This window comes from Vibrio sp. MACH09, from assembly GCF_033238805.1.
GTDB lineage: Bacteria > Pseudomonadota > Gammaproteobacteria > Enterobacterales > Vibrionaceae > Vibrio.
Genome location: NZ_BSFZ01000002.1, coordinates 633174 through 690844 on the forward strand (window position 1 = coordinate 633174; position 57671 = coordinate 690844).

Sequence of the window (57671 nt, forward strand, 5' to 3'; positions counted from 1 at the left end):
CTGCGCTTGTGAACTTAACACAGAACCTTCAAGTTGCGCTGCCTGTACTTGGTTCTAAGCATGGAATGGCTAATGCTAGTGGTGAGATGTTCAAAGCTAGTCAAGAGTTCTTGAAGGCTGCATCTAAAGGTAAAAAGGATAGAAGCGCAGGGATATTAGGGCGAATTTTAAAGGGGAGTGAACTTGAGGCCATGAAAATGGCGATTAAACAAGGTGTGATTGATACTACTCAAACAGCTGACCTTGTGGGTTTGGCTGAGAACCCTAATGCAAAATATTCAGGCAACTGGAACAAAGCAATGAATGTTATCGGTTGGTCATTTCATCACGCGGAAGTATTTAACCGTGAAGTCACTTTCTTAACCTCATACCGGCTAAACATGAAAAAACTGGGTGATCATAATCAGGCTGTTGACCAGGCAGTTAAGGATACCTGGGACAGTCACTTTGATTACACTTCAATAAACCGAGCTCGATTTATGCAAAGTGATATGGCTGCAGTGGCTTTACAGTTTAAGCAGTACAGCCAGAATATGACTTACTACTTGTGGTCGAATTTGACTAAGTCTCTGAAAGGAGAGTCTACAGAGGTTAAATCTCAAGCACGAAAACAGTTATTAGGTACGTTTGCTGCTACTTTCTTTATTGGTGGTGCCGGTGCACTGCCTCTATGGGCTATATCATCCAGTATTGATGCGGCTCAAGCAGCTTTTGGTGATGATGATGATCCATTTGATGCTGAAACAGAAATGAAAAGCATGTTGTCAGGAATGGTAGGTAAAGAGATGGCAGCTCTAATTTGGTATGGTTCACTACCAAGTATATCAACCCGAATTTCACTAAATGACTTATGGGTGAGAAGTATTAATCGTGAAATGGATGCTGATAAAAAATACTTAGAGTATATGAAGCAGGCGTTGGGTCCTGTTCTTGGTGGTGTAGGGGTATCTTGGGCGCAAGGGTTAGCCGACATCTCTAACGATAATGTCATGCGAGGTAGTGAGAAGCTAATGCCCAAAGCGGTTAAGGACATGCTTAAAACATCTCGGTATATTTATGAGGGAGGCATTGTTAGTCGGTCTGGCTCTGTGATTGTTGATGATATGAGTGTCGCTGAGTTAACAGGGCAAGCTATCGGCTTTACGCCAGGCAGAGCGAATATTCAGTATGATGAAAATAATGCCGTAATGAATTATCAGACAGATATAACTGACCGTAGAAAAAAACTAATGAATGCGTATTACAGTGCGTATCGTTTAAAAGATGAACGAGCCAAAGTGAACTTGATGCGTAAGATAGCTAAATTCAATCAATCTGAATATGGTCGCAAAAACCCAATCACATCTAAGTCTCTTAAACTTTCCATTAAAACTAGGCAAAGAAACCTTAAAGCATCCAGCAGTGGTATTCGTGTAAACCCTAAATATCAGCAGCTGGTGGAGAGGTATGATTTTTTCTAAGCGGATACCGTTTGATAAGTAATGAATCTCAATAGAAAATAGTATAATGTATTGAAATAAGTGGTTTTACAAAATTATAAAGACCAACCTCACTTCTTGTTTTGTGTCCAAATTGCGTCCAAATAAGTTGTGATTATATTTTTTAGTTTAAAATATCAATGGATTAGGGGTTATGATTCATAATTGGGATAAATACGCAGCTAAGTGGGAAAGTAATCCTGCAAGCAGTGAATTTGCAGAGAAAGCATTTGCTGAGCTAAGTAAGTTGGTGAACCTATCAGGAAAAAGAGTCATTGATTTTGGCTGTGGAACTGGACTGCTTTGCCAAAAGATATCACCATTCGCAAAGGAAATTGTTGCGCTAGATAGTTCGGAATCTATGATTGAAGAACTGGACAAAAAGTTATTGGATAACGTAGAACCCGTGGTTGATCAACTGACTCGTGGCTTGATCGCACAGCACCCGGCATTTAGAGGGCAGTTTGATTGTGTTACAGCCTCTTCTGTTTGTGGCTTTTTAGATGATTATCAAGAAGCGGCGACGTTAGTCTATTCATTGCTGGATAAAGGTGGAGTATTTATCCATTGGGATTGGCTAGCGGGTAGCCACGATGATGGATTGACAACTGAAACCGTGAAGAAAACTTTGCGTAAAGCAGGTTTTTTATCCGTTCAGGTTTCACAACCGTTTGAAATAGAAACAGAGCAAGGAGTATTGCCTGTTGTAATGGGCTTCGGTCAAAAATAATCTGTCGACATATTGCAGAATAAAGCCTCGATTTATCGAGGCTTTATCATATGGTAGTGTCAGAGTTAATTAAGGCTGTTGACGTGTAGCGCAGATAACAATCTCTCGAACACACACGCCTTGCGGTTGTTGGTATGCATACTCGACAGAGCGAGCTATATCATCAGGAACGAGAGCTCCGCCCATCGAATCTTTCCACTCTTCGTAACCGTCAATAATGTCATTAGAGGTAGTGTGAGACAGTAACTCTGTTTCTACAGCACCTGGTGCAATTGTTGTTACACGCACATTGGACGCCGATACTTCTTCGCGTACGTTTTCTGAGATAGCGTGTACAGCAAATTTTGTTCCACAATACGCAGCATGATTAGGAAATGTTTTACGACCGGCGATAGAACTGATGTTAATAATAGTTCCGCTTTTGCGTTCTTTCATCGGCGCTAGTACCGCTTGCATACCGTTCATTAAACCGATGACATTAACATCAAACATCGTTTTCCACTCTACGGGATCTTGGACATCCAGTTCACTTAACAGCATAACGCCAGCATTGTTAACGATACAATCTGTTGGACCAAATGTCGCTTCTGCTTTAGTGATAGCGGCTTCAAATGATGCTCTATCTGTCACATCCACTTTTTCACATAGGGTATTGGGTAGTTCAAGTGCTTGTAAGCGGTCAATACGACGTGCCAAAAGTAGTAGCGGGTGGCCTGCTGCACTTAAACGACGAGCGATAGCTTCACCAATTCCTGAACTTGCGCCTGTAATAACGATTAGCTTTTTCATTTTTATACCCCATTTATCAATTTGATTAGATAAGCAACGTCTTTTGTTGCGATGGAGTCATAGTAAGAAATCGTGCGTTATTGATATATAGCCTTTAAGTTCAAAGTCTGTTGCACAGGAGAAACAATACGCCCAAACGATTGTAATATATAGGGTTTAATGTTTCACCGATGTACTCTATCTAAGAAACCTAACAGGATATGCCAATTTAGCGATCGAACTGTTGTTTAATGAAGTCGATAAACGTGCGTAAGCGTTTTGGTTGATACCTGTCCTTGTGGTATATCGCAGAAAAAAGAACTGCTGGAATTTGCCATTGAGGCAGTATTTTGACCAGTTCACCACTTGCCACTTTTTCAGTGCAATACATTAATGGTACGCGGATGATGCCATTACCGGACAGTGCTCCGGTAACTAAAGCGTGACCATTTTTGCAGACGAACTTACCTTCAATATTCGCATCGTAATGATCTTGGCTGTTTTCAACGGATTGAAAACTCCAGCGTTTCACCGAACCTGTCAGGCAGTTGTGTTGGGCTAATTCTTTCGGATGGCTTGGAGAGCCATATTTCTCTATATACTTAGGGCTGGCTAATGTCACCATCTCTATATCCATGAGTTTTTTAGCAACAAAACCTGCGTCGTCTATCTCACCCATTCGAAAAGAGATATCAAATTCATCTTGGATAAGATCCACGCGGTTGCTACTGAAGTCCAAATGTATCTGGATTTGAGGATGCAGAGACATAAATTCAGCGATGTAGTGAGATATGATCGCTTCACCTATGTAGCCACCAACGCAGTTTACTCGAATAAGACCACGGACATCCTTGGTGTCGTCCACTGCCGCAATTAAAGCCTGATCAATATCGTTAAGTGCCTTCTCACATTGGTGATAAAAACGTTGTCCGGCAAGGGTAAGACTCAAAGTGCGTGTTGTGCGAGTAAGTAGAGTTACCCCGATCTGTTTTTCTAACGCACTGATTTGACGAGAAACATGAGATCGAGAGACAGACAGCTCTTCTGCTGCTTTGGTGAAGTTTCCCAACTGAGCAATCAATACAAAAGATCGAATATCAGCAAGATTGACACTGTTTAACATGGCGACTGTCCCTAGTTATCTTATTCATTGTTGCTTATAAGCAATAGTAAGCTAACTATAACATCATGTGTCAACAAAATATCTTTACTTTACTTCAAGGACACACACCGAAGTACCTCTACGGGACATACACCAAAAGTACTAAAATAGTTTGATTTTGTTATTTCCGCATTGTCACTAGCAATGCCGTTGAGTGATAACTGTTAGAGTGATTTAAATTCTCATGATAAAGCTTGCTGACACTATGACAACTGCTAGGAAACAACTTATCTCCGTTGATGCTACTGCGTATTACCATTGCGTTTCTCGCTGTGTAAGACGCAGTTTTTTGTGTGGTGAAGATGAATTAACACATACTAGTTATGAGCATCGTAGGGAGTGGATTGAGCGAAAAATCTACGCTCTTACTCATGTTTACTGTATTGACGTTTGTGCCTATGCCATCATGAGCAACCACTATCATCTAGTGCTGCACATTAATAAAGATAAAGCGCTGGCTCTGTCACGTCATGAGGTGGTTGAACGCTGGAGCCACGAGCACAAATTACCAGAACTAATACAACGTTGGCTCAATTTGCAGTTGGTTAGCCAAGCTGAGTAGAATCAATGCCTCAAACTTATTGAAGCATGGAGAGAAAGGTTATGGAACTTGAGTTGGTTTATGAAAGAACTCAACTACGATATTGCTTGTCGAGCTAACCGAGAAGATGACTGCACTGGGCATTTCTGGGAAAGTCGATTCAAAAGTCAGGCACTGTTGGATGACAAAGCGTTGGCGGCTGCTATGGTGTATGTTGATTTAAATCCTATTCGAGCGGGTGTTGCCAAAACTCCGGAAACATCTGAGTTTACGTCCATTAAAGCCAGAGTTGATGCTCTCAATAAAGATCTGGTTACCGCGCCTTGTTTGTATCCATTTGTGGGGAACTCAGGCAAAGAACATATAGAAGGACTACCGTTTCGATTAATAGATTATATTGAACTCGTGGATTGGAGTGCGCGTGCATGTCGAGACGGTACAGCCAAAATGCATGAAAGCGTTCCGCCTATTTTGGCGCGTTTGAATTTCAATCAAACACGTTGGTTAACGGTATGTACTGCACTAGAAAAAACTCGCTCGTCCGCAATTGGCAGTACTGACTGTATTACAAAAGCAAAGATCGCCTTGAACAAGAAAAAGATGCATATCTATCACCTAGAATAAACGTTTATGTTCAACTCATTCGTAATAACCTACACAAGTCAACATCTTGGAGAATTGCTGATTTCTTCAACTCTTCAGAGCAGGCTGCATTTTTCTAATATTTTCCTTTGGCAGAAAAATTGTTAGCGATTTCACTGAGACGATAACGAAAAAGCGACGATCGTATAATTATGACGTTTTGGAGTTTAAAGTGTGTGTCCTTTTTCTTACTTTTTCTTTTTTTCTTCTTTTGGTGTGTGTCCCGATGTTTATGTTTTATAGGACCTTAGACCAGTGGTTATCCCACTGGACACTGCTGGTTCGGGTGTATTTAGATTTGTTGGGGAGTTGTTCAACAACTTTTCCTGCTCCTGAACTAAGTCGAAACTCATTGCCATAAACCACGACTCCTGACGCATCGGGTAACGCATTCAGCTCAACCAGTTTTCCGCTTGTTTTGGACCAAATTCCATAGCAATTTCCTGGGGGAGAGGTGGCTAAAATCCATTCTTCCGTTGCTGCTATGCTAGCAATGTAATGGTTAAATCGAGCCCACTGTTCTGGTTCGGCTTTTAATTCTTGCATGCCACTACCGCGGGTATGCATTGCGATTAATGCGGGGTATTCATCCGGTTCGCCACGATATTGTTGTCCACAAAGTATCGTTTCTGAACCATCATGAGCAAGGTGACGGATGCTGAGTTTATGATCTGATAATGTAACCTGATCCAGAAGTTCGCCATCTTGAGAAAGGTAGCTCAGGCTTGGCGTCATGGTATTTAGGTTAAGAGGTTGTCTACCATTGGTGTGTACGCCTCCAACACCAACTGCCAGAGCCCCATCAGGCATCAGAATGATTTCATGGGGGCCGACGCCAAAGCCAGATAATTCGTTAATCTTCTTATACTGATCACGCACATCATAAACACCAATAATACCTCTGCTGGTGCCTTTTTCCCCTTCAGTGACAAAAAGGTAATTACCATCATGAGAGTAAACACCGTGTCCGTAGAAGTGTCTTGCTTGCTGAGTGAGTTGTAGCTTGATAACTTGCTCCGTGTGGTAATCAAATACCATAAAGAAAGTACCTGGCCGTCGACCGATAACCGTTGCGTGTCCTTGTCGATTCGTAGCTACACCGTGTCCACGTTCGGGGATGGGTAATTTAAAGAGAGGCTGACCATGCTCATCTGCTACTACAGCCGCATATTCATTGCGATTGATTATTGAACAACCAATCAATGCCGGTTCGCGTTTAGCGTCGTTAGCCAGTATAGAGGTACACCCAAAAGGGAGTATCGGTGTTGCCGCTCCAAAAAGAGCGGCTTTAAGTAAGGTTCGTCGATTAGTATTAGTCACCATCGGTAGCATTAAATCCTATTATTACGCCTAGTTCGATAGCCACTTCTTCATGAATAAGGTACTTCAGATATTCCAGCTTATTGTATTGAGCAAGTACCATTCGGTAACCTTCTTTACTTTGTAGTGCGCTAAACAGGCTGCTATCTTCCGGCCAAGTTCTTAGCGCAATATCAAATTGATTTTTTATTCTGTCTGCTAATTGGACTTTGTTTTGATCTCTTAGTAGTGCATCCAGACCATTCCCGTTAGCAAAATAGAGGGTTTGCAGAGCTTGTAGATTGGCTTTTAAATTAGACAATGACGTTTCTGAGCGCCACGATTCAGAAAAGTAAGGTCTTGGCTGACCGACATTGGCTAGGGGACGGCTAAGCTTTTTCATGCTGTACTCAAGTTGATTTGAGATTAATGAAATATACTCAGACTGCCATTCTTTCTCTTGCAGAGATTTCCATGGGTTTGTAGCCCATGCTTCGGCGATAATCTGTGCTTTGTTGTGCAGGTTCTCGGCAATCGCTACACCGGTCGAACAGGTGGCATTACTGGTTTTTAGTGATGAAATGTCGTCATACAGCAACCATTCTAGAGCACCTAGTCCTTGTACCGTCACGCTCTGTTTAGATAGCAGCTCGGCGCTCCAATTAGTCTCCGAATTTATTAGTACGGACATTTTACGACCTGTGGTGTTTTTTTTGTCAGGCCAAAACTGCACGTTCCAGCTCTGTTCCAATGCCTTTTCTGGTCCGCGTTCTTGGCCTTGTAGCGCCATCCATGCCAGCATTGTGTTGCGCCATTGCTGTTTTATTGGTGTCTGTCCCTGAATCGTTTTTGGTGCCTGTCCTTTTGTATCGTTTGTATCGAGAGAACAAAAATCGCGGAATGCTTGTTCCAGTGAGGAGGTCTGTTGCAGAAAGTTCTGCGCGGACTGAAATTGAACCTCATAGACTGCCTGTGAAATACTCGTTGTCTGCTCCGGAATGCTATTTTGGCTACTAGGGGTGGATTGGCAACCACTTACCCCCAGTATCATGAATACTGCACTTGTTAGTAGAGTCTTTTTCATGCTCGCTTCCTTATAAAGAGTTTAGAAACGCAATCAGAGCATCACGATCTTTTTTGTCTAGCGCCAGAACATTCTGTTTCGCCGTTTCTGCTTCACCACCATGCCAAAGTACCGCTTCCATTAGGTTGCGTGCGCGACCGTCATGTAAGAAGTAAGTGTGGCCGTTGACTTCTTTTGTGTAGCCAATTCCCCATAATGGCGCGGTTCTCCACTCTGTCCCGTTGGCTAAGTACTCTGGTCGGTTATCAGCTAAACCTTCACCCATATCATGTAACAACAGGTCGGTATACGGATGAATTAGTTGTTCAGAAAGAGCAGGTAGGTCCGGCCGTTTGGCTGTTTTTACGTTCGTCTTATGGCAGCTTTCGCAACCCGAAGAGGCAAACAGTTTTTGACCTAATTGAACTTGAGGATCTTTAACATTGCGGCGAATAGGGACTGCCAAGTGCTGGCTATAGAACTCCACAAAATCCAGTATGTTTTGGCTAACTTCAGGATGACCACCATTAGGCAGGTCGCTACATATACTTTGCTTAGTGGTGCAGTTTTCCTTGGAGAATAGATGGCTTGTTAGACCGATATCCCCGTTAAATGCTGCTGCGTTCTGTTGCATTAAGTTTGGTTGACCAGCTTTCCAGCCGAAGCGACCTATGGCGAAATCATTTTTTTCTACATCCCAGACTTTGTTTGCCTTACCCGTAACGCCATCGCTACTGCTACGGCCTGCACTTTCCCACTCTAGCAGTGTGCTGTCAGGGATACTTTCCAGCAGGCCAAGGCCAATCATTGGAGGTGCTACACGAGCTGAAAGCTGAGTATCAGGATGCATCTCGCCATAGCCTAGATTGATGATTTCTAGCTTAGGTTTTCTTAATGTTACCGTGGTGCCATCTTTGAATTGAACAGGCACATCGGTGTAAGTAATTTTAATTTCGCCTTCTGGCGTTTGATCTTGCAGTGCAAAATCTTGCAATTGACCCCCATAGGTTGGTTCTGGAATATTGCCATCCATAATGAAGGCTTTTTTCTGTTCTGGTGTCATGGCTGGAATACTTAAACGTACCAGCATAGATACTGCGTGAATATCATCTTCTTCCGGTGGGTGTCCGCGACCATCTTTGATATGGCAGTTCTGGCAACCATTGGTATTGAATAGTGGCCCTAATCCATCACGTGCTTCTGTTGATGCTGGTGCCTGTACCCAGGGGTTTCTGAAAAAACTGTTACCAACGCTAAAGTCTAGGCGCTTGCTTAGTGGCAGGTTCGCGGCGGGTAGTGAGTAAGCATTAGCGCCCTGCTTTTTTACACTGGTTTTGCCGCCCGACCTTACGTCGTAGGCCATAGCAGAGAAAGAAAGAATCGTGGCTAGCACGGGAATAAAGAATGTTTTCATGTTATTGCTCTATTAATACGTCTACTTCTAGTGTGATTACAACGAACTTAAACAGCAAAAGGGCTCCGAATGAGCCCTCTGATTAATTATTGTTTTAGCTGATTAAAATTCGTGGTCTGCGGTATCTGGATTTAAGCTGTCGATACCAACGATAGCCGCTGCTTTTTCAATGGCACTCGTTTGAGCGACTAAGGCAAAAATAGACTCATTTACCAGAGCATTACCTTGAGTGTTTCCTGCGGCGATTAATTGGTCAAAGTACTGATTGTCTTTCTCAGCAGAAGAGACAAGAGTCCCTACTTGGTTACGAGTCTTATCAAACTGCTTTTGGATTTCTTTCGCTGCTTGTTTATCTTTTTGAGCAACAAGATCGGCGATACTAGGACCAGATAACAGCGTACCGTTTTCTCGCTTGTAAAGACCGGTGTAGACATTGTAAATGCCTTGTTCGTTATAGTAGTGAGAGTTATGAGTGTTGTCTGAGAAACAGTCGTGCTCATCTTCTGTTGAGTTTGCTTCTAGCGCCACCTTCATACGCTCACCAGCAAGTTCACCAAGAGATAGTGAGCCCATACCAAATAACATCTTACGAAGACCGTTATCCGCCGAATCTGACAGTAGTTCTTGACGGTAGTTGTCTTTTACACTTTCAGACCACTGGTTTTCCATCCACTCAAGGTCTTGAACAAGAAGCTCTGCGGCAGCTTGAAGGTACTCACCACGACGATCACAGTTGCCGTTTGTGCAGTCAGAGCCAACAACGAAGTCGGTGTAAGCACGTTGACCGGCACCTGCGCTAGTGGCGTTAAGGTCTTGACCCCACAGTAAGAATTCAATCGCGTGATAACCAGAGGCTACATTGGCTTCTGAACCTCCAATTTCGTTAAGATCTGCAATCAATTCCGGAGTGATTTTTGATACGTCTAGTTGAGTGGCTCCCACCGTTAGGCTTGTGTTTGCAATGATATTTGCCGCCGCACCTTCATTACCCAGTTCATACTGGTAATCTGAAGAAACGTAGTCGATTAGACCTTCATCAAGAGGCCATGCGTTAAGCTGTCCTTCCCAATCATCAACGATGGCGTTACCAAAACGGAATACTTCAGACTGTTGATATGGTACGCGAGAATCAAACCAAGCTTGTTTTACTTCTTCAAACTTAGCTTTTGAAGGAGAAGCTAGAAATTGGTCGATCTTCATTTCTAGTGCTTTTGCAGTGGTTAACGAGTCAGCATAAACGGCGTGGGCAACGTCTGCGTAGTGTTCAACTACCTGTTGTTTAGTTACGTTAGCAGCGAGTGAACTGCCGCTGGCAATGAGTAGTGATGCAGTAATAGACTGGACTAGTACCTTTTTTGCATTCATCTGAGGCATCCTTGTTGAGCATTAAATTTATTATTTGTAATTACGAATTGTTATCATTAACATTCGCAGCAACACGCATAATACAAACTTTATACGTTTTTGCAACTTTACTGATAAAAAATCTGTATTGATGGTGTGTTGAGTAGCTATTTAAAAACTAGCTATTTCAAAATCAGCCTCAGAGATAACCTCCTTACTTAAGCTTACGTTCACTTACACACAACGGAAGATTAACCACTTATAATTTGATTCAAGTAGCCGTGATGTTGGTGACGAATGGATAAGTGTGTGTCCTGCATGAATAGGTGTGTGTCCCGTTATTCTATGCCGTTATTCTTGTCTCGTTATTTCAGCTCTGTTAGTCCTAATAAGTAGATATTTTTATAGATGAAAAATTTAAGTATTGTCAGCGTTATTGTTGCGCTGAGTGGTTGTCAAAGTATGTTTATTCCGCCTGTAACTTTGGATACGGATGGCAGTATTTCTACCATGACAGGTGTTATTGATGGGGAGACGGCGTCTCAATTGTCTGAGGAGCTGGCTGATAATTTGTCAGTAAATACCTTGGTGCTAAAAGGGATTCCGGGCTCAATCGATGATGAAAGTTCTTTAGCAGATGTGTATAAGGTCATTGATGATCACCAGTTGACTCTGATTGTGCCAGCCGAGGGGTATGTTGCGTCGGGCGGAACGGATATGTTGTTGATGAGCCGGAAGCGAGTGATCGAACCGGGAGCCTGTATCGGTGTGCATAGCTGGGCGATGGGTGAAGGAGGTGAGCTAGTTGAAGGTGGTCAGTTGCCACGCGATGCAAGCGAGCATCAAATGTATCTGGATTTCTATAAAAAAGCAGGCATTGATGCTGAGTTTTACTGGTTTACTCTGGAAAAAGCAGATTCAGAAAATATGCACTGGATGTCTGCGGAAGAGATTAATCGCTTTCATCTAAGTACGGTTGATGTACTTGATTTACAAAATGAAAATGAGCAGCAACGTACCGCTCGTTGTGAGAATCGTATCGATGAAATGGAAATCTAGTTGGCGATGATCTAGCTGGTCATGAAATAGAATTTGCTCTGTTCGGTCTTGGTGAGGCGATATCCTTTGGCTCAAGAGCAAAAAGTAATCAATAGAGAGTAAAACTAAAGGAGCCATCGTAATGATGGCTCCTTTAGTTTGTTTAACTTGTCTGGAGAGGTTAGATGGTAAAGCGACCAACCAATTCAGAAAGTTGTTGCGCCTTATCGTTGAGTTGTTGGCTACCGTTGCGATTGTCGTTAGCAAGCTGGGCAGATTGATTACTTTGATTAGAGATCACTTCAACCCGTTCGGAAATCTCTTGCCCCACTTGGCTCTGTTCATCGGTAGCGGTCGCAATTAAAGCGTTCATTTCCAAAATCACATTAATGGACTGCTGAATCTTAGTTAATGCCGCTGCGGCAGAATTCGCTTCCTCTACGGTTTGTGAACTGCGTGAACGGCTTTTCTCCATGGTTTGAACCGCTGCATCAGATGCGGCTTTCAGTTGCTGAATCATCTCATGAATTTCAAGAGTACTTTCCTGAGTACGGCTAGCAAGCTTACGAACTTCATCTGCTACTACCGCAAATCCACGTCCTTGCTCGCCAGCACGGGCAGCCTCAATGGCAGCATTTAACGCTAGTAAGTTGGTTTGCTCGGCAATGTCCTGAATGACCTCTAGTGAAGTGGAAATGTTTTGTACATCCCCTTCTAACTGAGACACCACTTCATTGGCTTGTTCTACGTCGTTGGCTAACGCTTCTACCGAAGTTGCCGCGGCGGTAACAATTCTCATCGCTTCAGAAGAGTTATCTTCGGCAGATTTAGCCGACTCTACCGCGTGTGATGCATTATCAGAAATAACGCTTGCCGTGGTTGTCATCTCGGTCATTGCTGCGGCAACCTGTTCGGTCTCTTCTCTTTGTCCTGAAGCGAGCTGGTCAACCTGAGAAGCCCTCCCTGACATATCGGTTGTTTCACTGACGACCTCTTGGCTAACTTGACTGACGTTGCCGATGATCGACTGGAGGCTGGCGACAAACTTATTAAAATTGGTACTGAGCTGATTGAATTCAGGAATGGCAAAATTGTCCATTCGAGCCGTTAAGTCGGCGTCACCTGAAGCAAATGAGGCAATAGAACGGTCAAACATATTCAATGGGCGAATAATGCTTTGATTAACAATTACCGCGAAAATACCCACAAAAACAACGATTACAAGGGTTGCGATTGCGATGGTGATAAGTGCTGATTTGGCAAGCGCATCGGAGCCTTGTTCCATCTCTAACATTGCTTTATCGACACCATCGATATAGAAGCCAGTCCCCACAATCAGATCCCATTGTGGAAAGTAGATGGAATAAGAGAGCTTTGGTGACGGTTTATCTTCACCAGGTTTTGGAAAATAGTAAGTCGTGTAACCACCACCGTTTTTGGCTTGTTTAATAATGTCCTGCAACAACAGGAATCCATTCACGTCTTTGAGATTCCAAAAACTATCTCCTAACCCTTTTTCACTTTGGCCTTGCAACAGTCTAATTGCCTTGGAGTCGTAACCAAAAAAGTAACCATTTTTACCGTACTTAATACTAAAAAGTGCAGCAATAGCTTCTTCACGTGTGGCGTTTCTGGCTTTCAATGGTGCAAGAACGGTATCTACGATATCAAGGTAGGATTTGAGCTCATCTTGTTTGCTTTGCATCATGCTGGCACGAGATGAAGACATATGCCCATCATTCAGTTCTTTTAGCTCAGCGCGAGTAAAGTACATATTGCCTAAAGCAATCAGTAGTAGGGGCAAAATGGCAAGTATATATAAGCGTGCTTTTATTGTTAGGTTCATCTTATATCCTAATAACTTTCTTTTATTGCTATTAGTTTAGTCAAAAAGTACTAATTTTGACTAGTAACGGAAAATTTAGGACAAACAAATGAAGTAAATGAGATCTGAGTAGTTATTTAATGAAAAAACAATATTATCACTAACAAACAAGGTGAAAATTAATGGAATAGTGCAGCAAAATTGACAGAATTGAATTGATAATTCTGCCAATTTTCAGTGAGTTTCATCGTATTGAGTTTTAGTTTGACCGTTTATGAGTGATTTTTCGTTATTACGCTGGTAATTAGGCAATAAATGACGATACAACACCGATCAAACCACCAAAGACTCCACCCCAAACAACTAACCAACCAAGATGCTGCTTAATCATGTCCTGTACCATTTCTTTAACCAGCTTAGGGGTCAGTTCGTTTAAGCGCTGATCGATTATATTTTCGATATTCACTTGGATCTCTTGCAGCATTTTTGGCTGCTCTAGTTGGTCTTTAAGAGCCGATTTAACTGAATCGCTCTGGCTTATTTCTACTACCGATTGTTGCATCTTCTCTACAAAGGGTTCTTTGAGAGGTTGCAAAGCTTCGGTTCCACCTACCATGGCTAACATACCACCGAAAGAGGAGTTAGCAATAACTTCCACTAATGAGTCGAAAGTCGGTTCAAAATCGATACTGTTTACGACAGGAGCTAAGTCAAGGGTGCTGCTACCGGCTAGCTCTTGGTTCAGAAAGCGATCAATATTTTCGTTGGTAAAAAACTGCTCCATCATCAAAGTTTTAATCGCGGCTTTAAACTCTTCAAATCTTGCAGGTATAACACCAGAGCCGTACAGCCCGGGTATTTTTTCAAACAACATATGAACCGCTAACCAATTGGTTATTGCACCAGAAAAAGCAAACAAGCCAGCGTACAGTAAGATCTCTTGTTGAGTTTGGTAGCCAATGGCTAGTATAAGCAGGGTAATAACATTGGTAACTAAGCTTTTATTCATTGTTTTAATTGATGAGAAGGTAATTTGTGAGCGAGATTTTAGAGAAGATAGGCAAGGAAATAAAGCATTGAGGTTATTAAGTTCAAATTTGCAGTAGACAGAGTAGATTTACGCACCTTTATATGTATTGAAATAACACATTTAAAATAGCCAAGATGGTGTTATTTTTGAGCAAGTTTATTTCATTCAAATCGCCGTGTATCTTGAACGATTATTAAGATAAGAAAATGGCTTGATCTTGGATTAGAGGAGGAATAAGATCATCTCGTTTCGAAGTGCTTATGCATAAATCCGTTCATTTAGCAGGAGATGCCGATCCGGAGTAACTAGACCTTTTTAAGGCGGGGATTCTGGAGCCTAGATAAATCGATTACAGAATATCAGTACACCAATAGACTCGACGTTATTTCTGTCGAGGAGTTTTATATACCATATACGTGTAGTTATGGGTGTGCTTGCTGTTTTGTAGAGGTCTATCTAAAAGATGGTTTCTTTTGCTTGGCATTCCCAACATATCTACTCTCTAAAGCTAGCCTTTATAACCAGTTATGCACCCCCTATATTAGGAGGCGGCATGCTAATTGAGCATGACATAAAAACTCAACTTTGTGAGTTCTCTCAGAAGTTGGGTTTGGTTACACCACAAAGAAACAATAAATCCAATAAAATCAGAAAGGTTGAGCAGATAATTGCGTTTTTGGAAGTGATTCATTCGCAAGTAAGAAAGTATTCTCACAAAAGGGAACTCGTGTTTGTTGATAGTGGCGCAGGTAACTGTTATCTGAGTTTTATCGTGTATTACTACTATCACTATGTAGTGCAACGACCAGTTCGAATCCACTGTATTGATATCAATGAGGCATTGATGAACAAAAATCGCGACTTTGCTGAGTCAATTGGTTTCGTTCAAATGCATTTTCATACTGCCGATATTGAACAATATACGCATAACGGTCCCATTGATGTTGCGTACTCACTGCACGCTTGCGACATTGCAACCGACAAAGCTATGCTACTTGGGCTAAGAAATAATGCTAAGCACATCCTTTCTGTTTCTTGTTGCCAACACAGCGTTAAAGGCAAAATGCAATCATATGTAAGCACTAGGGGATTAACCAAACATAGTGTTATTAAAGATCGGCTTCTTTACATGGTGTTAGATTCGATGAGAGCACTTCTATTAGAAATGCGATCTTATGATGTTGATGTGATTGAATTCGTATCTACCCGAGCTACAGATAAGAACTTAATGATCAGAGCGCATAAGAAACAACTTGTAAATGCCGATGCTATTTTCGGTCAATATAAACACCTTCGTAGTGCTTATAATCTTCGACCTTATTTGGAAGGGAAATTGGTTGAACTTGGTTTAGTTTCATCATTCGATCAAACATCTAATTAGCCGTTCTGTACGGACTGTTTTATTAGAGTGCAGTAGTTTTAAGATAGGAGTAGTTTTAGCACAGGCACATAAGTTGGCTGTTTGATGGAGCTATAACGATAGATAAGATAAAGGCCAAAAAGAGTGACTCTTTCTGGCCTTTAGTTGAACTAAGTGAGCGATTTACTGCTGACGAGAAAGCTCAGGTTGTTTCTCTTCTTCATGGTGGTCAAAGTGAATCTCTTCTTCCTCTTCACCAGCATGTGGGTCTTGAAAGCGTGTGATATCTAACTCGTTTTCTGACTTAGCAACAATACAGCTTACTGCGCTATCACCAGTAATATTGACTGCAGTACGGATCATATCGAGTAGACGGTCAACACCCATAATAAGCGCAATACCTTCTAGTGGCAGGCCTACTTGGTTTAACACCATAGCCAGCATGATCAAGCCAACACCGGGAACGCCGGCAGTACCAACTGATGCTAAAGTAGCGGTAAAGATGACAGTTAAGTAATCACCAATGGTTAAGTCAATATTAAACGCTTGAGCGATAAATGCAGTGGCTACCCCTTGCATTATCGCCGTACCATCCATATTTATCGTTGCGCCTAAAGGCACAGTGAATGACGCTACTTTATTGCTAACACCCAGACGATGAGTTGCCGTTTCCATTGTGACTGGAATCGTTGCATTAGATGACGCCGTCGAGAATGCAAACATGACCGCATCTTTCATTTTTGTAAGGAAAGTAATCGGGTTTAGGTTTGCAAATGTTTTCAGCATAAAGCTGTAAGTAAGCAGTCCATGTATCAGTAACGTTGCAGCTAACACCACAAAGTATTCAGCTAGGTTGACGATAGCGCTTAGCCCTAAACCAGTAAATAGCTTAGACATTAGGAAGAATACGCCGTATGGAGCAATATTCATGAGTAACGCAACCAGCTTCATGATGACTTCGTTAAGCGCGCTAAACATTGACGCAACTTGTTCTCCGGCTTTACCAGATAAACTGATAGCAATACCGAACAAAATAGCGAACACAATAATTTGTAGCGTCTTGCCTTCTGCCATTGCGTTGATTGGGTTAGTCGGGAACATCTGAATAATGACGTCACCTAACGAAGGCGCTTCTTTTGCTACGAAGCTCCCTGCTGCCGTTAAGTCAGCACCTGCACCGGGTTGGAAGACTGAACCCATAAATAGTGCAAGGGAGATCGCAATTGCGGTCGTTGTGATATAAAACAGTAGTGTTTTACCGCCAAGACGGCCTAGTGTAGCAACATCCTTGAGAGAACTGGTTCCACAAACCAGTGAGACAAATACCAGCGGAACAACAAGCATTTTTAAGCTTGCAATAAAGATCTTTCCGCCTACATCTAAAAATCCATTTACCACATATGTGTCGATAAAAGCATTGCCATCGAAAAATGTTCGGATTGCTAATCCTGTGAGAATCCCAAATACCATCCCTAGAAGAACTCTATTTGTCAGAGACAGTTTTTTGTTATTTCCATCCATTATTTCACCTTAACATCTTATATTTCGGCCGAGCAGAGTACGGTAAATTTTTTGTTCCGACAATCTTGACATCTTTAGATTTATATATGTCAAAATGGCGAAAAATAGAGAATGTTTAGAATTTGTTAATGGGTTTTAGCAATTATATATCACAATGAACTGTAAAGTTTGACATGGCTCCCAAGTGTTAATTTGCCTAATAATCAAAAGGTTAGTGAGTATTGTGGTTTGAGTCTTTTCTGTCGGTGATTTTTTGTTCATTTTGGCGTTATTAATGACTGATTAACACGTTTTTACAGATGTCATGTTTCTGTAATGAGGTGAAATAATGTGACCTAGGTTAACTTTGTATATACATGGTTGACAAAAAATAACCAACAAAACGCAGTTGTTCCTAGCAAAACCTTATTCAAAAGCATGAATATAAAGCAAAAAACAGGGTTTTTTTAGTTAGCTGGTAAGGTCAAGTGTTTTGATTATGAAAAAAAATCAATGAATCAATCGAATAAATTATGGTAAACAGATCTATTAAGTTACCGGTAACAGGGTTAAGATGATTGCGGACTGTTGACCTTGTTCAAGCCGATTTTCGATTGGACAATGCTAGTGGCTTAAAGATCAACAGACCGTAGCGATTTGAGTATAGAGCTCTTGTTAGGTCTTTATTGAAACCTTGGAAAAGATGCACGATTTACTGTGTGAGAAAAATATGAAAAATTTAGAAAGTACAGTTAGTCCAGATATCAACACTCAGGACAGCAATTCATCGGAAAGCAATACATCAGAAAGCAATACGCCAGATAATAATGTCATTGTTATATTTGGTGCTTCTGGTGATCTGACGCACCGAAAACTTATTCCTGCTTTATATCATTTATATTCTAATAATATGCTACCAGAAGATTTTGCTGTGTTGGGTGTGAGCCGAACGGTGTTCAGTGATGAACAGTTCCAGCAGAAAATGATGCAAGCATTGGTTGAAAATGAGCAAGTAGAGCAGCAAGCAGTAGAAGCTTTCTGTAAGCACCTTTATTACCAGCCGCTAAATACTTCAGATGTTGATGAGTATGCTAACCTCAAATCTCGTTTAGCGGATCTGCATCAGTTGCACAATAGCGGTGGCAATACGGTCTATTACCTATCCACGCCGCCGAGCCTTTATGGTGTTATACCTCAATGTTTAGCTGCTCATGGCCTTAATGAAGAAGTGCAAGGCTGGAAAAATCTGATTGTCGAAAAACCGTTTGGCTACGATTTGGCATCAGCAAAAGAGTTAGATCAACAAATTCATAACTGCTTTCAAGAACATCAAATCTATCGCATTGACCACTATCTAGGGAAAGAGACAGTACAGAACTTATTAGTCCTTCGTTTCTCTAACGCGATGTTTGAACCGCTATGGAATCGCAATTACATCGACCACGTAGAAATTACCGCTGCTGAGTTTCTTGGGGTAGAAGAGCGAGGGGGATATTACGATGGCGCTGGCGCTGTAAGAGATATGTTCCAGAATCATCTATTACAAGTGTTGGCTATGGTAGGAATGGAACCTCCATCGGTCATTAATGCGGACTCAATGCGCGATGAAGCAGTAAAAGTGATGCAATGCTTTAGACCGCTTACCGACGACGATCTACAAAAGAACCTTGTGCTAGGGCAGTACACTAACTCTTACGTTCGGGGTGAAGACTTGCTGGGATATAGAGATGAACCCGGTGTAGCCGAAGATTCAAGAACAGAGACCTATGTAGGGTTAAAGATGTTTATTGATAACTGGCGCTGGAACGGTGTGCCTTTTTATGTTCGCACAGGCAAAAGATTACCAACCCGAGTCACAGAAGTGGTGATTCACTTTAAGAAAACACCTCATCCCGTTTTTGGTGTCAATGCACCGGAGAACAAACTGATTATTCGTATTCAGCCAGATGAAGGGATATTAATGAGTTTTGGGCTTAAAGAGCCTGGTGCCGGCTTTAAAGCGAAAGAAGTGTCAATGGACTTCCGTTACAACGAGCTGGAAGAGACCAATATGCTAACCGCTTATGAGCGCCTGATTCTTGATTGCATGAAGAGTGATGCCACTCTGTTTGCTCGTACCGATGCGGTAACCGCGTGTTGGCAGTTTGTTGAGCCTATTCTTAAGCACAAAGAAAACCCAGAACACCTATTTGGCTATGCGGCCGGTACGTGGGGACCAAAAGAAGCCGATGATTTGCTTAAAGATGACGGTCGCGATTGGCGTTTCCCATGTAAAAACTTAACTAATACCGAATACTGCGAGTTATAACCATGAACTATCAACTATTTGAGACTGCTGAAAAAGTAATCGAAACCTTAGCGAACTCCTTGCTGCGTTATAGCCAGCAAGGACGAGCTGTTCACATCTCTCTTTCTGGAGGCAGTACGCCTAAACAGCTGTTTGCGAGTCTGGCTTCTTCACCTTATGCCGAAAAAATTCAGTGGCAAAATCTCCATTTTTGGTGGGGAGATGAACGTTGTGTTGCGCCAAATGATCCTGAAAGCAACTATGGTGACGCAAACCATCTGCTGTTTCAGCGCATTAATATTCCAGCAGAGAACATACACCGTATCTTAGGTGAAAATGATCCAGAGCAAGAGGCCATTCGTTTCGCCGATGAGATGACGCAAGTGATTCCGGCAAAACGTGGATTACCCGCTTTTGATTGGATAGTGCTAGGAATGGGAACCGACGGGCATACCGCGTCTCTGTTTCCCAACCAAACTAATTTCGATGAACCAGCACTAACACTGGTCGCGTCGCACCCTGAGAGTGGGCAACTTCGAGTATCGAAATCCGCTCGTTTATTAGCGAATGCAGAACGTATTACCTACTTAGTCTTGGGAGAAAGCAAGGCGAAAGTAGTACAACAAATTCAACAGCAGCCAGCGGATGCGCTTCCGTATCCGGCTGCAAAAATTGTATCTAGCCACGGTCAAACAGAGTGGTACTTAGATTCACAGGCAGCAAGCTTGCTTGTAAAAGGAGAGAAATAATGAAAGGTGATATTGGTGTAATTGGTTTGGCTGTTATGGGGCAAAACCTGATACTGAATATGAATGATCACGGTTTTAACGTTGTGGCGTTTAACCGCACTGTATCTAAAGTCGATGAGTTTTTGCAAGGAGCAGCGAAAGGAACCAATGTTATCGGTGCCTCTTCAATGGAAGATCTTGTTGCCAAGTTGCAGACTCCACGAAAAATAATGCTAATGGTCAGAGCTGGCGATGTGGTTGATCACTTTATTGACGCACTCGTTCCTTTGCTAGATAAAGGTGACATCATTATAGATGGTGGTAACTCAAATTATCCTGATACAAATCGCCGTGTTGCCGCTTTGGAACAACAAGGTATCTACTATGTTGGTACTGGTGTATCGGGTGGTGAAGAAGGTGCTCGATTTGGTCCTTCTATTATGCCGGGTGGTTCAGAAGAGGCATGGCCAGCAGTTAAGCCTATATTCCAAGCGATATCCGCAAAGACTGAAGATGGTGAAGCCTGTTGTGATTGGGTAGGTCGAGATGGATCTGGTCACTTTGTTAAGATGGTGCATAACGGTATCGAGTACGGTGATATGCAGCTTATTAGTGAAGCATACCACTTTATGAAAGAAGGCCTTGGTTTGTCTCATGATGAGATGCAGAGCATTTTTGAACAGTGGAAATCCACAGAGCTAGACAGCTATTTGATCGATATCACCACGGATATTTTAGGCCACAAAGATGAAGATGGTGAGCCGCTGGTGGAGAAAATACTCGATACAGCAGGGCAAAAAGGCACCGGTAAATGGACCGGTATTAACGCTCTTGATCTTGGTATTCCATTAACGTTAATCACGGAGTCAGTATTTGCTCGCTGTTTGTCGGCATTGAAAGATCAGCGTGTTGAAGCAGAAGTGGAATTTGCAAAAACCATTCAGCCTATTGAAGGGGATAAACAACAGTGGATCGAAGCGGTACGTCAAGCGCTACTTGCCTCTAAGATTATCTCCTACGCGCAAGGTTTTATGTTGATTCGTGAAGCATCAGAAGAGAACGATTGGTCACTTAATTATGGTAGTGTGGCCTTAATGTGGCGTGGCGGCTGTATCATCCGTAGTGCATTTCTTGGTAATATTCGTGATGCTTATCAAGCCAATCCAGAGATTAAATTCCTCGGGTCAGATCCTTACTTTAAAGATATCTTGCAATCAAGCTTACCGGCATGGCGTAAAGTCGCAGCTAAGTCTTTAGAGATCGGTCTGCCTATGCCAACAATGACCTCTGCGTTAACCTTCCTAGATGGTTACACCACTGCAAGGTTGCCAGCAAATATGTTGCAAGCACAACGTGACTATTTTGGTGCACATACATATGAACGTATCGACCAGCCTAGAGGCCAGTTCTTCCATACTAATTGGACGGGCACTGGCGGCGATACCGCATCAACAACGTATGACGTATAGGTAAAATTGCTCAGGGTAAAGGCGGTCATTTGATCGCCTTTTTGTTATATTGCGTCTGCTATTTACCTACGGTGACATTGGTAAGCCAGATAGCGAAAAACCGATAAATATTTGCAGAACTAGTAGAGAGTGCATAAGTAATGAGCAGCGACCATTTTAAAGGTAAGTTCGAAGTTGAGTTGAAGTATCGTTTACCATCGCGAGAGGCGTTTTTGCAGCAACTACACTCTATGGATTACCAAACCATGCTGGAAGACAACATAGAGTCGGACTGCTATTTCGATACTGTGGATAAGCAGTTACTCATGGAGAATAAAAGCCTTTGTATTCGAGAAATGGAACCGTCCGGCATTAAGCTATGGATTGTTAAAGGACCAGAAGTGGACCGTTGTGAAGCGAGCAATATAACAGATGCAAAGATGGCAAGAAGCATGCTCAAAACCATGGGGTTCGATTGTGTATTACAGATGAAGAAACAGCGAAGTATTTACTTTATTGGTGAATTTCACCTCACTTTAGATCAGTTGCCTGGAGTAGGGGATTTTGCCGAGTTTGCCATAATGACCGACGATGAAACGCGGTTAGAGCAATACAGAGCTGAGCTCATCGATCTTGCTCGTCGTTTTCAGTTGGAGAGTGTCAATTTGGAGCATAAATCATATCGAACCCTCTTTACAGAGTACGCAGAAGCGGCAAAAACCAAATGATATAAGTATGGTCGCTAATAGCGATATTTATCAAACACAGCGTCAATAAAACCGTCTTTTTTCATCTCTTCCATATTTAAATTGATCTGTCGGATATAACGTTTTGGAACTCGATCTTTATTAAATAGCATGTAAGTTGGCCAAGTAAGTACCACCATATTCTCTGTTGGTATGTCAGGCCGTTTGATAATGTCGATTCTATTTTGTAAGTTATTTTTTTTGATGTAATGCATAACAGGTAGATAGTCGCCAACCAACATATCGACTCTGTTGGCTAATAGCATATCGATGCTCTGCTGAGTGGACTTACTCTGTTCAACTCTAAGAAAATTATTATTATCAATGGATTGACGCAATTTTCCTGAGCCGTATAAGTAACCTAAACGTACCGCAATGGAGTAGTTTTCAACATTATCAAAGTTGGAATTAACCGTAATATCATCATTTCTTCTTTTAAACAGGACATATTTTTGCAAAATGAGCGTGGTGTCTACATAGTGCCCCCACTCTTGTCTCGCTTGATTTTTCCCTGCATTAAATAAAATATCATTATGTCCATTTTCTACTGAATAGACGGCTCTTTTCCAAGGAAAGAAATGAAACTCTAGATGCTCAACTCCTGTTCTTTTTACCGCTTCTTGAATGATTTCTACAGCAATACCACGGGGTTCACCATCAACTGTGTATTCATAGGGTGGATACTCTAGTGTCGCGGCGCTAAGGGATTTAGGCATAATGTTAGAGGAAGCAGAGGCGGTTGCCGCACAATAGATAACAGAGAATAGTAAAACATTTATTATGTAAGTCAGTCTAGGGAGAGAGAATGTCTTGTGCCTTAACATCGAGGAATTAGCCTAACTTTATAAAGGATTACAAAGTATTGATGCTAATGATGGTTAGGTCAACCATTTGATAAAGGCTGCAGCTCTCAAAAAAGAAAATTTTAATTGGCATCAATGAGTTATCTTCAAGAGAGCATTCGGTAAAAAGAGGCGCGTTTTAAAGGCCGTAAAATAGAAATGCGGTTCATACGGTGGTGATAATGTCAGTTACCACCACGCAGGCGTATTAAACGGTATGGCAGAACTAGCAGATTATCCGCAACATTTTTTGTACTTCTTCCCACTGCCACATAAACATGGTTCATTGCGGTTTGGCGTTTTCTCATTCGTTACGGTTTTGGGTTTGCTTAACACAGTATCTAACTCAATAGTGTTCTCTGTTTGCGTATCGTCAACAGTAATATCTACAGCAATGGCATGTTCTGCTGCGATTGCTTCAATCTCTTGTTTGCGAGTTTCTGTTTGAACCGTTACCGCGACCGGCGCTTCGTCAGATCCGGCCTTTACATCGCGCTTAACGTTGTAACCAGACATGACATGGTTTTGTCTTGTTTCGATTCGACCTTTAAAGAACATTTTAGACATTGAGTACTTATTTCCAATAGCGTTGGTGGGTTAGAGGCGTGGATTATATACTCAAGTGACCTCAAGATGCTTGTTCAGCGAGAATTTATTGGTTGCTGATCAAGGCACTGATTTGAAGGCATCGTCATTCTACGGAAAGAAATTGATGAAACAGAGTCGTAAACAAGGAGCGGTACAGCATTAGTCAACCCTTATGGCTATTGATAGCACACCGATACTCTCTTGCTGGATAAGCGCAAAATCTGCTTGGCTTCACACTTTACTCATGCACTACTTTGTATCACAAATAATAGCTGCTATTTTTATCTTCAAAATAATGAGGATTAATATTTGTGGCAGTGAAGTATATAAATAAAGAAGGCACAGCGATCATGAGTGTTGCTCAGTACTTAATGACAACCTCGGAAGGTGACCGCTTGCGAACCATTGATTCTCTGTCTGAAGAGTTTTTTGTTTCTGTAGGGTTTATCCAAAAGGCGCTGACAACGATTGAACAGCGAGGCGCGGTTGTTTTATCTAAACAGGGGCGCAATGGCACCTTTATTACTCAACTTAACTTTCGAGAGCTGGTTTCTTGCGCTGGAATTAGTAATGTTGTGTGTGCGATGCCGTTGCCTTATACACGCCACTACGAAGGCCTAGCAAGTGGGCTTAAAGCTCAACTTGGGGACTTACCTTTGTATTTTGCTCATATGAGAGGGGCAAGTGTTAGAGCGGAATGTTTACGCAGCGGTACTTATGACATCGCGATAATGTCAAAACTGGCGGCAAGGGAGCTTGCAAGTGGATTAGTGACTGCTATTGATTTAGGGCCACGTTCCTATTCTCATGAACATCGACTTATTTACAAAGAAGGCCGCTATGATGCAATTCGTCGTGTAGGGGTTGATCCAGATTCACCGGATCAGAAGATCCTCACTAACCAAGCATTTCAAGGTAAGGAAATAGACATTGTCGAGATTCACTACGGCGAGAGTTTAACCCACTTAACCAATGGTGATATTGATGCAGTTGTTTGGTTACCAGAAGCGATAGAAATGGAAAAATACGGGCTTGTCGAAAAATCGCTCAGTGACATGCCGGCCTGTCGCGATGCGTCAGAGGCGGTAATGTTGGTCAACGGTGAGTCAACACAGATAATCACCGTGCTGAGACAGTTACTTAAGCTGAGCCAACTGTTAAAACATCAACGGGACGTTGTTGATGAGAAAATAATTCCAAGTTATTGATGGTGAGAATAGTGACTATTCACGATGAGGAACAATAATGAAACAAAGATTTGAACTGTTGCTGCAAACGCAAGTGATCAGTCAGCGCGCCTACGACGGTTGTTTGCGAGTGTTGCAGTTACTCGATGATGAACTTGGTGTACCACATGATAATGAGCAATATCAGATGGTGTTGACGCATTTAGCTCGGGCGGCAGACCGCATTTGGCAAAATAACACCATTGCTCAAGGGCTGGACGCAGACATTTTACAAGAGATATATGATGATGATTTTAAAAGAACATCATTACTGCACCAAAAAACACTGAAGCGGATGGGGTTAGAGTCGGTTTCGGAGCAAGAAGAGAGCTATATGTTAGCGAATATATATTCTCTTTGTCAGTTAACCTTGTCAGCTTCAACTCTGGAGTCATTATGATTGATCGCAGTGGGTACACTTATTGCCATGAACATTTGCATATTGATCTATCTGAGCAGAAAGAAAACATCGACTGCCGTCTAGATCAATACCAGTTGTTGTGTGATGAAATGCGAGATCTGCAAGCGCATGGAGTGCGGAATATCGTAGAGGTAACTAACTTTTATATGGGCAGAAATCCTCATTTTATTGAAAATTTAACCAGAGATACTGGAATTAATGTTTTGCTCTCCACCGGTTACTACATCGAAGGTTTTTTCCCGCCAGAGCTGTACCAAATGAGTGTGGCAGATATTGCCGCTACCATGATTAAAGAAATAGACGTTGGCATCGAGCACACGTCGCTAAAAGCCAGTGTTATCGGAGAAATTGGCAGCAGTGAAAACGGCTTTAGTGAAACTGAGAAAAACGTATTTCGTGCCGCCGCGATGGCACAACTAGAAACAGGTAAGCCAATCTCCACTCATCAATCGATGAGTACCATGGGAAGGGCGCAAATCGAGTTATTGAAAAGTTGTGGCGCTTCATTAGAAAAAGTCACCATTGGCCACTGCGATTTACGTGACAATTTGGATGACCTCTTATGGATGCTGGATAAAGGGTGCTATGTCCAGTTCGATACCGTCGGAAAAAACAGTTACTACCCCGATTCTTGTCGTGCTCAGACATTGCAGACCTTGTGTGAGAGAGGCTACTCATCTCAACTGATGCTATCAATGGATATTACCCGTCGGTCACACTTAAAAGCGAATGGAGGGCTCGGGTTCAGTTACTTAATTGATCAGTTTGTTCCTCTATTAAAACGTCATGGAGTAAGTGAACAACATATTGAATTGATGCTAAAGGAAAACCCTGCCCGTTTATTTGGTTAAACAGCAGATATGCCTATTAAAGAAGAAGGATAAATCATGAAAAAAATCGCTATCGCCGGTCTGCAAAGAGAGCAGATCAGAGATCAGTTAGAAGCAGCAGAACCGGGAGTATTTGAATGCCATATTTTGACGGATATGGATGCCGCATTAAAGGTGAAATCCGGAGAGGTGGATTACTTTATTGGCTGCTGTAATACCGGAGCGGGTGGAGCGCTTGCAATGGCCATTGCCATTATCGGTTTTGATCAATGTTGCACTATCGCTAAGCCCTCAATCCAAGCTAAACCAGAACAAGTTGCGCAATATATAGAAAGTGGATGCATTGCGTTTGGATTATCACTAGAACATGTTGAGCACGCGGTCCCTATGCTTGCTGGCATGCTCGCAGATAAATAGGAAACACCATGGATATTATGCATATAGGACTTGTTGCGGCTTTGTGCGCAATGACCGCGTTAATTGCCAATATGAGTGCGGCGGTATTTCATGATGGGATTCGCCCCGTTTTACCTCAACTGTTTGAAGGGAACATGACTCGCCGCGATGCAGGGTCTGTTGCTTTTGGTCTCTCTATTGGCTTTGTCGCTTCAGTTGGCATCTCATTTACTCTTTCTACTGGCTTACTCAATCCTTGGTTACTATTTTTGCCAACGGATATTTTGGGGGTAATGATTGGCAGCCGATGGCTGGCTGCGGCTGCGGGTGGTTTATGGGGAGTGTTGGTCGTCACTTCATTAGCGGCAGTCAATACGGTATTGACGGGTTTGCCTGTTGATGCGTTAGGAGCATTAGGTGAACTGGGTACACCGGTCATGTCTGCATTCGCTCTATTTCCGTTACTGGCTATCTTCTATCAATTTGGTTGGCGATCCGGTGCGATTGCCGCTGTTGTTATTCTGTTCTCACGTTTGATGGTGATAAAGTTTACTGGAATATACCCCGAATCGATCCAAATATTTGCTGGCATGCTGATGCTGGTGTTCTTTGCCATACGAAAAGATCTCTCTGACCGAAAACAGGGAATTGAAGCGCCCGATATGTCAGGACTGCACAGTTTGTTTGAAGAGCGGACCAAACGTATCGTCAAGCACCTGCCGTTTTTAGCCGTCACGGGCGCGCTGATTGCTGCGGTATCTAACGGGGGTATTTTTGCAGGTTCAGAGGTGTCGATTTACGCTCTGGCTGATGCGTATAAATTGACGGACCCAGCTGCGCATGATGCTGCGATGAAGCAGGTCGCTTTATCCGAATTTATGCGTGGTCTTGGCTTTATTCCTCTCATTGCGACCACTGCATTGGCTACCGGTGTATATGGTGTTGTGGGTATGACATTTGTATTTGTTGTGGGGTATTTGTCTCCTAACATACCTGTGGCGGCAGTTTTGGGTGCGATAACCATTTGTGTAGAAGTATTTTTGTTACGTGGTATTGGTCGATTCTTAGAACAATTCCCTTCAATTAGAAACGCGTCGGATAATATCCGAAATTCAATGAATACGTTAATGGAGTTTGCCTTATTAATTGGTGGTGTATTAGCCGTAATGAAAATGGGATCAACAACGGGGTTCACCATATTCGCAATGCTATTTTTCCTTAACGAAGTGATGGGACGACCTGTTCTGAAAATAGCGGCACCAGCGGTTGCTGCGATATTAACGGGAATAGTATTGAATGTTTTACATGTGGTTGGTTTATTCGCCATCTAATTATTAACGGTCACTAAAAAATAGCTAAGCTGACTTCAGTTTTAATTAACCACTAATACAACACGCTAATGTTCGTTATTAACTGTATGCGTCTTAACAGATGCGTAGGGTCAGCTTATGTCTAAAAAAGGGGAGAAAATGTTTTTAAATGCTTTAGAAAAGCAAAATCCCAATTTAATTAATGCCACAGTTTCGTTATTTAATCAGGGAGTATTGCTGCCGGATACAACGGTCATTGATGTGGACCAGTTTGTAGAAAATGCACAGCAGCTCAAACGAGTCGCTGACAAATATTCAATACGGCTTTACGCAATGACTAAGCAGTTTGGCAGGAACCCATTGCTTGCTCGGATATTGGTGGAGCAGTGCGGCTATGAAGGTATTGTATGTGTTGATTTTAAAGAAGCACGACGAATGGCGAGTCATGGTCTGCCCATCGCCAATGTTGGCCATTTAGTGCAACCACCCAGCCATACGGTCGATCTATTGGTGAACAAAATACAACCAGAAGTCATTACAGTATATAGCGTAGAGAAAGCGCAACAAATATCAAATGCCGCGTTAAAAGCAGGAAGGAAGCAGGGGCTGTTACTGAAATTTTTGCATAGTCGAGATCGTTTATACGTCAATCAAGAATCCGGCTTCTTATTATCCAATATTGATGATGTGGTGTCGAAGATAACAGCCATGCCGGGAGTGACGATTTCAGGGGTTACCCATTTCCCCTGCTTTTTATATGATGCGGCGCTTGGAACAACGCAGCCCACCTCTAATTTAACCACTCTTCTTGAGGCGAAGAAGCTGTTGAGTGACTTAGGTATAGAGTGCAGTCAGGTGAACGCTCCCTCTTCAACCTGTATAGAGACTTTACCGTTGCTTGCAAGCCATGGTTGTACACATGGTGAGCCGGGACATGCATTAACGGGCACCATGCCCGCCAACGCGGTTACTGAGCAAACTGAACGTATCGCCTCACTCTATTTAAGTGAGGTGTCTCATCATTATGCAAATAACAGTTATTGTTTTGGTGGTGGTTATTATCGCCGGGGCATGCTTGAAAATGCGCTGGTGTTTTCTGGTTCGCAGGCTAAACGTGTGTCAGTGTTCAATGATGATAGCAACGCCATAGATTATCATCTACGGCTGTCTGGCCTTCACCCTATTGGTGCGCCTGTCATTATGTCTTTTCGCACTCAAGTCTTTGTTACTCGTAGCGATGTGGCTCTCGTTCAAGGAGTTTCAAGTAACACCCCTACACTGCTCGGCTTATACGATGCATTAGGAAACGAGGTGTCAAATGGCTAAATTTGTGGTGGTGGTGCTGGATGGTTTTGGTGTCGGTGAAATGCCGGATGTCGCTCGTGTTAGGCCACAAGATTGTGGCTCAGATACGGCTGGAAAGCTGTTGGCACATTTCCCATTGAAGTCTTTACCCACTTTAGAAACATTAGGGTTACAGAATATTGTTGCTTGTCATCAGTCTAATATGAGGGTCAATCCAAAGGCGAACACTGGCAGATCCAATTTGGCTCATGAGGGGGGGGATACCTTTATGGGACATCAAGAAATTATGGGAACTTGCCCTAAACCGCCGCTGGTTCAACCATTTCAAGTCGCACTGGATAGGATTGAAAAACAGTTATTGCAACATGGCTATCGTGTTACTCGCCGTAATAAAGATGGCTTGTCTTTATTGGTGGTTAATGAAGGCGTTGTAATTGGTGACAATTTAGAAGCCGATTTAGGTCAAGTTTATAACCTTACTTGTAACTTTAATTTGGTCTCTTTTGAGCAGTTACTCTCTATGGCTGAACAAGTACGAAAGGCAAATTCCGTCAGCCGCAATATCGCTTTTGGTGGCAACATTACTTTTGATGGTAATCCGTTATCAATGGAGAGTATTTTTAACGCCATCGAGACCAAAAATAGCAGTGAAGGTGTTGCAAGGTATATTGGTGTTAACTCTCCTGATAGCGGTGTGTATGAGGACGGGTTTAAAGTGGCCCATTTAGGTTATGGTGTAGACGCCATGACTCAAGCGCCATGGCAATTGCACAAGGTCGGTGTTACGACTTGGTTGTATGGCAAGGTTGCAGATATTGTGCAGAACCCACACGGAAAATCCTATACCTCTATTGTTGATACCGATGAAGTGTTTCGTCTACTTCATCAAGACTTGCTCGTCGAACAGCACGGTTTTTTCTGCGCGAATGTTCAAGAAACGGACTTAGCAGGGCATCAACAAGATCCTAAGCAGTATTGGCGGGTATTGGAAAAGGCAGATAAAGGCATTGCGGGCATAATTGACCGACTGACCGAGCAAGATCTCTTGTTGGTGATGGCTGACCACGGCAATGATCCATTTATTGGTCATACTAAGCACACACGAGAACAAGTCCCGTTACTGGTGTATAAAAAAGGCGTTTCTAGTTTGGAATTGGGGCAGAGAGCAACCATGTCAGATGTTGGTGCGTCCGTGTGCCGCTTTTTTTCCGCTTCTCTGCCTGAGAGTGGTATTGCCATTGATGGATTAGTTTAAAGTCGCTGACGTTAGCTATCGACTCGCTCGAATTGCACTGTATTTTGCCCACAAACCACTTTTTACAAGTGTCGCTTCAAAGGTACAAAGAAATAACCCCAACCATATGCAAGCAAAGCTCACGAGCTTTGCTTGCTCAAACAGTTCACCAAAGATAAAGACAGCCAGCAAAAACTGTAAGCTAGGTTCAAGGTATTGAGTGAGACCTATCATGGTCAGAGTGGTTCTTTCTACAGCCATAGCAAACAAAACCAAAGGTAACAGCGTAACCGGTGCAGCACCTATATACCATGCGAGCTGTTGCCAATCACCGGAAGTTAATACAGAGTTCTGACCCTCTATACCAAACCAAATAACAACCAAAGCAAATGGGAGTAATGTGATTAGCTCAAAAAGAGTGGTCGTAATAGAGTCAAGGTTAATAAATTTCTTAATTAAGCCATACAAAGCAAATGCGCCAGCCATTACCAAAGAGAGCCATGGTAACTCACCATAATAGTAAACTTGATAGCCGATGCCGATGACCGACAGCAGTACCGCAACTCGTTGACCAAGTGACAGCCTATCTTTTAAAAACAGCACGCCGAGAATCACAGATAGAATAGGATTAATAAAATAGCCGAGACTCACCGCCAGTACATCGCCGTTGGTCAATGCCCATGTCATGCTATAGAGCGAAATAGTATTAATCGCTCCGGCGAAGAAGCAGAGTAAAAGGGTCTTTTTATCACCAAATACGGCCGTCACCTGTTTGAGAGATTTTGTGAAAAACAGAATAAGCAGCAACATTAGAGCGATTGAGACAACAATACGAATGGATAATAGCTCAATGACATCAGCTTGAGGGATGAACTGGAAATATAGTGGAATCAGCCCCCATAGAAAGAACGCGGAGATGGAGAATAGATTCCCGACAGCTGCTTTAGACATAGTGTTTTCTTACGTAAAAGGGTGAATAATGACGTTTCTTTTTGTTTTTAACTAAAGAAAGGCACTATGAGTTAGTATTGTTGACTATAAGATGAATAATACTGTTTAATTAGAGCATAACAGTGATCAAATTAGCAAAATTGAGGGGTTTTTACTATTTATTCGTCATTGCGTTTGTTTTTATAGTTAACATTAGTGACCTTTATTGAGGTGTTAAGAGACTAACAAGTTAGAGTGATCTGTACAGATAATCCTCTTTTTCCATTGGTTGTTCTATTTGTAATAGAGAGGGTTCCGCCCATTCTTTCTATCGCTGCGCGAACAAAGCTTAGCCCTAAGCCATTACCATTTGAATGGCGACTGCTGTCGCTTCGATAAAACTTATCGCAAAGCTTTTGTTGTTCTTGGCTATTTACCCCGCCACTCTGATCGGCAATAAACAGTGATACGGAACTATTTTTTTGCTCTGCGAAAATCTCAATTTGGGCATGCTTGGGGCTAAACTTACTGGCATTATCAACCACATTGCAGATAGCTTGAAATAGCAAATCAGCGCTTGCCAATACTTTAATATTGCCATCTATTTTGTAAGTGAGTACTTGCTCCTTTTCTTCAAGAACAGGTAAGTAAAGGTCAGTAACATCATTAACGATATCATTTAATGGTAGCCGGGTAAGCTTTGCGGACTCTCCATTTGACTCAAGTCGGTGGATTCTTAATAACAGATTAAAAGTGTTTAACAGTTTTCCTAACAAGACTTCTAGCTCAGCTAAATCCGGATGTTGTGCTGAAAGCAACTGAACCTTGTTGTACACCATAGTAAGAGGCGTGCGAAGGTCATGAGCAATGTTATTGGCTTGCTGTTTAGTCATGTCGACAGAGTGTTGTATATCCATCAACATTAAATTTAACTGTTCAATAGTCTCAGCAAGTGGGCCAGTTAAGTTATCGGCTGGAATGGTTTGAGTTAAATCATTAAGTTTTCGAATCACTTGGCTGGTTTGGTTTATATCGACTAAGCGTCGTTTGATTTTGTTGATCGCTAAGAGCGCAATTAAATAGCCTAATAATAGGATAGTGACAATGGTGTAGATTAATACATTAAACGAAGAGAACTGCTCTTGAAAATAATCAAGGTTTATAGATATGGTGAGTTGTTGCCAATAGTTTCCTGCGGGAAGTATGGTCGCAATTGTGGCAGAATGTTCCGTCGTCTCACCTTTGGTCAAGGTGTTAATCGTAAAATGATGATTTCGCTCTTCCTTGTTCTCTGGGATTGTTTTGTGATGCTTCTCTTTATTGCTGGTGCAACATGATAATGATTTGCTTGTCGTTGGTTTGGATAGTTGGTAGTCAAAAAGTGTTGCTGCATTCTGTTTGAGGTAGCGTCGAGTCAACGATGGACCTTCATTCGACCACTTGTTTTCAATAATGGTTAGTTGTGCATCGAGTAATGGCCGGGCGCTTTTTTCTAAAAACCAATCATTGAGATTTTGTTTAGCAAAGAACAAGAAAATGATGCTGATAACGATCAGCAATCCATATAGAGTTAGAAAACCACGAAAAGGGTCATTTAGCCATTTCATTTTCGTCGTTCCAGTATATAGCCGGCACCACGAACTGTGTGAAGAAGGGGATGTTCGCTATCGAGATCAATCTTTTTTCGTAACCGACTAATATGCACATCAATAACATTGGTTTGTGGGTCAAAATGATGATTCCAAACTCGTTCTAATAGCATGGTTCTGGTAATTACACGACCAGCATTGGTCATAAAATATTCTAGGATTTGAAACTCGCGAGTGTTCAATTGTATAGACTGTTTTGCTCGTGATGCTTTTCTTGAGAATAGATCCAGCGTTAGTGTATCTATTTGCAAAAGGTGATCGTCGTTATGTGAAGAAGTCACTCGACGAGATAAAATTTCTATTCGAGCTAATAATTCACTAAACGCGAATGGCTTAATAAGGTAGTCGTCACCGCCACTCCTTAGTCCTTCCACTCTCTCTTCGACACTATCTAATGCACTCAGTATTAGCACAGGTGTGTGTTTGCCAGATGCTCTTAACGCTTTAAGCATTTGTAAACCATCCATTTTTGGCATCATTCGATCAGTAATAATGACATCGTATTGATTTTGTATGGCATACAGCAAACCAGCTTGCCCATCTTGAGCGTTGTCGGTTTGGTGGCCCGCTTCAAGCAAACTTTGGCTGATAAATTGTGATTGATCGTTATTATCTTCAACTAACAGTACTTTCATATTGTTGCTGTTTGATCCAAAAGTGAATGAGATAAGGTGACTATAATCAGTCACCTTATATTTAGCTAGAGTCGCATGTGGATGATCGGTGCTGCATTGACTAATAATTAGCCATGTGTCCCAAATAAGTGCATACCGCTACCATCGTTATGTCTGTTCGTGTTATGACCTTTCTGTCGATCGCTATTGTGATGCCCTCTACTTTCATGGCTACGCTCGCCATTATGTGCATTATGGCCATTTACATCATGGTGTCGGTGGTAATCTGTATTCTCTTCTGCGTGAAACTGTTCAGCGGAAGAACGATCCGAACGTTGACAATTATTATTGTTGTTACAAAATTCCAGTACCTCTGGTTTTTTATCGACTTGTTCTGTTGTCACATCGGTTTTACTCTCTGAGGTTTCTGCTGTGCTGTATGCAGAAATAGAAAGCGCACCAATAATAATTGACGTAATAATGGCGATTTTTTTCATATTGTATTCTCTCTTTGCTTACTGGCGGTTTAGCGGTTGAAAGCAATATTAAAAGAGACGCTTAAATCTACTCTAAACGGAAGATTACAATTTGTTCATCTAAGCTATAGTCCGCGATCGAGATTAGAAAAATTATTAACATATTGTTTTTATTAACATATAAGTCGATAAGAATTAATGTGGTAAGGTAGAAAAAAGCGAAATAGTAGGGGTATTGATGGCGATTCTGTGGTTTGTTGCGTTATCCAACGGTTTGACATTATTGATGTTGCTTCTGATTGAGTGGCTAACAGATTGGTTCACTTTCGTGTTTGTTAATGACTATTTTTTCTATGCCGCTATCGCTCAGTGGTTGCTTGCTAGCTTCTTTATGGTGTCAGGAAAAGAGCGGCACTCGCTGAAAAATAGTCCTGATATTAGTACCAAAAAAGCAGCCTCAATGATCAGTAAGTTACCCCCTGTCCATTCATTATCATCATTATCTGATCGACGTTTAAGTGGGCATCTGCTGTTGTCCGGACTCGTTAGCATGGTAATCTGTTTTATCATATGAATTGTATGCAGATAATCTTGAAAGGGAATGCCATTCCTTCCATTATCTTTCTTGAACTGAACTTGTTGATGTTGCTCAGAATTCTGTATCTTGAGGTCACTTGAGTATAGTGATAACTCTCTAGCTTCCGCTGTTTCTATTTGGTGCTTCAGAGTGATCGTATTAAGGCATACAACACTTGGTAATTTGAAATGGTGAGCAGATGGCTGACGATAGAACAGAGCAAAACAATCGCCCCCAATATGTGGTGTTACTGCATGGTCTCGCTAGGACAAAACGTTCATTTAAACGGTTAGAAAATAGTTTAATTGAGCACGGTTACCAAGTGGTGAATGTTGGCTATCCATCCACCAAGATGCCAATAGAACAATTAGCTGACGAGGCAATCTCGAAGGCGCTAGCCCGTTGTCAGGATGCCGAACAGATTCACTTTGTCACGCATTCAATGGGGGGAATACTATTAAGACAGTATCTAAAGCAACACACTATGGAATCGTTAGCTAGGGTTGTGATGCTTGGGCCACCAAATCATGGTAGTGAAGTCGTTGACGTGTTGAAGAACGTTGTGGGTTTTAAATTTATTAATGGCCCTGCGGGTTTGCAGCTTGGCACCGACAGTCATAGCCTTGTAAAACAGCTAGGCCCAGCAACTTTTGAGCTAGGTGTAATTGCAGGAACACGCTCAGTTAATTTGCTGCTATCCACACTTCTACCACGTCCAAATGACGGTAAAGTCTCTGTTGAAAGCACTCGGTTAGAGGGAATGAGTCAGCATCTTCAGTTGCCAGTCACTCATTCGTTCATGATGCAAAATAGACAGGTTATCACTCACGTATTGCACTTTTTAAAACATGGTAGTTTTTCTTAGCTCACTTTAAATAACCTTGCTTCATTCCCTGGTTGAGGTATGGCCGGAACATTAAAAGAGAGCAGCAATGACACGATAGCCATAACCGCTCCTGCAATAAAGACCAGTGCAGGTGATGTTAACCAGACGACGCCAAAAATGACGGGAATAACTACCGCGGCAATATGATTAATGGTAAAACTGACTCCGGCAGTAGAAGCCATGTCTGCCGGATCAGCAATTTTTTGAAAGTAGGTTTTAATGGCCAGTGCTAAGGCAAAAAACAGATGGTCAATGACATACAAAGTGGCTGCCCATTCGGAGGACTCGACAAAGGCGTAACCAAGAAAAACAAAGAACAGTCCTGTGTACTCAAATATCAGCGCATTCCTTTCACCCACCTTGCCGATAAAACGACCGATCTTCTTCGCAAATAAAAAATTAAACAGGTAATTAATTAAGAAAAGTAGCGTGATATCGGCAACGGAATAGCCAAACTTTTCGACTAATAAAAAACCAGCAAATACGGTGAAAATCTGCCTTCTTGCACCACTCATAAAGGTCAATGCGTAATATAACCAGTAGCGTTTTCTCAGCACCAGTTTAGTTGTCTGCTCGGTATGGGATGAAAATTGAGGAAAAGCAAAAGCAGTGACAATCAACAGCATAAATCCGCTTCCGCCAGCAATCAGATAAATCCATTTATAGTCGAGATGAAACTGTTCCAGTAAAAGCCACAATATAGCGTAAGTGACAAGTGATGACATGGCACCAACAGAGATAAGTTGACCCAAGACTTCCGGCGCTTCGTCCTTAGTCAACCACTGCAATGACAGCGACTGTTTTAGTGTTTCAACATAATGAAATCCTATTGACATAATTAGCGTCGTCATTAGCAACCCAGAGAGGGATGGAAAGAATCCGGTGATGGCGACACCGAGAGTTAGGCTTGCGAGCGAGAGCATTAATAAGCGTTGTTCCCGGATAAAGCCTAGGACGAAAATGACGCTAAACGCCAAAAATCCCGGAATCTCACGTACGCTTTGTAGTAATCCTATATCTGCCCCATCAAATTGTGCCTTCTCAATAACAAAATTATTTAATAGCGCCATCCAGCTAGAAAATACCACTGGAACAATAATGGAAATAATGATCAGAAAATAATGTGGCGTTTTCCATGAACTCTGTTTTGACATTGGCTAAACCTGAATGGGAACAAATGGGAGGGAACGAAATGATTCTAGTTTACATCGAGTCCAATTGGAAGCAGAGAAGAGGACTGTATTTGCACTAAATCCTCATAAAAACATCATCGAGAATGGCATGGTTACCTTCACAAAAATGGCATATTTTAACATTTAGCATAAATGTTAAAGTTGTTAAACATCAATGAGTAACGAGAGAGTAAAAACTCTAATGTTTAGAATTGAGATATTAATATTTGAAAAATACGAATTATAAACAAGACTAATGAATATCCATTTATAATTTAGTTTTTTATTTAATTATCTAGGCAGAAATTAGCTGTGTCTATATAAGTGATTGATAATAAAGGGTCTGTTAATTTTGTAATGCGGCTTACAATTGTGTTCAATAATTTTTGTGAGCCAAGACATTTGCAAGTTAAATTAGTGACTTCTAAATTATAAAGTTGTGGTCTGAACAGTGTTATATAATTGATAAATACATTTACAATATTTATCAATTATAAGAAAGTATAAGAAAATAAGCAGAACTAAGTTTGACGAAATTAATATTTTGCACTACGCAAAATTTAAAATGGGGAATGCCTAATGCAATTTAAAGTTTATAAGCGTCGCGTGAAAGACACATTTTACGGAAAAACAACAGATACAGCAGTAGGTGTTCAGACTCAAGAAATGGCTGATGCAAGAATGGGTGCGATGTACATGCTTGCTAAAACGGATTATGTAAAAGTGCCATCGTTTTCTGCCGGTCACTTGTTTGATAATTTTGTTGTTGGCGCTGAGCCGCTTTCAGACTTAAAAAATGTCTCTATGGCTATCATCGATAAAACCGGTGTAGCGTCGAAAACCAAATCACTTATTGAAAAAAGCGAAACGGGTAAAAAACTCATTGAGACTGTCTCTGTCGTTGGAGAAGCCACTTCTGCTGTTATACAAAAAATCAAAACCTACATTTCAGAATTCTTTCGCGGCTTAGTAGAAAAAGCCAAGCTTGTTTATGGAGATGTGCTGGAAGACTTAGGCTGGTTTGCTGAATACGCGGGGTGGATGGTCGCTGAGTTTGCGGGCAATTTATCTTCCTTAATTCCAGGTTGGGGTTATGTTCAAAATGCGGTTGATATCTACTCAGGTGTTAAGCAAGCGATCTTCAAGTCAAAAGACCTGATTACTCAGATGTATGCAGGAAGAGGTGTTGAACTGTTAGGTGGTCATCCAAGTATCATTGCCAATGCGTTGGCACGTCACTCTGCAGTAGGTGTGGCTGGTGGACTTAAGAAAACTGCCATCGCGACGACAAAAATTGGTTTGGAGGCAGCAGGTGATGCATTTGCTGGTGTCGGCACACTAGTGAGCGCGTTATCAGGCATGCTAGAGCGCGTGGTTAACTTCTTTGATTACATGATTCAACGCAGTTTGGTACGAAAAGTACTGAAGAAAGCGCGCAAAGAGTGGGACAAACGTGGTTCAACGACCAGCATGCTGAATGATCATAAAACCTTCTCAGAATGGTTCCAAAGTGCCGTGGTAACTACCCCCATTATTGCCGCTCTCGTTATGGGTTCAGGATTTGTTGCACACCCAATGAAATTCCTCTCTTTAATGAGTAGCACAGAGATTGTTAGCCAAGCCGAATACAACAAAGGCGTAAATTATATCGATAAATTGAAAGATTTATCCGCTTCGTACGTTCAAGAATATACAGACGGTTATAGTGTTGAGTTTACCAGTGAAGATAAATTGGTAGCAGCACGGCTCAGTGAGCTAACGACAGGCAAAGGCATTCTTCATGGTGAAGAGTTTGTGGTGGAGTCGGTAACCCGAAATGGTTTAGGTGCAATAGCGACAACCGCAACCGCATTTATTACCCCAAGAGAAACCACAGTGTAATTAAAAAAGGCCATAAATAACTTTGCTATTTACTAAAGAAACTGCCAAGCAACTATTAGAGCCCATCTCAGATGATGAGCCGTGCGGAGTCTATCTTAAAGGGGATAGAAGCTTATATCGTCCACTGCGAAATGAGTTTAATGTTGCGTTAACTTCATTAAGAAAGTTAACGCAAAACCCCGATGCCAGTGAACTTGATACGCTGCACGATGAGAACATCGCCAACTGGACGGTGATCTCAGACAGTTTATTCACTGCCTTCTCGTCACAGTCTCGAGATATTGAGCTGATTGGTTGGATGTTAGCGTCACAGATTATTCTGGATGAGAGCTTAACCAGTTTTGCAATAGCAACGGACTGGTTTGCTCAGCTAACAAAACAAAATTGGGATGCCGTACAGCCAATTTTGCCTGAAAAGAAATTGAAATCTGAGACCGAACAAGGTCAGAAAAGTGAACGTTGCACCGCACAGCTAAATGCTTTTAACCAGTTGCTTGGAGAAAGTGAAGAGAGCAGTCTTCTTTACGCTCCGATTTTAATGATGCCTATTGTGGGGAAAATTACCTTCTTCCAGTATCAGAGTGCAGAAAGGAAAGGAGAGCTTGCTGCGCTGCGCACTGAAGCAATGCGTACCCTACAAGATGGTAGGGAAGTCATATTAGCCTTACTGAAAAATATTTCAGCCTCGGAAGCGGCTTTGCAAGAGTTGGCAAACACCAGCCGAAGAGAGGCGCAGCAACATGGTGCTTCTGCCCCTAATTTTCGAACCTTATTGCAGCTATTAGAAAAGGTTAAAAGCGCCATTACTCAACTTACCAATTTGAAGTTGGTGGAAAATGCTCAGCAGAGCGAAAGCAGTCATGTTGCTCAGCCAAATGAGCCTCAGCAGAGTCAACAACAAGCCACTGATAATGAGCAAGAGTCTAATACAGACGTCTATTCTCAACAGACGGTTTACTCTCAGCAGGAAATGCATATGGACCAAGGACATTCATTAGCCGATGTTGCCAGCACCAATAGTATGAATCGCGATAAAGCGTTTCATCAGTTGCGAGAGTTAGCGGAGTTTTTCCGGGTAAGTGAGCCGCACAGTCCTGTGTCGTTTCTTATCGAGAAAGCCATCCGTTGGGGTTACATGCCTTTGCCAGACTTGCTTAATGAACTATTAGCAGAGAAGCAGGGCAGTTCAGAACAGATATTTACAATGGCGGGGCTGGATCAGACAGAACAGACAACGCTGCCGACCATTGCTACTCGTCACACGACAAAAGAAAAAGGGTCTGCTGCAACACCTGCGGCAACTCATAGTGCCCTTGATATGGGGACTTCCACTGCATCTGCTAGCGCGTCTAGTGATGTGGATAGTACACAACAAAGTGAAACCAAGAAAACGTCCAGCTCATCATCGAGTTTGCGCTGGTAACTTTTCAACAACTAAAAGAGAGTAAGATCATTATGGCAAGTATTTATATGCGTATTGACGGTGTTGATGTTAAAGGCGGAGCGACAGTTGAAGGCCTGGACGGAACCGGTTGGTTTGCACTCAGCTCATACAGTTGGGGTGGTGTTCGTAACGTTGCTATGGATATTGGTAATGGCAACAATGCCGATTCCGGTATGGTTGCAATGAGCGAAGTTAACATTGCCAAGCAAGTTGATGGTGCATCAGAAGATTTGCTGTCTTTCCTATTCAACCCAGGTAAAGAAGGTAAAACCGTTGAGATTGCGTTTACTAAACCTGAACCAACAGGACAAGGCGCAATTGTTTATTTCCAAATTAAACTGAGCAACGCTCGTTTAGTCTCTTATAACGTTAGCGGTTCTGATGGTGCTCAACCATACGAAAGTGCAGCGTTATCATATGTAGAGATATCTCAGAAACACAACTACGAACTAGAAGGCGGTGAAGTGAAAGATGGTGGTATCGTTACGTATAACGTACCTCAAGCTAAGCTTCTGTCAGGCGCTAAGTAGTTCTAATCCCTGAGCTTAGCTAGTGACTAGCTAAGCTCAGAATAAGTAGTACACATTACAATTAGGAAATTGTCATGGCATTAAATTCACAGCATAAACGCGTAAGCAAAAACAGAGTAAGTATTACTTATGATGTTGAAACAAACGGAGCGGTAGAAACCAAAGAATTACCGTTTGTTGTCGGTGTCATCGGTGATTTCTCTGGACACAAACCAGAAGACCAAAAAGCCGATTTAGATGAGCGTGAGTTTACTGGAGTAGATAAAGACAACTTTGATTCCGTAATGGGACAAATTGGCCCTCAACTATCTTATAAAGTAGACAATAAACTGGCAGACGATGATAGCCAGTTTGAAGTGAACCTCTCGTTTCGTTCGATGAAAGATTTTCACCCAGAAAATCTGGTTGAACAAATTGACCCGCTTAAACAACTTGTTGAAACAAGAAACCAGCTCAAAGTGCTACTCAGCAAGGCTGATCGTTCTCGTGACCTAGAAAAGTTATTGAAAGAAGTACTGCAAAGTACCGACGCTATTCAAGGGTTAGCGGAAGAGTTGGGTGTTGGTAAAGGAGGAGACGAATAATGTCTACTGAACAACAAAGTAGCCCAGCACAAGGGCAAGAAACGGTAGAGCAGAGTATTCTTGAGCGTGCAATTGGCGCGACGGCTCAAACGCCAGTGGATACCACCAAAGAACTGCTGAGCATTCTGACTTCTCAAGCGTTAGACGGCACAGTTACTTGGGATAAAAACCTAACACTAACCATCGAGAAAGCGATACAAGCAATCGACGGTAAGATCTCTGAACAACTTTCTGGCGTAATGAAAAATAACGATTTCCAGAAGTTAGAAGGAACATGGTTAGGGGTGCAAAAGCTGGTTAAAAACAGTGAGCTTGGACCGGATCTTAAGATCAAACTGGTTGATTACACAAAAGATGAACTGTTAGAGCAGTTCGAAGACGCACCTGCGATTGATCGTAGTCGCTTTTTCACCATGGTGTATCAAGAAGAGTTTGGTACCGCCGGTGGTCAACCTTATGGCGCATTAATTGGCGACTATGAGTTTGGTTACGGTGATGAAGATGTTGCACTACTGCGTTACATGGGCGAAGTTGCATCAGCATCTCACTCCCCATTTATTGCCGCAGCAAGCGCCAGCATGTTTGATTTCAACTCTTTTGCTACCTTTGCCGATGGCAAACCTGTAGCGGCTGGGTTTGATTCGCCTGCTTACGCCAGTTGGAATGCATTCCGTGCCAGCGATGATTCGCGCTACGTTGCACTTACATTACCAAAAACAATGGCTCGCCTACCTTATGGTGCCGACACTGTGCCAGTTAAATCATTTGATTTTGAAGAGCTTGCGTCTAAGCAAAACGGCGTTAAAGCGGTCGATTCAGAAAATGATTTTGTCTGGAGCAACGCCGCTTATGAGCACGGCTTGCTAATGACACAGGCATACACGCAGTTTGGCTGGTGTACGGCTATTCGTGGTGCTGAGAATGGGGGTAAAGTAGAAAACCTTCCTAACTTTACCTATCAGTCTGATGCTGGAGATCTTCTACAGCAGTGCCCAACCGAAGTTAACCTGACGGATGAGCGTGAAAAAGAGTTGAGTGATTTAGGTTTCTTACCTCTCGTGCATTACAAAAACAGCAACTACGCTGTCTTCTTGGGTGCTCAAACTGCGCATAAACCAAAAACGTATACTGATCCAGATGCGACGGCGAATGCTGCTATTTCAGCGCGTCTTCCGTACACCATGGCCAGTAGCCGTATTGCCCAATACCTGAAAGTGATGGGGCGTGACCGTATAGGCTCAAACCTTGAACCGGGTGATGTAGAGAAAGATCTGAACACTTGGATCCATCAATACGTGAACCCGAATGCTATCGGTAACGAAGCGAAAGCAAGACATCCATTAGTGGAAGCAAAAGTAACGGTAGAAGAGCAAGCGGGTCGCCCTGGAGCTTATTCTGCTGTCGCCTACTTGCGTCCATGGTTACAGATGGAAGAGTTAACCACGTCATTGCGTATGGTAGCGAACATACCGGGCTAAATCTGTTCGGGGATGAAAGTCCCCGAATTGCTTTGAATTGGATATTGTATGGATAACCCGAAATTGAGTTCAGATTTGCGAAACATTTTAGGGGACGATGCATTAACGATGTTAGCGGATGCTGCATCGCAACAAAATGATATTCAATTCAAAGCAATACTTGCCTCCTCCATTGCTCAAATAGATAAGTTATTGAGTGAACAGCTTTCTGATGTCATTCAGCATAAAGAGTTTAAAGCGTTAGAGTCGAGCTGGTCAGGTCTATATGGCTTGTGCAATCTGCCGGTTTCTCAGCGACGAATTAAAATCAAGTTGCTGGATATGAGCTGGAATAGATTATCTACCGACCTGAATTTATCGTTCGATCTTAAGCGCAGCACACTGTACAAAAAAGTCTATATGCAGGAGCTGGATACCGCTGGAGGGAATCCTTTCGGTATGTTGGTGGTGGATCATAAAGTTTCGGTGGACTTCTCTGACCAACAAGACTTTGATGATCTCTATACCTTACAGCTTATTTCTGAGTTGGGTGAGCGCGCTTTATGTCCGGTACTGCTAGGGGTTAATCCTCACTTTTTTGGTGATGATCAGAGCCGTCAACTGCATGACAGTGCGAGAATCAAACGTATTCTTGATAGCCGAGATTTTCAAAGCTGGCAGCTGTTGAGAACCAGTGAGTCGTCTCGTTTTCTTCATTTAGTCTTGCCTGAGTATTTTCAGCGAACAGCATGGAACAACTGTGCTGCGGGATTTGTGTTTAATGAGAAGCACAATGAACAGAGTACCTTATGGGGTAACTCAGTGTATCTGTTGGCGGGGAATGTTCTGCGCGAGTTTGACCGTATTAGTTGGTTTGGTTTTCTGCGTGCTTACGATGAGTTCGGATCTTACGGAGCCATTGTCCCCGAGTTTGCAGGACAAGAGATCACTGGGCGGGTAGAGATATTTAGCGAAGATGATGGATTTTGGGCTGAACAAGGCTTTGTTCCTTTATCTAGCCTGTATCTTACCGAACAAAATGGCTTTTTTAGCAACCAATCGGTTTGGCATGCACCGAACGAATCTTCTCGTTTGTTAGGCATGCTACAAACCAACTTAATGGCTTGTCGTTTTGGTCACTACATTAAAGCGCAAATACGAGATCAGCTTGGTAGTTACCATAGCGCCGATGATTGCCGTCGCAGTTTGGAGAAATGGCTGCGTAACTACATAAGTGAAGTGGATTATGGAGAGGATGCGGTAATGGCGCGATACCCTCTAAAATCGTGCAATATCGATCTGGTTGAGGATCCTCAAGATAAAACCCGTTACTTGTGCAAAATTACCCTACAACCTCAATATCAATATGAAATTCTTGATGCGCATATTGTGTTGGCTACCTCGGTGTCTGATAAAGAAGTTGGAGAAGCCGCATGAGTTTAGTAGCGAAACTAAATGGACGCTGGAAAAACAGCAGTGACGATGTTCGTGACTCCATTATTGAGAACATCTGCTCGCTAATTTCTAGTCGCGCACCTATCTGGCCTGAAGGGGTGGAGTTAAGCAAGTTTCAGGGAACCATCGCGACATTAGGTTTGCAAAATATGGCTCGCTCTCAAAGCAAAGCAAATAGCGATGTGGTTTTGCAAGACATCACCCAAGTGATCAGAAAATTTGAACCGCGTTTAACTCAGGTTGAGCTTGAACTGGCAGAAGAGAGCATTCAACAAAACAGACTACAGTTTCGCATCTCTGCGGTGATGAACACCGAGATGGGCAATGAAGCGGTAGTGCTGGACTCTTTTCTTGATTTTGCCACCAGTAAATTAGATATAAGGAAATCAAATCTTGTCTGAGTCATTACTCTCCTATTTTGAACAAGAGCTGCGCTTTTTGCGCGAAGAAGCGAGTGACTTTGCTGCCCGTCATCCCGGAACGGCTGACGCTCTTGGTATTCGCAATGAGAGTGTGGATGATCCTCAAATTGCTAGGTTGATAGAGAGCGTGGCATTGCTAAATGGCAGGCTACAACAAAAATTGGATGACTCATTTCCAGAGCTTACAGAAAGCCTTATTCGCTTGTTGTATCCGCACTATTTGCGCCCGATTCCCTCATATAGCCTGCTTAATATTGATATCGGTAAAGATGCCAGCGCCAAGCATCCCATAGCGAAAGGCACAGAGTTTGAAGTGAAAGACAAAGAGGGCAATAGCGCCCTGTTTTGTACCACTCGAGACATCACCCTTTATCCTTTGCAACTGGATGAGGTGAATGTCCATTTTGCTCCTTTTAAAAATGATAAACCGAGAGGGGCAGAAAACTCAAAGGCACTTATTGAGTTGGATATTGTTGCGGTAGATGAAGGGATAGAAATTTCAGAACTGAATATTGATCATCTTGATCTCAACTTACGTGGAGATTCAGGGTTTATCCTAAGGCTGTACGACTTAATTTATCATTCAGTTTCACAGATCTGTATTCAATGCGGCGAGCAAACAATCACACTCGGAGCTGATGCTTTAACCAATGTCGGCTTCGATATAGATCAAGCGATGCTACCGTACAAATCAGTGACTTTTGATGGCTATAAATTATTGACGGAATTTTTTATGTTTCCGGATAAATTTAACAGCTTGAAAGTCAATCTCTCAGACAAAGATAACAAGATAGAAGCTGGCAAAAAAATTCAGGGTAACCGATTTACCTTGCAGTTCTATTTAACCGAGCTATCTGTAGAGTTGGCCAGAGCGGTGAGTCGGGAAAATTTTGAGCTGTATAGCGTACCGGTCATCAATCTATTTAAAACCACAACTGAGCCGTTGTCGATAGACTTTACCCGTAAGCAATACCCTATCGTTATTGACGCCTCAAACCCTGATGCGTCAGAGCTGTTTTCGGTTGATCGAGTGTTGGATATCGCCCAAAACCAGACTTTAGAGATCCCACAGATATACAGCAATAAGTTTGCCAGCCTGTCAAAAGGGCTGCATTGGAATCTGACCCAATCAATGAAAGAGAGTGGTCGCTTGCAAAGTAGCTTTCAGGTTGCGGATCTTGATAATAGCTGTCTTCATAATGATGCGAGGACATGGGTGGCGGATGTCACTTGTACCAATGGCAACAAGGCTTCGTTATTGTCAGCGAATAGTGATATTCGCTGCCGTGATGCGCTAACCATTCCCGGCACCATGAGTCTATATCGCCGACCGACAACATCGGTCAGCAATCTCGATTCACAAATGAGTGCGTGGATACTCTTGTCACACCTACAGTTTAATTACCAAGCGGTGTTGGGGGGAGAAGACCCTGTTGCTAATTTGAAGCATATTTTTCATCTTTATAATCACAATAAGAACCCTCAAAACACAGCGTATATAGAGTCAATATCTGCCATTGAACAAGAGCATGTAGTTGCGCCTATTCGTGTCTCTGGAAAATCCTGTTTCGCCTACGGTACACGTATAGAAGTCACGCTAGACGACAAAGGGCTCAATGGTGGTGTCGAGCTGTTTTCAACGCTACTGGATCATTTCTTTAGCTATTTTTGTGGATTCAACAGCTTTACCCAGCTCGATGTGAAATTGCGTGGCAAAGAGGGAATCTATAAGCGTTTTGCTAGGAGGTCAGGATGCAAGAGCCTGTTATAAATCTTCTACAATCCGCAAACTACGACAAACAGCTTCATCGCGCATGGCAGTTGATGAAACACCATGCTCAAAGCATGAATGTGCGGCCAAAAGTACGTTTTGCCAGCGAAAATCTACCCGCTTATTATCGCTCTGAAGTGACCTCTGTTGCGCAGAAAAAGAGTGGCTACTGGCTGATTAAAACCAGCTTGCCCGGCCTGTCAGGCAACCAAGGGGTTCTACAACGTTCGGTCAATAAACAGGCCCTTAACGCTCTGTTTGATGAGGGTAACTACGCCTCTCTCGACTTCTATAACGTATTCAATAGTCGATACTACCGCCTCTACTGTGCCAGTGAAATTAAGCACAGTATGGTGGACCTATTGGAAGAAGAGACTTTTGAGTGGAATACCCAAAACTACCAGAAGTCGGTATCGGATCTGTTAGCTAATCTTACGGGTGTATTGGAAAAGAGCCCGCTGATTCCTAACAGCCATTTTATTCAATATACCAGCCTTATAGGAATGAAACTCACCTCTCCTTTGGTGTTAAAAGAGCTACTTCAAGACTATTTTCAGTACGATTTTGAGATAGAGCACTCTCCCGTTGAATATCAACCATTAACGGCCTGCTCGTTAACTCGTATAGGCCTAACAGGGCAAAACCAATCGTTGGGGATGGGAGCATTGATTGGTCAGAATGCTGCCATGGTAGGACAAAAACTGTTGGTAAAAATCTGTCCGGCTAACTATCGCCAATATCAAGAAATTAATAAGAATCCAACGTTAACCCAAAGCATTTATCAAATGATGAAAATCTATCTAGGGGTGAACGTAAATGTCAGTTTGCATATGAAAGTAAATGGGAAGTACCTTCCGGGTTTGAAATTGGCTTATAACCCAAAAGCCGGTTTGAAACTGGGAGAATCCGCATGGATGGAAGGGAAAAATAGTGTCACACAGTATGTAGAAATGCCACTGAAAGCGAGCTAATTATGGTTAACATTGAATTACAAAGTTTGGTAAAAAGACTGTCACCTGAGTTGAAGTCTACCTTAGAAGCGGCGGCAGGAGACTGCTTAGCCCGTACGCATTACAGCATTGAGTTAGAGCACTGGTTTATTCAGCTACTTCAGGAGAGTGGGATGGGCTGGCATCAAGCCATGCTCAAAACGGCCGTCGCCAAGGAGACATTAACCGATCAACTTAACCAGCAGCTATCTCGCTATTCAAAAGGGAATGATACCGCTCCATCTTTGGCGGCAAACCTTGTGGAGTTACTCAAAGACAGCTGGATGTTGGCCTCATTAGATCACTCGCAGGCGGTGGTGAATGAGTATCATCTTCTGCTGGTGCTTAAGCAGCGAGTAACTGAGGGGTCATATAATGGAGCGCTAAGCGCTTGGATCGGTACCATCTCGTCAGAGTGGCTAAAGTCCCAGTCGGCACAATCCTCTTCCGCACAGATGACCCAACCGGCGCAGATGTCTGGTGCAGTGTCGCAACAAGGTGACGGTGCGACAACCGCTCTAGATAAGTACTCTCGCAACCTGACCGACGCAGCACGTAATGGCGAGCTAGATCCCATTGTCGGCCGTAGCTCCGAGATCAGAAAATCCATTGATATTCTGTGTCGCAGAAGACAAAACAGCCCTATTCTGGTCGGTGATCCGGGAGTGGGGAAAACCGCCATTGTAGAAGGACTCGCTCAACAGATAGTGGATGGCAATGTACCACCCGCGTTAGCTGACGTTGAACTGAGAAGTTTAGATCTGTCACTGCTACAAGCTGGTGCGAGCATTAAAGGCGAGTTTGAGAACCGCTTAAAAGATATTATCAACGAGATTAAGCAGTCATCAGTACCCATTATCATGTTTATTGATGAAGCACATACTCTGATTGGTGCAGGTGGCGCGGCAGGACAGAATGACGCGGCCAATATTCTCAAGCCCGCATTAGCTCGTGGAGAGTTCCGCTCTCTCGCGGCAACAACATGGGCAGAATACAAGCAGTACTTTGAAAGCGATGCGGCATTGACCCGACGTTTTCAAGTGGTCTCTGTAGGAGAGCCAAACGAAGAAGATACCATTCAAATGCTTCGTGGTGTCAAAATTGCGCTAGAGAAACATCATGATGTCAAAGTGTTGCGTGAAGCCATTGATGCAGCAGTCACATTATCTGTCCGCTATTTACCAGAGCGTAAACTACCTGACAAAGCCATCAGTTTATTGGATACCGCTTGTTCAAGAATCGGGTTAAGCCAGAGTGCCACGCCGTTTCAATTAGAAGGTCTCGCGGAACAGATTAGCTATACCGAAAATGAAATCGCCTCCCTTAAGCATGAAAATGCGTTGTGGTCTATTGAGAGCGACAATCTCGACAGTTACCAGCAAAAACTTATCTCTCTACAGGAAGAGCACAAAGCATTAGAGGCGCGCTGGGATCAAGAGAAAGCACTGGTAAGTGACATCCTGGCCTTACAGACAACTCTGGATGATAAGTTCTTAGAGGGAGAGAGCCTTAGCGAGCTGGACGAAAAACAGCAACTTAAGCAGAAGATGCAGCAGTTGAAAGCCTTGCAAGGGGAACAACCTCTAGTGTTACCTCAGGTTACGCATCAAACCATTGCGGAAGTGATCTCGCTTTGGACCGGTATTCCGGTAGGCAATATGCTGAAGAAAGAAGTAGAACGCCTAATGCAGCTAGAGAAACATATTGCGCAGCGGGTTATAGGCCAAACGACCCCAATTAACGAAATCGCACAGTCGATACGAATGTCGAGAGCAGGATTAACGGATCCACGTAAACCTGTTGGCGTCTTTTTAATGTGTGGTCCAAGCGGAGTGGGTAAGACAGAAACGGCATTAGCCCTGACGGATTTGCTCTATGGTGGCGAGAACAATATTACCACCATCAACATGACGGAATTTAAAGAGCAGCACAAAATCTCTATGTTGCTAGGTTCTCCAGCCGGGTATGTTGGCTACGGCAAAGGGGGAATACTAACCGAAGCGGTACGTAAGAATCCGTATAGCGTGTTGCTGCTTGATGAGATGGAAAAAGCGCACCCAAGTGTTCATGACGTGTTCTATCAGATCTTTGACAAAGGCAGTATTGCCGACAGTGAAGGTCGTCATATCGACTTTAGGAACACCATCATTATCATGACTTCTAATGCCGCAGATAGTGCCGTGGTTAATGCCTGTGAGGAACACCGACCAAGTGTCGCTAAGCTAACAGAAACGATCTTCCCTGAACTGCAACAGTTCTTTAAACCGGCCTTCTTAGGTCGCGCAACCATCATTCCATATTTTCCGCTTAATGATGAAGAAATGGCCAAGATTGCCGGTCTGTCATTAAATCGAATTAAGAAACGTGTGTTTGAGCATTATGGCGCCAGCTTTGATTACGATGATGCCGTTATCTCTCAACTGGTTGCATTAAACCACTCGCCAGAAACCGGCGCTCGGGCAGTGGAGCAGATCATCAACCGCAAACTGATGCCGGAACTGGCCAATATGTGTATCACCCGAATGAGTGAGTCACTGCCTATTGGTCATATTCATGTTGGTTTCAACAACGGCGTGTTTGAGTTTGATATCAAGTAGTTATTTGTATTAAGCCAACTAATTTTTCAGTTTTAAATTATTTGGCTTCTCAGTTTTAAATTAAGTAGTTAGCAGTAATGACACAGGTTAATCAGTTTCAAAGGACGAGACTAAACATAGGTAGTAATAATGAACAGTAACGTCTTTTCAACATCACAAATGGCGTGGATACGCGACCATATTAAATTGGCGGTCATCCACGGTGGAGACAATGAGGAGAGTGAGGCCTTTATTTATAAAAACCTTAATCCTCGTTCCACCAAAACTTATCAGCCTGTGGCACATGACATCGCTAACGCGTTGCGGAGTGTTGGTTTTCAGTCGGTTTCGGTACTGGCTGAAGATCGCCATCTTGCCGCTCAGTTAGCCAACGAGAAGATTGATTTAGTTATTACCAATAGCGGAGGGTTACAAGGGTTTGACTCTATGTGCCATTTGCCTTCACTGCTTGAGATGTTAGGTGTGCCTTACGTGGGTCACTCACCAATGACGGCGGGAATATTGGATAATAAGCACCTGTTTAAACATGAAATCGGTGCCGCGGGAATTAGGACCGCGCCATTTATCACCTTACAAGCTGATGAATCGGTACTCAGTCCCGCTTGTCAACGAGAGCTAGATAGTATGGAAGAACGCTTTAGCAAAGGCTTTATTGTTAAGCCTGTGTCTGGGCGTGCATCTATCCATGTTTATCCCGTTTTTGAACGAGAAAAACTCGATGAAGTGGTCAGCAAGGTTCAGCAAGCAACGGGCAATACCGTGCTGATAGAACCTTATTTATCCGGCAGAGAGTTTGTCGTGGCGGTGGCTGGAGAGACGGTTTTTCGTCAAGGCGCGTTGCATCGCTTAGGTAAACCATTCTCATTTTCCATCACAGAGAGAGTATTGGGCAGTGATGAAGCGATATTTACCTCAATGGATGTAAAACCCATTACTCAAGATCGTTTGTTGGCGGTTCGTGATGAAGCATTGAGAGCTGAGTTATCCAGTATCGGAGAGAAAATATATCAACTTTTGGCGCTACAAACCTTAGTCAGGGTCGATCTGCGCATGGATGATAAAGGGACACTGTACGTGCTGGAAACCAATCCTAAACCGGATCTCAAAATGCCGTGTGGTAATAAGGTGAGCTTGGTATGTCACGATCTACACAATGAGAATATGAGTTATACCGACTTGGTGCAGTCAATGGTCTTTAACCGACTGATTCACCTTAAAGAGAGTCGGCCAACCACAGTTGCGCACTGTTTCAATAGTGAGTTTGAACAATTGGATAAGGCGGGTTAATTCACGATGAGTGATAAGAGATCATATTTTACTTTGCTGTCTGGGATAGTGCTGGTTGCGCTATCAGTATCGCTGGTGATTGTCATCGGTTATGCGCAGGCTTTAAAAAGTTATAAGCAGCAAACCAGTGAAGTGGTCTTAGCGCAAGCAGAAGCGGTAAAAATTGGCATCGAACAAGTGTTGGGCTCAGGGGTTCCCATTTATGATATTGCCAATTTGGAGACGGTTCTTAAACCTATTGTGTCGGTTAATGACGCGGTGACGAATATCCGCATTGTAGCCGACGAAAAACCCCTTTATCAGTACAATGATGCCAGTATAGGCACTTTTTTACAGATCCCGCTAAACAATAAATTTACTGAAGTGGGACGGTTAGAAATTGTGATTAACGACAGCGTGATAGAGCAGTCGGTTCGCGGTGAGTTTGTCTCTCTGGTGGCGATCTGTATCGCATTGGTGTTGCTGTTTTTATGGAGCTTATTAAGAAACAGCGATCCAAATCAATACGTAAAACGCTTTAGCTTGGTCTTTGCCGCGGTGACGCTGGCGGTAATTTTTGTGGTCGTAAGCTTGTACCGAACCGGGTTAGAAGGTAAAGCGGCTTCCATGGCAAATATTCTTAATCAGCGAATGGCGCCTGTCCTTAATAGCGATATCAGTGCTCATCGGGTAAGTGGTTTAGACGAACTATTAAATACCTACCGAGTCTCTAATGACGAAGTATCATCAATTTTGGTTCGACAGAATGGCGCCATTATCGCTTCAAGTTCTAGCGAAGGTGGCCTAACCACCATGAATGATTTCTCGGATTATCAATACTCGGTAGGTGGTGGTAATCAGGTAGAGATCAGTTTTAGTGCGGCAAAATTAGTGTCCAATCTAGCTAAGATAGTGAAGAGTTTCGTTATTCTATTTATTGGCTGTGCACTTATCTGCTTTGTCTTTGCCAGAATATTACATACACCAGAGCGGCAAGCGCCATCTGACACCGTATTAGAACGGTTAAAACCTCTTTTTCTCGCCGCCGTATTGATGGAATCCATTATGGCGCCAGTGCTGCCTCCTTACTTAGAAAGTGTGGTCGCCAGCAGTGGGGGAGAGATGGCGCTCTCTTCCTACATTTTTACCGTCTATTTTGTGGGTTTTGCGTTAACCTTATTGCCAGCATCGAGGCTGATTGAGCGTTACGCGATTCGAAATGTCCTCAATATTGGGGTTATTTTATCGGTACTAAGTAGTTTGCTGTTAGCGTATACCGATATGGTTATGGCGGTGTTCGCGGCTCGTTTTGTTGCGGGTATCGGCCAAGCGATCATCTTTATCTCGGTGCAAGGGTATATTCTAAGATTCAGTAACAAGAACAACAAAACACAAGCCGCCGCAATTATTGTGTTCTGCTTTAATGCCGCCTTTATTGCTGGTGCATCGATTGGTGCATTGCTGGTGGATTATATAGGTATTCAGGGTATTTTCTTGTTGTCAGCATGCTCAGGCGTGGTGGTGTTGGCTTTTGCTACTTTGCTACCTCGCATGGCGTCAATGCATTCATCGAAACAGTCTTTCTTATCACAATTAAATCTGACCTTGGTTCATTCGGCTCAGTTACTCAGACAGCGAGCTTTTTTTCGCACCATCTTATTTGTCGGGATACCAACCAAGATGATGCTAACCGGGGTCGTGACCTATGCTGTGCCGATATTGCTAAATAATCAGGGCGTATCTAAAGAGAGTATTGGTCAGGTATTGATGGCTTATGCTTGTGCGGTGCTGTTGACCAGTGGTAAAGCCGCAAAGCGTATAGATGTCCGACAAAACTACAAGATGGCGCTAACCGCAGGCAGTGTAGTGTCTGTACTCTCCTTGGGACTACTCGGTTATGCTGTCACGTTTGAGTCGAGTACCGTGGTGGTTAATATGACCATGGTGGCAATGCTGGTGATGGGGATTTCTCACGGTTTTATCAATGCGCCAATTATTAGCCATGTGGTCAGCGTAGCAAAAGCCGATTCAGACACCACCATTGCTTCTACTTATCGCTTCCTTGAGCGCTTAGGTCATGTTTTAGGAGCAATTGTTGTTGCCATGCTGATTAATATGCTGGGGGCAGAAATGGCGTTTTACGCTTTGGCTGGCTTCTTTGTGATCGCCACATTGGTTATGTATATATGGGAAAAAGATGCCAACGTTGAGGTGACACAATGAGCCGACAGTTGATTATCCTTTTATTGTTACTTTGTGGCATTAGCAGCGTGCTGGCGGAGACCACTAGTGATGAATCGTGGCCGTACTGGTTGGGTAATGACGTTAAGGTAGAAGCAGAAAGCAGTTGGAATGTCTCAACATCGGGTAACTCTCTTGAGCTGTCAAGCATCAGTAAGCAGACTAAGGTGTGGATGATATTATCCAAACCTGCCAAATCGTATGATACGGCATTAAAGACCATGCTTAATGTGTATAAAAAGCAGGCTGAGAACATTCAGTTCCGCCTCTTTTTACTCAGTGATGTAGAGGAGCAATTACCGAGTTGGTTAAACACAATGGAGCAGCAAGCGGATTTGCTCTATACCGTTGGTTCTAAAGCGACGGCAACCATCTATAAACAGTACGCAGGAGGAAAAGTGCCTGTGGTGTCTGTGAATGCCAAAGATCCTGTACTGTTGGAACTGATTGAAGACTATTCGGGCTCAGGCAATAATTTTGCCTTTACTTCTCTCAACTTATCGGCGTCGGTAACACTCAGTTTTATTAAGAAGTTTGATGAAGAGCTGACGCAAATTGGCGTGCTATACGCAGAGAGCAACCGAAGTGCGTATTTGACGCAATATTTGCCGCTTAAATCTCAAGCAGAAAAACAAGGGATGCAAGTGTTCGCACTCTCTGTCGATGAAGATGATCCTAAACGCCAATTGCAGGCGGTTATGGAGCAGCAAGTTAACCAGATGCGTAAACAGGATCCAACCTTGTCTCACTCCATTTTATGGTTAACCGGTAGCTCAAGTTTATTACGCAGAATCGGTGAAATAAATCAGTACTCTGCTGAACTTCCTCTATTGACCGCAGTACCTGAAGCGGTGAATGGCAGTAGCGAAAGCGCATTGATGTCAGTAGGGACCAGTTTTGTAAACAACGCGTATCAAGCGGCGTTATATGGCCTTAAGATATTAAATAAAGAGGCACAGGCGAAAGATTTACCTGTTGGGGTTATCTATCCGCCAGATATATCACTAAACTTTATGCAAGCCCAACGTATCGACGCCGTCATGCCATTTATATTGGTTGAGATGGCCAGTGAAATATATGCCGAAGATGGCAGTGCGATACGCAGTAGTGGTATGAGTATGGAAGATGTTAAGTAATGAATGGAGCAGTGTTGGCGACTTGGATTTTTAAGAACGACTGGATTGTTAAGAACGAGTCGATGGCTAAGAAAAAATGGATGGCTAAGGCGAGTGGTGCGGTATGCATGGCATTGCTGATGGCGAATACCGCCTATGCGGCTAAAAAGCCCGAACGTCTTTTATTGACCACTCAGGAGTGGTATCCCTATCAATATAGTGTTGATGGGGTAATGAAAGGGCGCGGTATTGAGAAAATAAAATGCATTATGCGAAAAATGGAACAGCCTTATCAGTTAACGATGACCCAATGGGATAATGCTCAATTGCTGGTGGAAGTCGGGACGCAAAATGGTTTTTTCCTAGCCTCGCGAAATGACGTTCGCGATAAATACGCGGTGTTGTCTGATCCGGTGTTAGAGCAAAAATGGAGCTGGTTTTCACTCTCCGACGCGATTGACTTAAATCAGTCTATGTTTAAACAGCAAGTAGAGGTAGCCGCACTCTTTGGCTCAAATAAGTGGTTTTGGTTACAAAATCAGGGTTACTTGGTGAATAAAAAGCCTCGTTCTGTAAAAGCGATGCTAGAACTGCTCATTAGTGGCGATGTAGGCGCTATACTTGGCAATGATGAAGTTATTGAACAAACGATAAAAAAGATGGGCTTAAGTTATCGAGCCATTGCAAAAACAACAGTAAAAAGAAAGCCTTTAGGAGTGTATTTTTCTCGAGAGTTCACCAAAAAATACCCTCAATTTTTATCCACATTTAATCTTGCGATCAAAAAGTGTAAGAGTATTTAGTATGCCATTATCGATTAGAATTATAAGTTCTCCGGACGGTGAGAACATTACAGAATGGAATAAGCAGTTCCCTGAAAGTGGCGGGGACATAGGTCGCGCGTTTGGCTCAACCTTACAATTAAGTGATGCCAGCCGAGAGCTGTCAAATTGTCACGCCACGATAAAAAAGTCCAACCGTGGCTATCATATTATTGATAATAGCTCTAACGGATTGTTTGTTAATGGTAGCAGTACACCATTGGGTAAAGGGAATCAGTCTCCTTTAAATGATGGTGATGTGCTTGATTTGGGGCGTTTTCGCCTGTTGGTTTCCTGCTTTATTCCCAGTGCGCCGGCGCTGCTGTCTCAACCCGCGGGTGAGGTACAAGGGGACGTGTTTGATGACCCGTTCTCCAGCGCTGACGTTGTTGAAAATGTCGAGACAACAAATGATGCCGTCACTGAAGAGGTGGATTTTACCATTTCAGATTATGCGGTGGTGGAAGAGGATCCATTTGGTGGTCAACCGAGTAAAAAGCAGCAGGCCACACCACAAACACATAATGATTTTAGAGAGCTGGACGATGACCCGTTTTCTCAGTTTGATATGAACCCTGTTTTCCCATCATCACCAATGGGTTCCACGCCAACATCAGAGGAAGAGATCAACTCCCCTGTGGCCCTCAATCGTCAAAATCAAGTCAATGTTGATACTCGAATCGAGGATGACCCATTTTTTGGTCCAACGCCCTATGAACCCGATATTGATCAAGCGATAGAGATGGCACTCAACCGATTATTGCAAGAGCTTGCTCCTGAAAATCTTGAATCTATGTTTGATGAGTTATCTACCCCCGGCATGTTTAGGCGCCAGCCCAAATATTGGGAGCTGTATAAGCGTTATTTTAAGCGACAAATGAATTCAAGAGATCTACAAGTGAAGTTTCAAGCGTATTTTAAAGACTCCATCAAAGTGCAACAAAAATTGGAGGGAAAGTAGCATGAAGAATCTGTTTATTGGTGTCGTACTGAGTCTATCTCTCTCCTCATGCGGTTTTTTTAGTGATGAAGTTCCGCCAAAACTGACACTGAAAATCCACGCACAAAAAAACATTAACCCTAATGTGAATGGAGAGGCATCACCTTTAGAGCTACGTGTTTATCAGCTATCTGATAATGACGCATTCAATCAGGCCAGTTTTTTACAGCTCTACGATGATGATCAAGGGGCTCTTAAGTCGGGCTTGGTCTCTACTCGCCACTTGCCAAGTATTTTGCCCGGAGAGTATCGGGTGAAAGCCTTTCCAATTAGTTTAGAAACAAGATACATAGCCGTTGTGGGCTCGTTTGCCAACTACCGAGAAGCAAAGAGCAAAGCCATTTATAAAATTAAGCAACTTGGATTGGTGACGGTTCATGTCTCAATTGATGGTTTAAATATCTCCATATCTGGTGCAGAGGAAGAATAATGGATAATAAAAAAGTCGTTTGGAGTGAGGGAATGTTCCTTAGTCCTCAGCACTTTCAGCAGCAAGAGAGATACCTAGAGAATTACGTTCGTGAGTTTAGTGAGCAGAGTGGAACCATGGCGTTTGGCTTCTCCTTGCTTGATATTGATACGGCGCTATTAAAAATAGGCAAATTTGGCATCAAACATGCCAGAGGACGTTTTCCGGATGGCACACCTTTTGAACTTCAGCAAGCCTTGGTGATCGATATACCGCAAGGTTTTATCAATCAACGAGTCTATTTAGCACTTCCTGTTTATCGTTCAGGAGCCGTCGATGTAGGTGATGACGACCGACTAAGAAATAAACCCAGTGAAACCAGTGTATTTGATACCAGTCGAGACAGAAGTGAACCTGTTCAACTTGACGTGGCGAACCTAAATGTCACTTTAAAGCTAGAAGGGGAAGAGTTAGAAGATTATACCCTTATCCCTGTGGCGCAAGTGAGTGAGCACAAATCGGAAGGTACAGTACTACTCAACAAAGCGTTTGTGCCGAACTGTTTGCATTTTGGTGCGTCTAGCTATCTGGTAGAAAGTTTAAGTGATATCCATGCTCAAATGCAGTATCGAGCAAACACTATCGCGGTGAGACTCAACGCCGAAAGTCAGAGCAAAAGCTATCAGTCATTGATACGTGATTACTTATGGATGCAGGCTTTAGGTGGATGGCTACCTAAGCTCAAGCTCTGGGTAGATGGTGAACTGATTGCGACGCGTGATCTCTATTTTGAGTGCATTTCTATGGTAGGCCAGATGGCAGGCCTTGAA

The 57671-nt window shown here is 42.8% G+C and carries 49 protein-coding genes and 2 pseudogenes (2 of these 51 cut by a window edge); 35 read left to right on the forward strand and 16 right to left on the reverse strand.

From position 1 onward, the window contains the following. Positions 1-1460: pseudogene (locus tag CHJ_RS18155) on the forward strand (PLxRFG domain-containing protein); its annotated part reaches 1339 nt to the left of the window's first position; the annotation flags it as partial. 172 nt (positions 1461-1632) lie between these two features. Further along, a complete protein-coding gene (locus CHJ_RS18160; RefSeq protein WP_317918533.1) occupies positions 1633-2208 on the forward strand; it encodes a class I SAM-dependent DNA methyltransferase in 576 nt (191 codons plus the stop codon). A gap of 69 nt (positions 2209-2277) precedes the next feature. On the opposite strand, the gene CHJ_RS18165 is transcribed toward CHJ_RS18160, so the two are convergent. Both CHJ_RS18165 and CHJ_RS18170 read right to left on the reverse strand, forming a co-directional pair. Then, complete coding sequence (locus CHJ_RS18165) at positions 2278-2997, reverse strand: SDR family oxidoreductase (RefSeq protein WP_171753458.1); 720 nt, start codon at positions 2995-2997, stop codon at positions 2278-2280. A gap of 208 nt (positions 2998-3205) precedes the next feature. Next, positions 3206-4099 (reverse strand): LysR family transcriptional regulator, encoded by an 894-nt coding sequence (locus CHJ_RS18170; protein ID WP_171753459.1) that lies wholly within the window; start codon positions 4097-4099, stop codon positions 3206-3208. A 244-nt stretch (positions 4100-4343) separates the two neighbouring features. Between CHJ_RS18170 and CHJ_RS18175 the strand changes: the two are divergent. After that, positions 4344-5303 (forward strand): annotated as a pseudogene (locus CHJ_RS18175) (transposase). 255 nt (positions 5304-5558) lie between these two features. Here the strand turns inward: CHJ_RS18175 and CHJ_RS18180 are convergent. From CHJ_RS18180 to CHJ_RS18195, 4 genes are all read right to left on the reverse strand, one after another. Further along, positions 5559-6653 carry a DUF1513 domain-containing protein gene (locus tag CHJ_RS18180; RefSeq protein ID WP_317918534.1) on the reverse strand — a complete coding sequence of 365 codons (1095 nt, stop codon included), beginning with the start codon at positions 6651-6653 and terminating at the stop codon, positions 5559-5561. Continuing rightward, complete coding sequence (locus CHJ_RS18185; protein ID WP_317918535.1) at positions 6634-7704, reverse strand: imelysin family protein; 1071 nt, start codon at positions 7702-7704, stop codon at positions 6634-6636. Before CHJ_RS18185 ends, CHJ_RS18180 begins: the two co-directional genes overlap by 20 nt. Before the next feature lie 10 nt (positions 7705-7714). Next, positions 7715-9097, reverse strand: coding sequence for a di-heme oxidoredictase family protein (locus CHJ_RS18190; protein WP_317918536.1), 1383 nt, complete (start codon positions 9095-9097; stop codon positions 7715-7717). A gap of 102 nt (positions 9098-9199) precedes the next feature. Continuing rightward, positions 9200-10462 carry an imelysin family protein gene (locus CHJ_RS18195; protein ID WP_317918537.1) on the reverse strand — a complete coding sequence of 421 codons (1263 nt, stop codon included), beginning with the start codon at positions 10460-10462 and terminating at the stop codon, positions 9200-9202. A gap of 387 nt (positions 10463-10849) precedes the next feature. On the opposite strand from CHJ_RS18195, the gene CHJ_RS18200 reads away from it, so the two are divergent. Next, positions 10850-11500 carry an alpha/beta hydrolase gene (locus CHJ_RS18200; protein ID WP_317918538.1) on the forward strand — a complete coding sequence of 217 codons (651 nt, stop codon included), beginning with the start codon at positions 10850-10852 and terminating at the stop codon, positions 11498-11500. A gap of 160 nt (positions 11501-11660) precedes the next feature. Here CHJ_RS18200 and CHJ_RS18205 read toward each other — a convergent pair whose 3' ends face one another. Together CHJ_RS18205 and CHJ_RS18210 are read right to left on the reverse strand one after the other, a co-directional pair. Then, positions 11661-13325, reverse strand: a complete 1665-nt coding sequence (locus CHJ_RS18205) for a methyl-accepting chemotaxis protein (RefSeq protein ID WP_317918539.1) — start codon at positions 13323-13325, stop codon at positions 11661-11663. 283 nt (positions 13326-13608) lie between these two features. Next, positions 13609-14313 (reverse strand): DUF445 domain-containing protein, encoded by a 705-nt coding sequence (locus tag CHJ_RS18210; RefSeq protein ID WP_171751258.1) that lies wholly within the window; start codon positions 14311-14313, stop codon positions 13609-13611. Between the two features lie 574 nt (positions 14314-14887). Between CHJ_RS18210 and CHJ_RS18215 the strand changes: the two genes are divergently transcribed. Next, a complete protein-coding gene (locus CHJ_RS18215; protein WP_171751257.1) occupies positions 14888-15715 on the forward strand; it encodes a class I SAM-dependent methyltransferase in 828 nt (275 codons plus the stop codon). Between the two features lie 162 nt (positions 15716-15877). On the opposite strand, the gene CHJ_RS18220 is transcribed toward CHJ_RS18215, so the two are convergent. After that, on the reverse strand, positions 15878-17215 hold the full coding sequence (locus CHJ_RS18220; protein WP_171751256.1) for a dicarboxylate/amino acid:cation symporter: 1338 nt from the start codon (positions 17213-17215) through the stop codon (positions 15878-15880). Positions 17216-17924: 709 nt separating this feature from the next. Between CHJ_RS18220 and zwf the strand changes: the two genes are divergently transcribed. The 4 genes from zwf to cyaB all read left to right on the forward strand — a co-directional run bounded on the left by zwf (position 17925) and on the right by cyaB (position 22385). After that, entirely contained in the window at positions 17925-19502 is a 1578-nt protein-coding gene (gene zwf / locus CHJ_RS18225; protein ID WP_317918540.1) for a glucose-6-phosphate dehydrogenase, read from the forward strand. Between the two features lie 2 nt (positions 19503-19504). Further along, positions 19505-20230 carry a 6-phosphogluconolactonase gene (gene pgl, locus CHJ_RS18230; RefSeq protein WP_317918541.1) on the forward strand — a complete coding sequence of 242 codons (726 nt, stop codon included), beginning with the start codon at positions 19505-19507 and terminating at the stop codon, positions 20228-20230. After that, a complete protein-coding gene (gene gnd, locus CHJ_RS18235) occupies positions 20230-21678 on the forward strand; it encodes a decarboxylating NADP(+)-dependent phosphogluconate dehydrogenase (protein WP_317918542.1) in 1449 nt (482 codons plus the stop codon). Before pgl ends, gnd begins: the two co-directional genes overlap by 1 nt. A 140-nt stretch (positions 21679-21818) precedes the next feature. After that, positions 21819-22385: a class IV adenylate cyclase gene (gene cyaB / locus CHJ_RS18240; RefSeq protein ID WP_317918543.1), complete on the forward strand. Its 567-nt coding sequence runs from the start codon at positions 21819-21821 to the stop codon at positions 22383-22385. A gap of 14 nt (positions 22386-22399) precedes the next feature. On the opposite strand, the gene CHJ_RS18245 is transcribed toward cyaB, so the two are convergent. Together CHJ_RS18245 and CHJ_RS18250 are read right to left on the reverse strand one after the other, a co-directional pair. Continuing rightward, positions 22400-23227, reverse strand: a complete 828-nt coding sequence (locus CHJ_RS18245) for a substrate-binding periplasmic protein (RefSeq protein ID WP_317918544.1) — start codon at positions 23225-23227, stop codon at positions 22400-22402. Between the two features lie 252 nt (positions 23228-23479). Next, the gene (locus CHJ_RS18250; RefSeq protein WP_317918545.1) at positions 23480-23812 is read right to left on the reverse strand and encodes a PBPRA1643 family SWIM/SEC-C metal-binding motif protein; all 333 of its coding nucleotides are present in this window, start codon (positions 23810-23812) and stop codon (positions 23480-23482) included. A 332-nt stretch (positions 23813-24144) separates the two neighbouring features. Here CHJ_RS18250 and yhfZ point away from each other — a divergent pair, with 332 nt between their 5' ends. From yhfZ to CHJ_RS18285, 7 genes are all read left to right on the forward strand, one after another. After that, positions 24145-25041 carry a GntR family transcriptional regulator YhfZ gene (gene yhfZ, locus CHJ_RS18255; protein WP_317918546.1) on the forward strand — a complete coding sequence of 299 codons (897 nt, stop codon included), beginning with the start codon at positions 24145-24147 and terminating at the stop codon, positions 25039-25041. Between the two features lie 37 nt (positions 25042-25078). Continuing rightward, positions 25079-25459 (forward strand): hypothetical protein, encoded by a 381-nt coding sequence (locus tag CHJ_RS18260; protein WP_317918547.1) that lies wholly within the window; start codon positions 25079-25081, stop codon positions 25457-25459. Further along, positions 25456-26331, forward strand: coding sequence for a phosphotriesterase-related protein (locus CHJ_RS18265; RefSeq protein ID WP_317918548.1), 876 nt, complete (start codon positions 25456-25458; stop codon positions 26329-26331). The genes CHJ_RS18260 and CHJ_RS18265 overlap by 4 nt, the downstream gene beginning before the upstream one ends. Positions 26332-26367: 36 nt before the next feature. Continuing rightward, entirely contained in the window at positions 26368-26727 is a 360-nt protein-coding gene (locus CHJ_RS18270; RefSeq protein WP_171751246.1) for a DUF2620 domain-containing protein, read from the forward strand. 8 nt (positions 26728-26735) lie between these two features. Continuing rightward, positions 26736-28037, forward strand: coding sequence for a YhfT family protein (locus CHJ_RS18275; RefSeq protein ID WP_317918549.1), 1302 nt, complete (start codon positions 26736-26738; stop codon positions 28035-28037). A gap of 138 nt (positions 28038-28175) precedes the next feature. Beyond that, complete coding sequence (locus tag CHJ_RS18280) at positions 28176-29342, forward strand: YhfX family PLP-dependent enzyme (RefSeq protein ID WP_317919209.1); 1167 nt, start codon at positions 28176-28178, stop codon at positions 29340-29342. Further along, positions 29335-30576, forward strand: coding sequence for a phosphopentomutase (locus CHJ_RS18285; protein ID WP_317918550.1), 1242 nt, complete (start codon positions 29335-29337; stop codon positions 30574-30576). The genes CHJ_RS18280 and CHJ_RS18285 overlap by 8 nt, the downstream gene beginning before the upstream one ends. Positions 30577-30591: 15 nt before the next feature. Here the strand turns inward: CHJ_RS18285 and rarD are convergent, their stop codons facing one another. From rarD to CHJ_RS18305, 4 genes are all read right to left on the reverse strand, one after another. Continuing rightward, a complete protein-coding gene (rarD, locus tag CHJ_RS18290) occupies positions 30592-31506 on the reverse strand; it encodes an EamA family transporter RarD (RefSeq protein WP_317918551.1) in 915 nt (304 codons plus the stop codon). Between the two features lie 221 nt (positions 31507-31727). Beyond that, a complete protein-coding gene (locus CHJ_RS18295) occupies positions 31728-33092 on the reverse strand; it encodes a sensor histidine kinase (RefSeq protein WP_317918552.1) in 1365 nt (454 codons plus the stop codon). Continuing rightward, entirely contained in the window at positions 33089-33769 is a 681-nt protein-coding gene (locus tag CHJ_RS18300; protein WP_317918553.1) for a response regulator transcription factor, read from the reverse strand. The genes CHJ_RS18295 and CHJ_RS18300 overlap by 4 nt, the downstream gene beginning before the upstream one ends. A 107-nt stretch (positions 33770-33876) precedes the next feature. Then, complete coding sequence (locus CHJ_RS18305) at positions 33877-34245, reverse strand: hypothetical protein (RefSeq protein ID WP_317918554.1); 369 nt, start codon at positions 34243-34245, stop codon at positions 33877-33879. A gap of 217 nt (positions 34246-34462) precedes the next feature. Between CHJ_RS18305 and CHJ_RS18310 the strand changes: the two genes are divergently transcribed. After that, a complete protein-coding gene (locus CHJ_RS18310; protein ID WP_171751239.1) occupies positions 34463-34798 on the forward strand; it encodes a hypothetical protein in 336 nt (111 codons plus the stop codon). 202 nt (positions 34799-35000) lie between these two features. After that, positions 35001-35666 carry an esterase/lipase family protein gene (locus tag CHJ_RS18315; RefSeq protein ID WP_171751238.1) on the forward strand — a complete coding sequence of 222 codons (666 nt, stop codon included), beginning with the start codon at positions 35001-35003 and terminating at the stop codon, positions 35664-35666. On the opposite strand, the gene CHJ_RS18320 is transcribed toward CHJ_RS18315, so the two are convergent. Further along, positions 35663-36841 (reverse strand): MFS transporter, encoded by a 1179-nt coding sequence (locus CHJ_RS18320; RefSeq protein ID WP_317918555.1) that lies wholly within the window; start codon positions 36839-36841, stop codon positions 35663-35665. The two genes, CHJ_RS18315 and CHJ_RS18320, sit on opposite strands and share 4 nt — an antisense overlap. Positions 36842-37438: 597 nt before the next feature. Here CHJ_RS18320 and CHJ_RS18325 point away from each other — a divergent pair. From CHJ_RS18325 to tssK, 17 genes are all read left to right on the forward strand, one after another. After that, complete coding sequence (locus CHJ_RS18325) at positions 37439-38740, forward strand: hypothetical protein (protein WP_253821997.1); 1302 nt, start codon at positions 37439-37441, stop codon at positions 38738-38740. 22 nt (positions 38741-38762) lie between these two features. Next, a complete protein-coding gene (locus CHJ_RS18330) occupies positions 38763-40163 on the forward strand; it encodes an ImpA family type VI secretion system protein (protein ID WP_317918556.1) in 1401 nt (466 codons plus the stop codon). A gap of 32 nt (positions 40164-40195) precedes the next feature. Beyond that, complete coding sequence (locus tag CHJ_RS18335; protein WP_171751235.1) at positions 40196-40714, forward strand: Hcp family type VI secretion system effector; 519 nt, start codon at positions 40196-40198, stop codon at positions 40712-40714. A 74-nt stretch (positions 40715-40788) separates the two neighbouring features. Then, positions 40789-41298 (forward strand): type VI secretion system contractile sheath small subunit, encoded by a 510-nt coding sequence (gene tssB, locus CHJ_RS18340; protein WP_171751234.1) that lies wholly within the window; start codon positions 40789-40791, stop codon positions 41296-41298. Next, positions 41298-42776, forward strand: coding sequence for a type VI secretion system contractile sheath large subunit (gene tssC / locus CHJ_RS18345; protein WP_171751231.1), 1479 nt, complete (start codon positions 41298-41300; stop codon positions 42774-42776). The genes tssB and tssC overlap by 1 nt, the downstream gene beginning before the upstream one ends. Positions 42777-42884: 108 nt before the next feature. Then, on the forward strand, positions 42885-44192 hold the full coding sequence (locus CHJ_RS18350; RefSeq protein ID WP_317919210.1) for a type VI secretion system contractile sheath domain-containing protein: 1308 nt from the start codon (positions 42885-42887) through the stop codon (positions 44190-44192). Beyond that, the gene (gene tssE / locus CHJ_RS18355; RefSeq protein WP_171751228.1) at positions 44189-44611 is read left to right on the forward strand and encodes a type VI secretion system baseplate subunit TssE; all 423 of its coding nucleotides are present in this window, start codon (positions 44189-44191) and stop codon (positions 44609-44611) included. Before CHJ_RS18350 ends, tssE begins: the two co-directional genes overlap by 4 nt. After that, positions 44604-46403, forward strand: coding sequence for a type VI secretion system baseplate subunit TssF (tssF, locus tag CHJ_RS18360; RefSeq protein ID WP_171751227.1), 1800 nt, complete (start codon positions 44604-44606; stop codon positions 46401-46403). Before tssE ends, tssF begins: the two co-directional genes overlap by 8 nt. Further along, a complete protein-coding gene (locus CHJ_RS18365) occupies positions 46385-47374 on the forward strand; it encodes a type VI secretion system baseplate subunit TssG (protein WP_317918557.1) in 990 nt (329 codons plus the stop codon). Before tssF ends, CHJ_RS18365 begins: the two co-directional genes overlap by 19 nt. A 2-nt stretch (positions 47375-47376) precedes the next feature. Then, positions 47377-49989, forward strand: a complete 2613-nt coding sequence (gene tssH / locus CHJ_RS18370; RefSeq protein WP_317918558.1) for a type VI secretion system ATPase TssH — start codon at positions 47377-47379, stop codon at positions 49987-49989. A gap of 129 nt (positions 49990-50118) precedes the next feature. Further along, positions 50119-51276 carry an ATP-grasp domain-containing protein gene (locus CHJ_RS18375; protein WP_317918559.1) on the forward strand — a complete coding sequence of 386 codons (1158 nt, stop codon included), beginning with the start codon at positions 50119-50121 and terminating at the stop codon, positions 51274-51276. Between the two features lie 6 nt (positions 51277-51282). After that, positions 51283-53478, forward strand: a complete 2196-nt coding sequence (locus CHJ_RS18380) for an MFS transporter (RefSeq protein ID WP_317918560.1) — start codon at positions 51283-51285, stop codon at positions 53476-53478. Continuing rightward, positions 53475-54632, forward strand: a complete 1158-nt coding sequence (locus tag CHJ_RS18385; RefSeq protein ID WP_171751220.1) for an ABC transporter substrate binding protein — start codon at positions 53475-53477, stop codon at positions 54630-54632. The genes CHJ_RS18380 and CHJ_RS18385 overlap by 4 nt, the downstream gene beginning before the upstream one ends. A gap of 107 nt (positions 54633-54739) precedes the next feature. After that, positions 54740-55414, forward strand: a complete 675-nt coding sequence (locus CHJ_RS18390; RefSeq protein ID WP_253822001.1) for a transporter substrate-binding domain-containing protein — start codon at positions 54740-54742, stop codon at positions 55412-55414. A 1-nt stretch (position 55415) separates the two neighbouring features. Continuing rightward, positions 55416-56393, forward strand: coding sequence for a type VI secretion system-associated FHA domain protein (locus CHJ_RS18395; protein ID WP_171751219.1), 978 nt, complete (start codon positions 55416-55418; stop codon positions 56391-56393). Position 56394: 1 nt separating this feature from the next. Continuing rightward, positions 56395-56862 carry a type VI secretion system lipoprotein TssJ gene (tssJ, locus tag CHJ_RS18400; RefSeq protein WP_171751218.1) on the forward strand — a complete coding sequence of 156 codons (468 nt, stop codon included), beginning with the start codon at positions 56395-56397 and terminating at the stop codon, positions 56860-56862. Beyond that, positions 56862-57671, forward strand: the 5' portion of a protein-coding gene (gene tssK, locus CHJ_RS18405; protein ID WP_171751217.1) for a type VI secretion system baseplate subunit TssK. The gene runs 507 nt beyond the window's last position; only the first 810 of its 1317 coding nucleotides appear in the window; the start codon lies at positions 56862-56864; the stop codon falls past the right edge of the window. The genes tssJ and tssK overlap by 1 nt, the downstream gene beginning before the upstream one ends.

What these genes read in the sequence shown, in the direction of transcription:
- CHJ_RS18265 (WP_317918548.1), top strand. Translation starts at nt 25,456, where the DNA reads ATGATTGATCGCAGTGGGTACACTTATTGCCATGAACATTTGCATATT.
- CHJ_RS18215 (WP_171751257.1), top strand. Translation starts at nt 14,888, where the DNA reads ATGCTAATTGAGCATGACATAAAAACTCAACTTTGTGAGTTCTCTCAG.
- cyaB (WP_317918543.1), top strand. Translation starts at nt 21,819, where the DNA reads ATGAGCAGCGACCATTTTAAAGGTAAGTTCGAAGTTGAGTTGAAGTAT.
- CHJ_RS18300 (WP_317918553.1), bottom strand. Translation starts at nt 33,769, where the DNA reads ATGAAAGTACTGTTAGTTGAAGATAATAACGATCAATCACAATTTATC.
- pgl (WP_317918541.1), top strand. Translation starts at nt 19,505, where the DNA reads ATGAACTATCAACTATTTGAGACTGCTGAAAAAGTAATCGAAACCTTA.
- tssH (WP_317918558.1), top strand. Translation starts at nt 47,377, where the DNA reads ATGGTTAACATTGAATTACAAAGTTTGGTAAAAAGACTGTCACCTGAG.
- CHJ_RS18180 (WP_317918534.1), bottom strand. Translation starts at nt 6,653, where the DNA reads ATGCTACCGATGGTGACTAATACTAATCGACGAACCTTACTTAAAGCC.
- CHJ_RS18315 (WP_171751238.1), top strand. Translation starts at nt 35,001, where the DNA reads ATGGCTGACGATAGAACAGAGCAAAACAATCGCCCCCAATATGTGGTG.
- CHJ_RS18165 (WP_171753458.1), bottom strand. Translation starts at nt 2,997, where the DNA reads ATGAAAAAGCTAATCGTTATTACAGGCGCAAGTTCAGGAATTGGTGAA.
- tssJ (WP_171751218.1), top strand. Translation starts at nt 56,395, where the DNA reads ATGAAGAATCTGTTTATTGGTGTCGTACTGAGTCTATCTCTCTCCTCA.
- CHJ_RS18390 (WP_253822001.1), top strand. Translation starts at nt 54,740, where the DNA reads ATGGCATTGCTGATGGCGAATACCGCCTATGCGGCTAAAAAGCCCGAA.
- CHJ_RS18305 (WP_317918554.1), bottom strand. Translation starts at nt 34,245, where the DNA reads ATGAAAAAAATCGCCATTATTACGTCAATTATTATTGGTGCGCTTTCT.
- CHJ_RS18275 (WP_317918549.1), top strand. Translation starts at nt 26,736, where the DNA reads ATGGATATTATGCATATAGGACTTGTTGCGGCTTTGTGCGCAATGACC.
- CHJ_RS18380 (WP_317918560.1), top strand. Translation starts at nt 51,283, where the DNA reads ATGAGTGATAAGAGATCATATTTTACTTTGCTGTCTGGGATAGTGCTG.
- CHJ_RS18195 (WP_317918537.1), bottom strand. Translation starts at nt 10,462, where the DNA reads ATGAATGCAAAAAAGGTACTAGTCCAGTCTATTACTGCATCACTACTC.
- CHJ_RS18170 (WP_171753459.1), bottom strand. Translation starts at nt 4,099, where the DNA reads ATGTTAAACAGTGTCAATCTTGCTGATATTCGATCTTTTGTATTGATT.
- CHJ_RS18385 (WP_171751220.1), top strand. Translation starts at nt 53,475, where the DNA reads ATGAGCCGACAGTTGATTATCCTTTTATTGTTACTTTGTGGCATTAGC.
- rarD (WP_317918551.1), bottom strand. Translation starts at nt 31,506, where the DNA reads ATGTCTAAAGCAGCTGTCGGGAATCTATTCTCCATCTCCGCGTTCTTT.
- CHJ_RS18295 (WP_317918552.1), bottom strand. Translation starts at nt 33,092, where the DNA reads ATGAAATGGCTAAATGACCCTTTTCGTGGTTTTCTAACTCTATATGGA.
- zwf (WP_317918540.1), top strand. Translation starts at nt 17,925, where the DNA reads ATGAAAAATTTAGAAAGTACAGTTAGTCCAGATATCAACACTCAGGAC.
- CHJ_RS18375 (WP_317918559.1), top strand. Translation starts at nt 50,119, where the DNA reads ATGAACAGTAACGTCTTTTCAACATCACAAATGGCGTGGATACGCGAC.
- CHJ_RS18210 (WP_171751258.1), bottom strand. Translation starts at nt 14,313, where the DNA reads ATGAATAAAAGCTTAGTTACCAATGTTATTACCCTGCTTATACTAGCC.
- tssE (WP_171751228.1), top strand. Translation starts at nt 44,189, where the DNA reads ATGAGTTTAGTAGCGAAACTAAATGGACGCTGGAAAAACAGCAGTGAC.
- CHJ_RS18335 (WP_171751235.1), top strand. Translation starts at nt 40,196, where the DNA reads ATGGCAAGTATTTATATGCGTATTGACGGTGTTGATGTTAAAGGCGGA.
- CHJ_RS18285 (WP_317918550.1), top strand. Translation starts at nt 29,335, where the DNA reads ATGGCTAAATTTGTGGTGGTGGTGCTGGATGGTTTTGGTGTCGGTGAA.
- tssB (WP_171751234.1), top strand. Translation starts at nt 40,789, where the DNA reads ATGGCATTAAATTCACAGCATAAACGCGTAAGCAAAAACAGAGTAAGT.
- CHJ_RS18250 (WP_317918545.1), bottom strand. Translation starts at nt 23,812, where the DNA reads ATGTCTAAAATGTTCTTTAAAGGTCGAATCGAAACAAGACAAAACCAT.
- CHJ_RS18320 (WP_317918555.1), bottom strand. Translation starts at nt 36,841, where the DNA reads ATGTCAAAACAGAGTTCATGGAAAACGCCACATTATTTTCTGATCATT.
- CHJ_RS18365 (WP_317918557.1), top strand. Translation starts at nt 46,385, where the DNA reads ATGCAAGAGCCTGTTATAAATCTTCTACAATCCGCAAACTACGACAAA.
- CHJ_RS18325 (WP_253821997.1), top strand. Translation starts at nt 37,439, where the DNA reads ATGCAATTTAAAGTTTATAAGCGTCGCGTGAAAGACACATTTTACGGA.
- CHJ_RS18280 (WP_317919209.1), top strand. Translation starts at nt 28,176, where the DNA reads ATGTTTTTAAATGCTTTAGAAAAGCAAAATCCCAATTTAATTAATGCC.
- CHJ_RS18220 (WP_171751256.1), bottom strand. Translation starts at nt 17,215, where the DNA reads ATGGATGGAAATAACAAAAAACTGTCTCTGACAAATAGAGTTCTTCTA.
- CHJ_RS18350 (WP_317919210.1), top strand. Translation starts at nt 42,885, where the DNA reads ATGTTAGCGGATGCTGCATCGCAACAAAATGATATTCAATTCAAAGCA.
- CHJ_RS18270 (WP_171751246.1), top strand. Translation starts at nt 26,368, where the DNA reads ATGAAAAAAATCGCTATCGCCGGTCTGCAAAGAGAGCAGATCAGAGAT.
- CHJ_RS18160 (WP_317918533.1), top strand. Translation starts at nt 1,633, where the DNA reads ATGATTCATAATTGGGATAAATACGCAGCTAAGTGGGAAAGTAATCCT.
- tssC (WP_171751231.1), top strand. Translation starts at nt 41,298, where the DNA reads ATGTCTACTGAACAACAAAGTAGCCCAGCACAAGGGCAAGAAACGGTA.
- CHJ_RS18260 (WP_317918547.1), top strand. Translation starts at nt 25,079, where the DNA reads ATGAAACAAAGATTTGAACTGTTGCTGCAAACGCAAGTGATCAGTCAG.
- gnd (WP_317918542.1), top strand. Translation starts at nt 20,230, where the DNA reads ATGAAAGGTGATATTGGTGTAATTGGTTTGGCTGTTATGGGGCAAAAC.
- CHJ_RS18310 (WP_171751239.1), top strand. Translation starts at nt 34,463, where the DNA reads ATGGCGATTCTGTGGTTTGTTGCGTTATCCAACGGTTTGACATTATTG.
- CHJ_RS18200 (WP_317918538.1), top strand. Translation starts at nt 10,850, where the DNA reads ATGAAAAATTTAAGTATTGTCAGCGTTATTGTTGCGCTGAGTGGTTGT.
- CHJ_RS18205 (WP_317918539.1), bottom strand. Translation starts at nt 13,325, where the DNA reads ATGAACCTAACAATAAAAGCACGCTTATATATACTTGCCATTTTGCCC.
- CHJ_RS18395 (WP_171751219.1), top strand. Translation starts at nt 55,416, where the DNA reads ATGCCATTATCGATTAGAATTATAAGTTCTCCGGACGGTGAGAACATT.
- CHJ_RS18190 (WP_317918536.1), bottom strand. Translation starts at nt 9,097, where the DNA reads ATGAAAACATTCTTTATTCCCGTGCTAGCCACGATTCTTTCTTTCTCT.
- CHJ_RS18245 (WP_317918544.1), bottom strand. Translation starts at nt 23,227, where the DNA reads ATGTTAAGGCACAAGACATTCTCTCTCCCTAGACTGACTTACATAATA.
- CHJ_RS18185 (WP_317918535.1), bottom strand. Translation starts at nt 7,704, where the DNA reads ATGAAAAAGACTCTACTAACAAGTGCAGTATTCATGATACTGGGGGTA.